General features: G+C 71.7%; 50 protein-coding genes and 2 pseudogenes (2 of these 52 only partly in view). 31 read left to right on the top strand and 21 right to left on the bottom strand.

Features of this window, described 5'->3' with window-relative positions; genetic code table 11:
• The 3 genes in view from crtI to CPH93_RS01725 are tightly spaced (each overlapping or abutting the next) and all read left to right on the top strand, a layout consistent with a single transcriptional unit that may run on beyond the window.
• Positions 1–809: the 3' portion of a phytoene desaturase family protein gene (gene crtI / locus CPH93_RS01735; protein ID WP_096211703.1), read on the top strand. Its footprint begins 727 nt before the window's first position; the window shows 809 of its 1,536 coding nt (coding positions 728–1,536); its start codon lies off the left edge, out of view; the stop codon is at positions 807–809.
• Complete coding sequence (locus CPH93_RS01730; protein WP_096211702.1) at positions 806–1,819, top strand: phytoene/squalene synthase family protein; 1,014 nt, start codon at positions 806–808, stop codon at positions 1,817–1,819. Before crtI ends, CPH93_RS01730 begins: the two co-directional genes overlap by 4 nt.
• A complete protein-coding gene (locus CPH93_RS01725; protein WP_096211701.1) occupies positions 1,816–2,823 on the top strand; it encodes a DUF5914 domain-containing protein in 1,008 nt (335 codons plus the stop codon). Before CPH93_RS01730 ends, CPH93_RS01725 begins: the two co-directional genes overlap by 4 nt.
• 43 nt (positions 2,824–2,866) lie before the next feature.
• On the opposite strand, the gene CPH93_RS01720 is transcribed toward CPH93_RS01725, so the two are convergent.
• Together CPH93_RS01720 and CPH93_RS01715 are read right to left on the bottom strand one after the other, a co-directional pair.
• On the bottom strand, positions 2,867–4,429 hold the full coding sequence (locus CPH93_RS01720; RefSeq protein ID WP_096211700.1) for an FAD-dependent oxidoreductase: 1,563 nt from the start codon (positions 4,427–4,429) through the stop codon (positions 2,867–2,869).
• A gap of 71 nt (positions 4,430–4,500) precedes the next feature.
• The gene (locus tag CPH93_RS01715; RefSeq protein WP_096211699.1) at positions 4,501–5,688 is read right to left on the bottom strand and encodes a lycopene cyclase family protein; all 1,188 of its coding nucleotides are present in this window, start codon (positions 5,686–5,688) and stop codon (positions 4,501–4,503) included.
• 280 nt (positions 5,689–5,968) lie between these two features.
• Here CPH93_RS01715 and CPH93_RS01710 point away from each other — a divergent pair, with 280 nt between their 5' ends.
• The 6 genes and pseudogenes from CPH93_RS01710 to tgmB all read left to right on the top strand — a co-directional run bounded on the left by CPH93_RS01710 (position 5,969) and on the right by tgmB (position 9,875).
• The gene (locus tag CPH93_RS01710) at positions 5,969–6,559 is read left to right on the top strand and encodes a sigma-70 family RNA polymerase sigma factor (protein WP_093487875.1); all 591 of its coding nucleotides are present in this window, start codon (positions 5,969–5,971) and stop codon (positions 6,557–6,559) included.
• Positions 6,556–7,302, top strand: coding sequence for an anti-sigma factor (locus CPH93_RS01705; RefSeq protein ID WP_096211698.1), 747 nt, complete (start codon positions 6,556–6,558; stop codon positions 7,300–7,302). Before CPH93_RS01710 ends, CPH93_RS01705 begins: the two co-directional genes overlap by 4 nt.
• A gap of 276 nt (positions 7,303–7,578) precedes the next feature.
• A pseudogene (locus tag CPH93_RS01700) lies at positions 7,579–7,782 on the top strand (DUF1295 domain-containing protein); the annotation flags it as partial.
• The gene (locus tag CPH93_RS01695) at positions 7,779–8,483 is read left to right on the top strand and encodes an alpha/beta hydrolase (RefSeq protein ID WP_096211697.1); all 705 of its coding nucleotides are present in this window, start codon (positions 7,779–7,781) and stop codon (positions 8,481–8,483) included. The pseudogene CPH93_RS01700 and the gene CPH93_RS01695, both read left to right, overlap by 4 nt.
• Positions 8,484–8,747: 264 nt before the next feature.
• Positions 8,748–8,939 carry a putative ATP-grasp-modified RiPP gene (gene tgmA / locus CPH93_RS01690; protein ID WP_040901932.1) on the top strand — a complete coding sequence of 64 codons (192 nt, stop codon included), beginning with the start codon at positions 8,748–8,750 and terminating at the stop codon, positions 8,937–8,939.
• A 6-nt stretch (positions 8,940–8,945) separates the two neighbouring features.
• Positions 8,946–9,875, top strand: coding sequence for an ATP-grasp ribosomal peptide maturase (tgmB, locus tag CPH93_RS01685; protein WP_096211696.1), 930 nt, complete (start codon positions 8,946–8,948; stop codon positions 9,873–9,875).
• Between the two features lie 61 nt (positions 9,876–9,936).
• On the opposite strand, the gene CPH93_RS01680 is transcribed toward tgmB, so the two are convergent.
• The 3 genes from CPH93_RS01680 to CPH93_RS01670 all read right to left on the bottom strand — a co-directional run bounded on the left by CPH93_RS01680 (position 9,937) and on the right by CPH93_RS01670 (position 12,607).
• Entirely contained in the window at positions 9,937–10,449 is a 513-nt protein-coding gene (locus tag CPH93_RS01680; protein WP_231977141.1) for a hypothetical protein, read from the bottom strand.
• A 200-nt stretch (positions 10,450–10,649) separates the two neighbouring features.
• A complete protein-coding gene (locus CPH93_RS01675) occupies positions 10,650–11,915 on the bottom strand; it encodes an acyl-CoA dehydrogenase (RefSeq protein ID WP_096211695.1) in 1,266 nt (421 codons plus the stop codon).
• Between the two features lie 233 nt (positions 11,916–12,148).
• Positions 12,149–12,607, bottom strand: a complete 459-nt coding sequence (locus CPH93_RS01670; protein WP_096211694.1) for an RrF2 family transcriptional regulator — start codon at positions 12,605–12,607, stop codon at positions 12,149–12,151.
• A gap of 187 nt (positions 12,608–12,794) precedes the next feature.
• Between CPH93_RS01670 and CPH93_RS01665 the strand changes: the two genes are divergently transcribed.
• The 7 genes from CPH93_RS01665 (at position 12,795) to CPH93_RS01635 (ending at position 19,637) form a co-directional block, all read left to right on the top strand.
• Positions 12,795–13,286 (top strand): (2Fe-2S)-binding protein, encoded by a 492-nt coding sequence (locus tag CPH93_RS01665; RefSeq protein ID WP_096211693.1) that lies wholly within the window; start codon positions 12,795–12,797, stop codon positions 13,284–13,286.
• Between the two features lies 1 nt (position 13,287).
• The gene (locus CPH93_RS01660; RefSeq protein WP_093487889.1) at positions 13,288–14,286 is read left to right on the top strand and encodes an FAD binding domain-containing protein; all 999 of its coding nucleotides are present in this window, start codon (positions 13,288–13,290) and stop codon (positions 14,284–14,286) included.
• Positions 14,283–16,532, top strand: a complete 2,250-nt coding sequence (locus tag CPH93_RS01655; RefSeq protein WP_096211692.1) for a xanthine dehydrogenase family protein molybdopterin-binding subunit — start codon at positions 14,283–14,285, stop codon at positions 16,530–16,532. The genes CPH93_RS01660 and CPH93_RS01655 overlap by 4 nt, the downstream gene beginning before the upstream one ends.
• A 180-nt stretch (positions 16,533–16,712) precedes the next feature.
• Positions 16,713–17,423, top strand: a complete 711-nt coding sequence (locus CPH93_RS01650) for a response regulator transcription factor (protein WP_093487893.1) — start codon at positions 16,713–16,715, stop codon at positions 17,421–17,423.
• Complete coding sequence (locus CPH93_RS01645; protein WP_096211691.1) at positions 17,420–18,958, top strand: sensor histidine kinase; 1,539 nt, start codon at positions 17,420–17,422, stop codon at positions 18,956–18,958. The genes CPH93_RS01650 and CPH93_RS01645 overlap by 4 nt, the downstream gene beginning before the upstream one ends.
• 50 nt (positions 18,959–19,008) lie before the next feature.
• On the top strand, positions 19,009–19,416 hold the full coding sequence (locus CPH93_RS01640) for a hypothetical protein (RefSeq protein WP_096211690.1): 408 nt from the start codon (positions 19,009–19,011) through the stop codon (positions 19,414–19,416).
• Entirely contained in the window at positions 19,413–19,637 is a 225-nt protein-coding gene (locus CPH93_RS01635; RefSeq protein ID WP_096211689.1) for a hypothetical protein, read from the top strand. Before CPH93_RS01640 ends, CPH93_RS01635 begins: the two co-directional genes overlap by 4 nt.
• A 76-nt stretch (positions 19,638–19,713) precedes the next feature.
• Here CPH93_RS01635 and CPH93_RS01630 read toward each other — a convergent pair whose 3' ends face one another.
• The 4 genes and pseudogenes from CPH93_RS01630 to CPH93_RS01620 form a co-directional block, all read right to left on the bottom strand.
• The gene (locus CPH93_RS01630; RefSeq protein WP_093487901.1) at positions 19,714–20,373 is read right to left on the bottom strand and encodes an NADPH-dependent FMN reductase; all 660 of its coding nucleotides are present in this window, start codon (positions 20,371–20,373) and stop codon (positions 19,714–19,716) included.
• 282 nt (positions 20,374–20,655) lie between these two features.
• Positions 20,656–20,913 carry a WhiB family transcriptional regulator gene (locus CPH93_RS01625; protein WP_096211688.1) on the bottom strand — a complete coding sequence of 86 codons (258 nt, stop codon included), beginning with the start codon at positions 20,911–20,913 and terminating at the stop codon, positions 20,656–20,658.
• A 252-nt stretch (positions 20,914–21,165) separates the two neighbouring features.
• Positions 21,166–21,354, bottom strand: a pseudogene (locus CPH93_RS36605) (transposase); the annotation flags it as partial.
• Between the two features lie 164 nt (positions 21,355–21,518).
• Complete coding sequence (locus CPH93_RS01620) at positions 21,519–22,109, bottom strand: helix-turn-helix domain-containing protein (protein ID WP_096215254.1); 591 nt, start codon at positions 22,107–22,109, stop codon at positions 21,519–21,521.
• A gap of 34 nt (positions 22,110–22,143) precedes the next feature.
• Here CPH93_RS01620 and CPH93_RS01615 point away from each other — a divergent pair, with 34 nt between their 5' ends.
• The 5 genes from CPH93_RS01615 to CPH93_RS01585 all read left to right on the top strand — a co-directional run bounded on the left by CPH93_RS01615 (position 22,144) and on the right by CPH93_RS01585 (position 29,625).
• A complete protein-coding gene (locus CPH93_RS01615; RefSeq protein ID WP_096211687.1) occupies positions 22,144–23,043 on the top strand; it encodes an ornithine cyclodeaminase family protein in 900 nt (299 codons plus the stop codon).
• A gap of 65 nt (positions 23,044–23,108) precedes the next feature.
• A complete protein-coding gene (locus CPH93_RS01610) occupies positions 23,109–24,236 on the top strand; it encodes an aminotransferase class I/II-fold pyridoxal phosphate-dependent enzyme (protein WP_096211686.1) in 1,128 nt (375 codons plus the stop codon).
• Between the two features lie 866 nt (positions 24,237–25,102).
• On the top strand, positions 25,103–25,405 hold the full coding sequence (locus CPH93_RS01605; protein WP_096211685.1) for a hypothetical protein: 303 nt from the start codon (positions 25,103–25,105) through the stop codon (positions 25,403–25,405).
• A 53-nt stretch (positions 25,406–25,458) separates the two neighbouring features.
• Complete coding sequence (locus CPH93_RS01600; RefSeq protein ID WP_096215253.1) at positions 25,459–27,420, top strand: beta-N-acetylhexosaminidase family protein; 1,962 nt, start codon at positions 25,459–25,461, stop codon at positions 27,418–27,420.
• Positions 27,421–28,635: 1,215 nt separating this feature from the next.
• Positions 28,636–29,625, top strand: a complete 990-nt coding sequence (locus CPH93_RS01585; RefSeq protein WP_096211682.1) for an ornithine cyclodeaminase family protein — start codon at positions 28,636–28,638, stop codon at positions 29,623–29,625.
• A 51-nt stretch (positions 29,626–29,676) separates the two neighbouring features.
• Here the strand turns inward: CPH93_RS01585 and CPH93_RS35655 are convergent, their stop codons facing one another.
• The 6 genes from CPH93_RS35655 to CPH93_RS01560 all read right to left on the bottom strand — a co-directional run bounded on the left by CPH93_RS35655 (position 29,677) and on the right by CPH93_RS01560 (position 36,452).
• The gene (locus CPH93_RS35655; RefSeq protein ID WP_159394948.1) at positions 29,677–30,201 is read right to left on the bottom strand and encodes a hypothetical protein; all 525 of its coding nucleotides are present in this window, start codon (positions 30,199–30,201) and stop codon (positions 29,677–29,679) included.
• Between the two features lie 163 nt (positions 30,202–30,364).
• Positions 30,365–30,898 carry a GNAT family N-acetyltransferase gene (locus CPH93_RS01580; protein WP_096211681.1) on the bottom strand — a complete coding sequence of 178 codons (534 nt, stop codon included), beginning with the start codon at positions 30,896–30,898 and terminating at the stop codon, positions 30,365–30,367.
• A gap of 41 nt (positions 30,899–30,939) precedes the next feature.
• Complete coding sequence (locus tag CPH93_RS01575; protein WP_096211680.1) at positions 30,940–32,202, bottom strand: globin domain-containing protein; 1,263 nt, start codon at positions 32,200–32,202, stop codon at positions 30,940–30,942.
• Between the two features lie 154 nt (positions 32,203–32,356).
• Positions 32,357–32,803, bottom strand: a complete 447-nt coding sequence (locus CPH93_RS01570; RefSeq protein ID WP_096211679.1) for an RrF2 family transcriptional regulator — start codon at positions 32,801–32,803, stop codon at positions 32,357–32,359.
• 55 nt (positions 32,804–32,858) lie between these two features.
• On the bottom strand, positions 32,859–34,418 hold the full coding sequence (dacB, locus tag CPH93_RS01565; protein WP_231977140.1) for a D-alanyl-D-alanine carboxypeptidase/D-alanyl-D-alanine endopeptidase: 1,560 nt from the start codon (positions 34,416–34,418) through the stop codon (positions 32,859–32,861).
• 225 nt (positions 34,419–34,643) lie between these two features.
• Positions 34,644–36,452 carry a TIGR03767 family metallophosphoesterase gene (locus tag CPH93_RS01560; protein WP_093649330.1) on the bottom strand — a complete coding sequence of 603 codons (1,809 nt, stop codon included), beginning with the start codon at positions 36,450–36,452 and terminating at the stop codon, positions 34,644–34,646.
• 471 nt (positions 36,453–36,923) lie between these two features.
• Between CPH93_RS01560 and CPH93_RS01555 the strand changes: the two genes are divergently transcribed.
• A complete protein-coding gene (locus CPH93_RS01555) occupies positions 36,924–37,754 on the top strand; it encodes a RapZ C-terminal domain-containing protein (protein ID WP_096211677.1) in 831 nt (276 codons plus the stop codon).
• On the opposite strand, the gene CPH93_RS01550 is transcribed toward CPH93_RS01555, so the two are convergent.
• Positions 37,717–38,436: a hypothetical protein gene (locus tag CPH93_RS01550; RefSeq protein ID WP_096211676.1), complete on the bottom strand. Its 720-nt coding sequence runs from the start codon at positions 38,434–38,436 to the stop codon at positions 37,717–37,719. The genes CPH93_RS01555 and CPH93_RS01550 overlap by 38 nt on opposite strands.
• A gap of 438 nt (positions 38,437–38,874) precedes the next feature.
• Between CPH93_RS01550 and CPH93_RS01545 the strand changes: the two genes are divergently transcribed.
• Positions 38,875–40,821, top strand: a complete 1,947-nt coding sequence (locus CPH93_RS01545) for a glycoside hydrolase family 5 protein (protein ID WP_096211675.1) — start codon at positions 38,875–38,877, stop codon at positions 40,819–40,821.
• A gap of 11 nt (positions 40,822–40,832) precedes the next feature.
• Here CPH93_RS01545 and CPH93_RS36595 read toward each other — a convergent pair whose 3' ends face one another.
• Positions 40,833–41,660: a phosphotransferase gene (locus tag CPH93_RS36595; RefSeq protein WP_231977139.1), complete on the bottom strand. Its 828-nt coding sequence runs from the start codon at positions 41,658–41,660 to the stop codon at positions 40,833–40,835.
• A gap of 65 nt (positions 41,661–41,725) precedes the next feature.
• On the opposite strand from CPH93_RS36595, the gene CPH93_RS01535 reads away from it, so the two are divergent.
• The 3 genes from CPH93_RS01535 (at position 41,726) to CPH93_RS01525 (ending at position 43,191) form a co-directional block, all read left to right on the top strand.
• On the top strand, positions 41,726–42,100 hold the full coding sequence (locus CPH93_RS01535; RefSeq protein ID WP_096215251.1) for a DUF4180 domain-containing protein: 375 nt from the start codon (positions 41,726–41,728) through the stop codon (positions 42,098–42,100).
• A complete protein-coding gene (locus tag CPH93_RS01530; RefSeq protein WP_096211674.1) occupies positions 42,097–42,789 on the top strand; it encodes a formylglycine-generating enzyme family protein in 693 nt (230 codons plus the stop codon). The genes CPH93_RS01535 and CPH93_RS01530 overlap by 4 nt, the downstream gene beginning before the upstream one ends.
• 66 nt (positions 42,790–42,855) lie before the next feature.
• Positions 42,856–43,191: a hypothetical protein gene (locus CPH93_RS01525; RefSeq protein ID WP_231977138.1), complete on the top strand. Its 336-nt coding sequence runs from the start codon at positions 42,856–42,858 to the stop codon at positions 43,189–43,191.
• A gap of 29 nt (positions 43,192–43,220) precedes the next feature.
• On the opposite strand, the gene CPH93_RS01520 is transcribed toward CPH93_RS01525, so the two are convergent.
• Both CPH93_RS01520 and CPH93_RS01515 read right to left on the bottom strand, forming a co-directional pair.
• A complete protein-coding gene (locus CPH93_RS01520) occupies positions 43,221–44,369 on the bottom strand; it encodes a Glu/Leu/Phe/Val family dehydrogenase (protein WP_093487929.1) in 1,149 nt (382 codons plus the stop codon).
• Positions 44,362–47,316 carry an FAD-binding and (Fe-S)-binding domain-containing protein gene (locus CPH93_RS01515; protein ID WP_096211673.1) on the bottom strand — a complete coding sequence of 985 codons (2,955 nt, stop codon included), beginning with the start codon at positions 47,314–47,316 and terminating at the stop codon, positions 44,362–44,364. Before CPH93_RS01515 ends, CPH93_RS01520 begins: the two co-directional genes overlap by 8 nt.
• 157 nt (positions 47,317–47,473) lie before the next feature.
• On the opposite strand from CPH93_RS01515, the gene CPH93_RS01510 reads away from it, so the two are divergent.
• Positions 47,474–48,385, top strand: coding sequence for a LysR family transcriptional regulator (locus tag CPH93_RS01510; RefSeq protein WP_093487932.1), 912 nt, complete (start codon positions 47,474–47,476; stop codon positions 48,383–48,385).
• Positions 48,386–48,540: 155 nt separating this feature from the next.
• On the opposite strand, the gene CPH93_RS01505 is transcribed toward CPH93_RS01510, so the two are convergent.
• Entirely contained in the window at positions 48,541–49,938 is a 1,398-nt protein-coding gene (locus tag CPH93_RS01505) for an amino acid permease (protein ID WP_173909693.1), read from the bottom strand.
• A gap of 378 nt (positions 49,939–50,316) precedes the next feature.
• Positions 50,317–51,231, bottom strand: a complete 915-nt coding sequence (locus CPH93_RS01500) for a LysR family transcriptional regulator (RefSeq protein ID WP_093489573.1) — start codon at positions 51,229–51,231, stop codon at positions 50,317–50,319.
• A gap of 371 nt (positions 51,232–51,602) precedes the next feature.
• Here CPH93_RS01500 and CPH93_RS01490 point away from each other — a divergent pair, with 371 nt between their 5' ends.
• The 4 genes from CPH93_RS01490 to CPH93_RS01475 all read left to right on the top strand — a co-directional run.
• Entirely contained in the window at positions 51,603–52,772 is a 1,170-nt protein-coding gene (locus CPH93_RS01490) for an NAD(P)/FAD-dependent oxidoreductase (RefSeq protein WP_096211671.1), read from the top strand.
• 26 nt (positions 52,773–52,798) lie between these two features.
• On the top strand, positions 52,799–54,190 hold the full coding sequence (gene hglS, locus CPH93_RS01485; protein WP_096211670.1) for a 2-oxoadipate dioxygenase/decarboxylase: 1,392 nt from the start codon (positions 52,799–52,801) through the stop codon (positions 54,188–54,190).
• Positions 54,191–54,237: 47 nt separating this feature from the next.
• A complete protein-coding gene (gene amaB, locus CPH93_RS01480; RefSeq protein WP_096211669.1) occupies positions 54,238–55,767 on the top strand; it encodes an L-piperidine-6-carboxylate dehydrogenase in 1,530 nt (509 codons plus the stop codon).
• Between the two features lie 387 nt (positions 55,768–56,154).
• Positions 56,155–56,619: the 5' portion of a M28 family peptidase gene (locus tag CPH93_RS01475; protein ID WP_096211668.1), read on the top strand. The gene runs 1,350 nt beyond the window's last position; 465 of the gene's 1,815 nt are visible here — the first part of the coding sequence; its start codon is at positions 56,155–56,157; its stop codon lies beyond the right edge, outside the window.

Raw genomic sequence — 56,619 nt, 5'->3', positions numbered from 1 at the left:
CCGGCGCCGCCTTCCACTACGGGCAGCGGGTGACGGGGCTGGACCGCACCGGTGACCGGGTCACGGCCGTTCTCACCGCGCACGAGCGGATCCCCTGTGACGCGGTGGTGCTCACCCCCGATCTGCCGGTCGTCCACCGTCTCCTCGGCCGGCGGCCGCACCGCCCGCTGCGCCTTCGCCATGCGCCGTCCGCGGTGGTCCTGCATGCCGGCACCGACCGGACCTGGCCGCACCTGGCGCACCACACGCTCTCCTTCGGCGCGGCCTGGGAGCGCACCTTCGACGAACTCACCCGCACCGGCCGGCTGATGAGCGACCCCTCCTTGCTGATCTCCCGCCCCACCGCCTCCGACCCGCAACTCGCCCCGCCGGGGCGGCACTTGCACTACGTGCTGGCGCCCTGCCCCAACACCGAGACCGGCCCCGGCGCCCGCACCTGGCACGACCTCGCCCCCCGCTACCGCGACAGCCTGCTCGCCGTACTGGAGCGCCGGGGACTCACCGGCTTCGGCGTCGCCATCGAGGAGCAGCACCTGGTCACCCCGGCGGACTGGACCGCGCAGGGGCTCGCCGCCGGAACCCCGTTCTCCCTCGCGCACACCTTCGCGCAGACGGGCCCCTTCCGCCCCCGCAACCTCGTGCGCGGCACCGAGAACGCCGTGCTCGCGGGCTGCGGCACCACCCCGGGCGTCGGCATCCCCACCGTCGTGCTCTCCGGCAAGCTCGCCGCGGCCCGCATCACCGGACCGTGGTCGCCCCGCTCCGCCGCCCTCCCGTCCCGCCCCGCGCTGAGAGGCACCCCGGCATGACCGATCGCGAACTGGACGCCGCAGGCATCACCGACCCCCTCCTGCGCGCCGCCTACGCCCACTGCCGCCGGCTCAACTCCCGGCACGGCAAGACCTACTTCCTCGCCACCCGGCTGCTGCCCGCGGCCCGTCGGCCCGCCGTCCACGCCCTGTACGGCTTCGCCCGCTGGGCCGACGACCTCGTCGACGAGCCTGGCGCCGGCCGCACCACCGCCGGCCGCGCCGCCGCGCTCGACGCCCTGCAGCAGTGCCTGGAGGACGGTCTGCGCGGCGCCCCGACCACCGAACCCGTGGTGCGCGCGGTGGTGCACACCGCCGCCCGGTACGGCATCGACCACCAGCACTTCCGCGATTTCCTGGCGTCGATGCGCAGTGACCTGACGGTGACGGACTACCCGACCTACGCCGACCTGCGACGCTATATGCACGGTTCGGCGGCGGTGCTGGGGCTTGAGATGCTGCCGGTGCTCGGCACGGTCGTCCCACACGAGGAGGCGGCGCCGCACGCCGCGGCCCTCGGCGTCGCCTTCCAGCTCACCAACTTCCTGCGCGACGTCGGGGAGGATCTCGACCGGGGCCGGGTCTATCTGCCCGCGGAGCTGCTCGCGGCACACGGCGTGGACCGCGGACTGCTCCGCTGGAGCCGGGACACCGGCGCGCGGGACCCGCGGATCACCGCGGCCCTGGTGGCGGCCGCCGACCTCACCCAAGGGGTCTACCGCGAGGCGGCACCCGGCCTCGCCCTGCTCGATCCGCCCTCGCGCCCGTGCATCCGCACCGCGTTCGTCCTGTACGGCGCCATCCTCGACGCTGTGCGCGACGACGGCTACGCCGTGCTGCACCGCCGCGCGGTGGTCACCCGCCGGCGCCGGGCGGCCACCGCCGCGGGCGGTCTGGCTCGCGTGGCCGCCACCCGGCTCACCGCCCGGCTCACCGCTCGGCGGTCCGCCGTGTCGCCGGGCGATCCGCCGCGGCAGGTGCCGGTACCGGTGCCGGAGGAAGCCCCATGAGCCGGCCGCGCCGCCCCCACCCACGCCTCCCGCTCCGGCTCCGGCGCAGTCCGCAGCCGTGGGCACAACAGCGCCCCACCTGGCCCGACGCCAAACCCGCGGTCATCGCCGACGCCGTCAAGGCCGCGCTCGCCCGACCCTCCGGCAACTGGTTCGTGCTCGGCGCGGCCCGCGACATCGCCGCCGGCCGCGCCTTCGGCCGTACCGTCGCCGGCGTCGAGGTCGTCGCCTGGCGTGACGCCGCCGGCCGCCTGGTCGCCGGTCCCGGTGCCTGCCCGCACCTGGGCGCACCCCTCGCGCTCGGCCCCGTGCACGGCGGCATCCTCCGCTGCCGGTGGCACGGACTCGCCCTGGACGGCGCCCCGTTCGCCGGCTGGGAGCCGTTCCCCGCCCACGACGACGGACTGCTGGTCTGGGTACGGCTGGACGAGGCGGGCGGCGAACTCCCGTTGCCGGAGCCCGTCATTCCCGCCCGGCCACGGCCGGCGGGGGCCGTCGCCGCCGTCCACACCGCCACCGGCTGCTGCGAACCCGAGGACGTCGTGGCCAACCGCCTCGACCCCTGGCACGGTGCGTGGTTCCACCCCTACTCCTTCGCCGACCTCACCGTGACCGGCCTCCCGGCCGACGGGGAGCGGGCCGAAGGCCTCGCCGTCGAGGTCTCCTTCAGGGTCGCCGGCCGGGCTGTCGTCCCGGTCACGGCGCTGTTCACCGCCCCCGAGCCGCGCACCGTGGTGATGCACATCGTGGCCGGAGAAGGACGGGGCTCGGTGGTGGAGACCCACGCCACGCCGCTGGGCCCGGACGACCGGGGACGCCCGCGCACCGCCGTCATCGAGGCGATCGTCGCCACGTCCCGGCGCCCGGGATTCGCCCTGGCGCGCGCGGCCGCGCCGGCCCTGCGTCCGCTGATGCGCGCCGCCGCGGCCCGGCTGTGGCGGGACGACCTGGCATACGCCGAGCGCCGCTGGGAACTGCGCAGCAGCGGACGCCACCCGGGCTGAGGCCGTACGGCGCCGGGCCGACGGGTGCCGAGCGCACCCCCGGTCACCGTCCGGCCTGCCGGGCCGCCCACCGCAGCACCGCCGAACGCCCCTTCCCCGGCACGCTCCACAAGGTCTGGCCGCGCACGCCCCAGCGCGCCAGCAGCGCGTTGGCGGCGAGAAACCCGGTCGTCGCGGCCCGCTCCATCAGCGCCACCGGGAACGAGGTGCGCACCACGTCGCCCGCGACCACCACCCGCGGGTCGGGCGTGTGCACGGTGGGCCGGTCCCCGTAACCGCCCACCGGGAACAGCGGACAGTCCGCGCGCCACTCGTGGCGCTCGTCGACGATCCGGGTGCCGCGGGTCTCCGGGTAGACGGCGTGCAACTGGCTCACCAGAGCGCGCTGTTCGCGTGCCCGGTCGGCATCCGGGGCCATGGCGTAGGCGTGCAGTTCGAGCACCGAGCCGCCGGTACGGGCGGACCAGCGGGCCGCCTCCCCCTCCCAGCGCTCCAGCACGCTGACGTTGTCCAGCGCGCCGAAACCGCTGGTACCCAGGAAACCGGGCCGGTCGGCGCGGACCCGTCGCTCCAGCCACAGCCGGGAGACCAGAAAAGGTGGTGCGGTCCGCAGCCGCCCGATCCGCGCCCGCCAGGCGGCATCCCCCAATAGGGGCGAGGCGGCGACGAGCCGGCGCAGGCCGCCGGGGTCCAGGGCCAGGACCACCGAGTCGAAGCGGTCCTCCGCGCGCTCCCCGGCGACGCACAGCCCGCCGCCGTCCGCCGCCGGTTCGACCCGTACCACCTCCGTGTCCGTACGCAGCGCCGCCCCGTGCCCGGCCAGGTACCGGCCGAGGGGGTCCCACAGCGCCTGTGGGAAGGGCTCGCCGGGCACATCGAACAGCAGCCCCTCGCTGGAACCGAGAAAGTAGATATGGAACATCAACGCCAGTTCCGCGGCCGACAGTTCACCCGGATCGGCGAAGAAGCTCCGTGAGAACACCTCGAACGCGAGGTGCCGCGCGGCCTCGGGGAACCGGATCCGGGCGAGGAAGTCCCGGGCGCTGACGCGGTCCAGCCGCGCGTAGACCTGCGGCACCCGTACGTCGAGCAGCGGCAGCGCCGCACCGGGGTCCATCCGCAGCAGATCCCGCCAGCCGAAGGTGGGGCTGAGCGCCACGAAGCCCAGCGCGCTCCAGGGCGGGGTCCGCGGCACCCGCGCGAAGCTGTCCCGCAGGCCCGAACGATGGTGCAGCGGATAGTCCGGCAGCCGCCGCAGCATGTCCAGCCCCGGGTCGACCCGGCGCAGCAGCCCCCGCAGGTTGTAGTACTGCGGGAAGAACGCATGGAAACCGCGGCTCATGGTCGCCGGCGAGCCGTCGGCCAGCCGCACCGGCCAGCCCGCCAGCCGGCCGCCGAGGCTCCGCTCCCGTTCGTACAGGGTCACCCCTGCCCCCCGCTCGGCCAGCGCCGTCGCGGCGGCGAGGCCCGCGATGCCGGCGCCGATCACGGCCACGCGCGGCCCGTGGGGCGCGGCCCGGTCCCGCCCCGGCGGCCCCGGCACCCGGTGGGCCCGGCGGTCCCGTCCGCGCCGTGCGGCCCCGTCGTGCCGCTGTCGAGGTGTCACAAATCCTCCTCAGGGGGTCGGTACGAGGGGCGGTGGCGTGGCGGACGTCCGCGGGCGGGGGAGCGGACGGGTCACCAGAGCGCGGCACGGCGGGGCAGCAGCGGAAGCTCGGCGACGGTGCGGAGCATGGGCAGCACGGGGGTGCGCAGGCCGATGGTGAGGTCCTCCCACAGCCGGGAGCGGCCGTCGAGGAACCGCAGCAGCCGCGCCGTCGGCACCGTGCGGAACAGTCCGGTGAAGAACTCGGCCCCGTCCACCCGGCCGCTGTCCAGCGCGCGCAGCAGCACCGCATCCAGCGCCCGGTGCCACGGGGAGTGCGCGGCCGGGGGGACCGGGGCCCGGCCCGCCAGCAGGGCCGCCGCGATCAGCGCGCTCTGCCGCTGCACGGCGGCAAAGGTGTATCCGGTCGACGGACGGGTCGCGCCGCCCGCCGTCCCGATGCGGAACACCGCGCGGCCGGCCCGCCGCGGGAAGCGCCCGTCGGTCATCGGGATCGCGCCCTGCTCGGTCCCCGTGACGTGGAACGCGCCCAGTCGCAGCACCCGTTCGGTGTAGTGGCGCAAGGCCCGCTCGTAGGCGGCGGTGTCCGCGATGCGGCGGGAGAACTCCGTGTACTCCACCAGCGCGGCACGGTCGCTCAGCGGCAGCACATAGCCGAAGGACAGCCCATGGCCCGGCTGCGGGGTACGGAAATCCATCAGATCCGCCGTCGCGGGATCGAACGCCGGCCGCCGGGTGTGCACGAACCACCCGCGGAAATGCTGCCGCAGCGTGGTGCGGGCCGGCGGGAGGCGGCCGGCCGGCCGGGAGTCGAAGGCCCAGCGGGCCCGCAGCAGCACCGGCCGCCCCGCCGTGTCGCGCCCCCGTACCTCGGCTCCACCGGGAACGTCCCGTACGGATTCCACGGTCGCCTCGACCCGGACGACGGTGTCCCGACCGGAGAGCCGGGCGCCGACGAGGGCCTCGAAATCACGCGAGCGCAGCATCTTGTACCGGAGGGGCGCGGGGTTTCCCACCGTCGCCGCACCGCCGGGCCCGTGGACGCGCAGCCGTTGCCACGAGGCGGTCAGTGCGCCGTCGAACGCGCCGCCGGGCGCTTCCCAGTAGCACCAGGTCCGCTCCGGTGGGGTGCGGGGGCCGGGCGGTGCCTCGACGAGAACCACCCGCGGCCCGGGGCCCGTCGAAGGGGCGCACAGCCGGTGGGCGAGCGAGAGCCCGGCCGCTCCCGCGCCGACGATGACGGCATCCGCGTCCCGCACACCCGGTCCTCTCTCCGCCTCGGTGCCCCGACGGTGATCCTTGCGCAGGTCCCGGCCGGGGAGCGGCCTGCGACGCGCGGGAATTCGGCGGATCCGGACAGGCGTCGCGCGCGGTGCGTGCAGAGACCGCCCCGCGCCGGCGCCCGAGGCCGGGTCCCGTGGCGAAAGACGGGGGCGGGCGCGGAGACCGACGGGCCATCAGCAAGAATCCTCTCCCCACCAATCCAGGTGTCACCCGGCGCCGAATCACCTGTGACCACGTCACAGTCCGGAGGTGTCCATGCCCGTCGCAGCCCGCCGCGGCGACCGCTCCCCAGCGCCGCATGCCGGTGCGCTGGAGTCCCTGCTCGACCGCGTCTCCCGCGGCGACCAGCAGGCGTTCGAGAGTCTCTACACGGCGGTGGCCGGCACCGTGCTGGGCCTGGTGCGCCGGGTGGTGCGGGACCCGGCCCAGTCCGAGGAGGTCGCGCAGGAGGTGCTCATCGAGGTGTGGCGGACCGCGGCCCGCTTCGACCCGCGGCAGGGCAGCGCGATGGCCTGGATCATGACGCTGACGCACCGCCGCGCGGTGGACCGGGTGCGCTCGGTCCAGGCGGCGGCCGACCGCGACCACCGGGCCGGGGTGCATGGCTACACCACCGCGTTCGACGAGGTCAGCGAGCAGGTCGAACGACGGCTGGAGCGCGAGCAGGTACGGCGCTGCCTGGGGCAACTGACCGAGCTCCAGCGGGAGTCGGTGACGCTCGCCTACTACCGCGGGTACACCTACCGGGAGACCGCCGACCTGCTCGGCACGGCACTGGGAACGGTCAAGACACGGCTGCGGGACGGGCTGATCCGGCTCCGCGACTGCCTGGGGGTATCGGCATGAGCACCGTCGAACTGCACACCCTGACCGGCGCCTACGCCCTGGGCGCGCTGACCGGCCGGGAGGCCGCGGAGTTCGCCCGTCATCTCGACCGGTGCGCGGCCTGTGCCCAGGAGGTACGGGAGCTCCAGGAGACCGCGGCCCGGCTCGCGCTGGCGGTCGCCGAGGTCCCCCCGGCCGCCCTGCGTACGCGGGTGATGGCCGCCCTCCCCACGGTCAGGCAGCTGCCGCCGGCGGACCACGGCACGACCGTGGTGCCGATGCGCCGGCGGTTCCGGCACCGGCTGCCCTACCTGGCGGCCGCCGCCTGTCTGGTGGGCGCCGCGGTCGCCGGCGGGTACGCCGTCCAGGCCCGGCACGACGCCCAGGAGCAGCGGGACCGTAACGTCCGCGCCGAGCAACAGGCCGCCGTGGTGAGCGCGTTGATGACCGCACCGGACGCCACCTTCCACACCACGGCGCTCAAGGGCGGCGGCAGCGGGACCGTGGTGGCCTCCAAACGGATGGGGCGGACCGCGTTCCTGTACCACGGCCTGCCGGCGCTGTCCGGTCAGCGGGTGTACGAACTCTGGTACAGCCGCAACGGCCAGATGGTGCCCGCCGGACTCGTCGAAACCGGCAGCTCCAGCGGCACGTTGCTGCTGACCGGCGGACCACAGGGCGCGGACGGCGTGGGCGTCACGGCAGAACCGCCGGGCGGCTCCAGCCGGCCCACCAGCTCGCCGCTGGCCCTGCTCGGGGTGTGACCGCCGCGCACCACCAGCCGTCCGCCCACGGCTGACGGCCCGGCCCCGCCGCACCTGCCGCGGCGGGGCCGGCCTCGTACCGCCCACATCCGCTCGGCAAGATCGTGCGCCCCGAGACCAATCCGCGCCGCCACCGGCTCCGAATCCCCTGGTGAGCGGGGTGCCGCAGCAAGGAAGCGGCCCCGCCCCGACAGGAGGAGGCGGCCGGCTGTGGAGCGTCGACGGATAGCGGTGGTGGGCGGCGGGGTCGCGGGGCTCACCGCCGCCTGCCTGCCGGCCTGCGGCACCTGGCAGGCCGCCGCCGTCGCCGTGGTCTCGCCGCTGGTGATGTCGTACCTGCTGACGCTCGGCAGCGGCAAGCGACTGCTGGAGAACCAGCTGGCCGGCCGCCCCGGATACGCCGCCTACCGGGCCCGTACCAGCGGATTCTTCCCGCTGCCGGCGCGTCGCCACCCCGACCCCGAGGACCTCCGCCCATGACGACAGGCCCGGAACGGCCCACGGATCCCACGGGCGGGCAGGACCCGCACCGGCCGCTGGTGGTACACCACCGCCCGGACACCCCGCAGGCAGCGGTGCTGCTGCTGCACGGCGGACGGCCCGACGACCACACCCCGCCGACCCGGCTCAACCTCCCCGCACTGCGGATGCGGCCCTTCGGCTGCGCGCTCTCCCGCACCCCGCGCGGGCGGGAGGTGCTGCTGGCCTCCGTGCGCTACCGCTGCCGGGGAGGGAACGGGCCGCAGGCGGACGTTGCCCAGGACGCCCGCGCGGCGCTCGACGAACTGGCCGGGTACGCCCCGGACGTACCGGTGGTGCTGGTCGGCCACTCCATGGGCGGCCGGGCCGCCCTGCTCATCGGCGGGCACCGTGCGGTGCGGGGCGTGGTCGCGCTCGCGCCGTGGTGCCCGCCCGGCGAGCCCGTCTCCCATCTGCGGGACCGGACCCTGGTGCTGCTGCACGACGTACGCGACCGGATCACCGACGCGGAGGCCTCCTGGCACTTCGCCGACCGCGCCCGGCGGGCCGGGGCCCGGGTCCATACGGTCGCCATGCCGCGCGGCGGACACACCATGCTCCGCGGTGCCCGCCACTGGCACCGGTTGACCGTGGACCTCGTCGCCGCCCTCCTGGACGGCACACCGGTGCGGGACGCGGTCGACGGGACGGGACCGGGGTAGCGCACCTGCCACTGACGACCCATCAGCCCCGCCCGACCGGGCGGGGCTTTCGTGTGTGCGCGGGTCCCGATGCCTACTCGGCGACACATAAGGAAGACAGGGAGTACGCGTTAGCCGCTTTTCAGTCAAGGGGAACGCTGGAAACGAGCAAAAGAGGCAACTAAACGGCCAGATTGTCGCGTCTTCCGTGCAGAGTCATAAGGCGGGGCTTTCCACCTCTGCCCCGCGCCTAAGGCTCGGAAACCGTTTTTTGAAGGAGATGGCATGCGACCGTTTGCGTTGAGTTACGCCCGCCCGGCGGTGAAGTCGGCCACCAGCACCCCGTACAGCTACGACGCCACGCGGCAACTCAACGTCCTGCCGGACGGACGCCCGGCCACCTGCAGCCGGGCCGTGCTGCTGGCCACCGGCACCACCGCTTCCACCGCCGGTTCCAAGACCCACTTCGACGACTGAGCACCGATGACCGTCCTGGTCCTTACCTGCGAGGAAGATCTGACCGCGGATATCGTGGTCGCGACGCTGCACGAGCTCGGGGTTCCGCTCGTCCGCCTCGACCCCGCCGATCTGCCCGGGCGGGTCTCCCTGTCGGCGGAGTACGCCGACAACGACTTCCACGGATATCTGAAGTCGGGCGAACGTATGGTGAGCCTGAACAGCCTGCGCTCGGTATGGGTCCGCCGGCCGGGCGTCCCCGGAGCACGCTCCGCGGAACAGTCCGCCTGGATCACGGCCGAGGCCGAGCAGGCGCTGTACGGCATGCTCAGCTGCACCGACGCGCGCTGGATGAACCACCCCACCGCGGCCGCACAGGCCCGCTACAAGCCATGGCAGCTGCACATCGCCCATCGAAGCGGCTTCCTCGTACCCCCCACACTGCTCACCTCCTTCCCGTCCGCCGCCCGTCAGTTCGCCGCCACCCACCGGGACCTTGTGGTGAAGTCGGTCAGCGGAAAGCACCCCGGCGACCCGCCGATGGTGCTGCCGACCACCCGTATCAGCCCGGACACGGACTTCTCCGGGGTGGCGGCCGGCCCGACCCTGCTCCAGCGGCATGTCCCCAAGGAGGCCGATATCCGGCTGACGTGTATCGAGGATCAGCTCTTCGCCGCCCGCAAGAAGGCCGACCCCGAGGAAGTGGACAGCCGCTTCACCCACCACGGCACCTGGGAGGCCGCCGAGGTGCCGGACGCCGTCCAACGCGCGGTGCTCGCGTATATGAATGCCGCCCAACTTGCCTATGGAGCCTTTGACTTCGCCGAGGACCCCGACGGGACCTGGTGGTTCCTGGAATGCAATCAGGGCGGCCAGTTCGGCTTCGTCCAGCTGGAGACCGACCAGCCCATCGCCCAGGCCATCGCCGGCTGGCTGGCGGTGAAATCCGCGCTCTGACCCCGGGGGCGGCACGTGCACCGGAGGACCGCGATCCGGTCCGGTCCCTGCCGCCTTCCGGCTACTTGCTCAGGGTGTTGGCGATCACGATGAACAACCCGATCAGCACGTCCACGCCACCGACCCGAAGCGACGCCCACCACCCCCGGCCCGCCACCCGGGCCGCCCACAGGCCCCAGCCGAACAGCGCCACCATGTTGATGGTCAGGGCGACTTCGACCGCGCCGGCCTCGGTCCACCACGTCGCGTAGGCGCCGAGCAGGGCGGCGATCGTCGGCAGCATCGCGGCCACCAGCGGCCATTCGGTGAGCATCGACACCACCGCGCTCGCGGTGGCGTGGGTGTCGTCCTCGGTCCGGTGCGCGATGGAGTGGGCATAGCCGTGCGCCGCGGCCGCCGCCACCGCGGACAGCGTCACCCACGCCGCGTCGTACCCGGGGTCCGTGCCTTCGTGGCTCAGGGCGCCTGCCAGGGCGCTGGCGAGCACCGAACCGTACACGCCACCGAACAGCATCCGCTGGAGGAACGTCGCCCGTCTGCCCGGCTGTACCGGAACACTGCTGCTTTCTGACAAGGCGCCACCTCACAGGACCGACGGAGCTCCCCCGTTCCGGGGTGCACACACGAGATGTAGCAGCCCCTGGTGCCGAACCGTTCGAAGCTGCGCCGACGGCCCCGGCGAATTACCCCGCCACCGCACCTGCCCGTCCTGACCATCGCGCCGCACCGGCCGCGCGCCCGCCCGGCCGTACGACACCCCGCGGGCTGAAGCGGTCAGGCGCGCAGCGTCAAGGGCGGGTGGGTGCCGTTCAGATAGTGGTCACCGATATCGCGGAGCCGGTGGGTGGGGGAGGCCTGCGCCGTCAGGATGCGGGCATTGCGCCAGAACCGGTCGAAGCCCAGGGTGTCGGCGGCGGAACCGGCGCCTTGGGTGAGTTCCATGATGCGCGTGGTGATCTGCATCGCGGAGCGGCCGGTGGTGGCCTCGGCCGCGGCCACCAGGACCGCGATATCGGCGCGCTCGTCGACACCCAGCGCGGGCCCGGTGAGCAGCCCCTGCGCCAGCGCCTCGGTCGCCGACTCCACCACCGCCGCCGCAGTATGAGCCGCCGTCACCAGCTCCCCGTACGCGAGCAGGAGATACGGATCCGCACCGGGACGGTCCGGGTACGCGCTCTCGTCCGGCCCCGGCACCGGCCAACGGCCCGGTGCCGCCCGGTTGCTGTCCCGCGCCTCGGCCAGTGCGCCTTCGGCGGTGCCCAGGCTGACGTGGACCAGGGCGAGCCGGAGCGCCAGCGGGGCGAGCGTGGCGAACGGGGAGACGGCATGCTCATCGCGGGGGACGGTGCCGAGCACCTCGTCCGCGGGGACGAGGACGTCGTCGAAGCTGATGCTGCCGGCTCCGGCCAGCCGCTGGCCGAGGCGGTCGTGCTCGGCGTCGGCCGTCACACCGGGACGCTCCGGGTCGAGACACACGATCAGCGAGTCACCGGTGTCGGTACCCACCCCGCCGAGCACCAGCCGGTCGGCGACCTGCACACCCGCGGCGAGGGTCGTGCCTCCGCTGAGTACGTAGCCGCCGTCGGCCGGTGTGAGCGTGAGGCCGTCCTCCGTCGCCGCCTCGGCGCCCGGGACGTCCGTGCTCCCGCCCCACAGCCACTGCTCCGCCACCGCCCGGCGTTCCAGCGCGTCGGCCCGCTCCGGGGTGCTGAAGAAGCGGGCGCTCCACGACAGCGCATAGTGCCGGCCCAGCAGTTCGCCGATGGAGCTGTCGGCCGCCGCGATCTCCCGGATGACCCCGCAGGCGGTGCGCCAGTCGGTGCCCCGCCGGTCCGGGCCGGGCGGCGTCAGCAGCGCGGGCAGCCCCGCCTCGCGCAGCCGCGCGGCCTCGTCGAACGGGGGCTTGCCCGCCCGGTCGCGCAGCAGGGCGTCCACCGCCAGATCGTCCGCGACCTCCCGGGTGAGGCGCGGCCGGAGCGCTTCGTCGACGAGCCGGCCGGCCGGCGCGGAGCCGGCCCCTGCTGCGGACTTCTTCGGCATGGCGCGGTGCACCGTCCTGTCGGGTGTGGCGGGTGGGTCGGGCGCGGACGGACGGATCGCGCCGCCGGCCGCGGGGACGGAACACCGTGCTGTGTGCACACCCCGTCCTCCACTTCCCTAGTTTTCCCACTGAATTGATAGGGAAAGAATGCTTCGTGAACTGCACGCGGATCAAGGGGCGTTCAAGGGGCGGACAACCCGGTCTTGGGATACGAGACCACGCTTGATGCGCCCTAGGGGTTCTCCCAGGACGCCGGGTCCTCCGTCAGTACGGACACCCGGGACGGCAGCTCGGCCGAGGCGACATCGGCCAGCGACACCCCGTCGAGGATCTGCCGGACGTTGGCCCGCAGCGCGATCCACAGCGGCAGCAGGGACTCGGCGGGGCCGGTGTAGGACAACTCCGGCGGGCGGACGCCGCGTACCGACACCAGCGGCCCGTCCACGACACGGATGACGTCCGCGATGCTGATCGCCTCCGCCGGCTTGGCCAGCCGGTAGCCGCCGTTGCCGCCGCGCTGGCTGTGCACCAGCCCGCCCCGGCGCATGTCGTTCAGGATGCCTTCGAGAAATTTATGCGGAATGTCCTGGGCGTGGGCGATGGCCTCCGCCTTGAGCGGCCCCGCGTCCCGGGCGGCAGCGAGGTGCAGCGCGGCACGCACGGCATAGTCCGCTCTGGCTGAGATCCGCATGCCCCGCATTATCCCGTACGGGGCACGGCGCGAGCCCTTCGGGGCAGCCGCGACCTGGTCCCGAGCACCTCACCCGTCCGGTTGCGCGCCCCGACGACCGGACGGACGCTCGACGTACGGCATCGACTCCGAGGTGAGTGTCGTGGCAGACAAAGGCGCGTCCCTATCCGTCGCCAAGCCTTCCGCCATGGAGATCCGCGGGCCCGACGGCGTACAGATGGACCTCGTCGTCAACGGCGTCTCGCGGGTCCTGTACCTGGAACCACGGGTGAGTCTGCTGGACGCGCTGCGTGAGCACATGGCACTGACCGGTACCAAAAAGGGCTGTGACCAGGGAACCTGCGGGGCGTGCACGGTATGGGTGGACGGGCGCAGAGTGCTGGCCTGTCTGACGCTGGCCATCACCTGTGAGGGCCGGGACGTGACCACCATCGAGGGCCTCGCCGAGGGCAATGAGCTGCACCCGATGCAGCGCGCGTTCCTTGAGCACGACGCCCTGCAGTGCGGGTACTGCACCCCGGGCCAGATCATGTCCGCCGTCGCGCTGCTGAAGGAAGGGCATGCCGAGACCGACCGCGAGATCGCCGAGTGGATGAGCGGCAACATCTGCCGGTGCGCGGCCTATCCCCATATCCGCTCCGCCATACGTGAGGTGCGGGACCGGAAGACAGGACAGTGATGTGCGTGCCATCAGCTACACTCGTGCGACGGACGTCCCCGGTGCGGTCGCCGCGGTGACGAATGACCCCGGCAGTTCCTTCCTCGCGGGCGGCACCACGGAAGTCGACCTGCTCCGGCTCGACGTGCTGCGTCCGAACCGGCTGGTGGACATCAACCGGCTGCCGCTGGCCGATATCGAGGACCGGGCCGACGGCGGACTGGTCATCGGGGCGCTGGCCCGGATGAGCGAGGTGGCCGAGGCGCCAGGTGTCGTGGAGCGGTACCCGATGCTGTCCCAGTCGCTGCTGCTGGGAGCCTCCGCCCAGCTGCGGCACATGGCGTCCATGGGCGGAAATCTGATGCAGCGGGTGCGGTGCTCCTACTACCGCGACCCCGAATCCGCCTGCAACAAGCGCGTTCCCGGCAGCGGCTGTTCGGCGCTGGAGGGCGTCCATCGCGGCCATGCGATCCTCGGCACCAGCGAGCACTGCATCGCCACCCACCCCTCCGACATGGCGGTCGCGCTCGTCGCGCTCGATGCCGTGGTGCAGGTGGAGGGCGTCAAGGGAACCCGTACCATCCCGGTCGATGACTTCTTCCTGCTCCCGGAGGACACACCCGAGCGGGAACACCCGCTCACCCCCGGCGAACTGATCACCGCGATCGAGGTGCCGGCGCTTCCCATGGCGAGGCGGTCGCTCTACCTCAAGGTGCGCGACCGTGAGTCCTACGAGTTCGCGCTTGCCTCGGCCGCGGTGGCGCTGGCGCTGGAGGACGGGGTGATCCGCGGGGTCCGGCTCGCGCTGGGCGGGGTCGCGACCAAGCCGTGGCGGGCGCACCGGGCCGAGGAGATGCTGCTGGGACAGCCCGCCGACGAGGACACCTTCGCACGGGCCGCGGCCGCGGAGCTGGCCCCCGCCGTCACCCGCCCGATGAACGCCTTCAAGGCCGAGCTCACCCGGCGCACCGTCGTCCGCGCGCTGCGGACCGCCGCCGCCCTGCGGGGTGAGCAGGCATGACCACGGGCAGCACCCTCGAAGCCGTCGGCCGGCCCCTCGACCGCGTCGACGGTCCCGCGAAAGTCACCGGAAGCGGCCGCTACGCAGCGGAATTCACCCTGCCCGGCACCGCCTACGCGGCCCTCGTCGGCGCCCGTACGGCCAGCGGGCGGATCATCGGCATCAACACCGGCGCCGCCGAAGACGCCGACGGTGTGCTCGCCGTGCTGACGCACCGGAACCTGCCGAAGGTCGCCGCCCCACCGCATCTGCTGCCGTCCCTGGCCGGCCATGCCGCCCCCGGGGAGAGCTTCTTCCCGATGCAGGACGAGGTCGTGCACTACTTCGGCCAGCCGGTGGCCATGGTGATCGCCGATTCGTCCGAACGCGCCCAGTTCGCGGCCCGGCAGATCCATGTCGACTACGCGCGCGACGCCTCCGTCACCACCCTCGAAGAGGGCCGGGACCAGGCCTACGAACCCGAGGCGATCTTCGCGGGGTTCGTGCCCGCCCGCAGCGTGCGCGGGGACATCAAGGCCGGCTTCGCGGCGGCGGCCCAACGCCTGGACGCCACCTACCACTTCGCCGCCAACCACCACCACCCCATCGAACCCTCGGCCACCACGGCGGTCTGGGACGGCGACCGGCTCACTCTCTATGACGCCACCCAGGGCATCGTGGCCAGCCAGCGCACCGTCGCGGCGCTGCTGGGCATCCCCCCGTCGAAGGTGCGGGTGCGGGCCTCGTTCGTCGGCGGCGGATTCGGCTGCAAGGCCATGATCTGGCCGCATGTGACCCTGGCGGCCATGGCCGCACGATGGGTGCGGCGCCCGGTCAAACTGGCGCTCACCCGGGAGCAGATGGCCACCTCCTGCGGCCACCGCGAAGAGCAGGAACAACGCATCGAACTGGGGGCGACGGACGACGGTCGGCTCACCGCACTGCGCCACCACAAGCTGTCGCTGACCTCGCCGTTCGACGAGTGGGCCGAACCCTCGCTCAGTATTGCCGCGCAGGCGTACGCCTGCCCCCACTACGAGGGCGTGTACCGGCTGATCCGCAGCAACACCATGACGCCCACCTTCACCCGCGGCCCCGGTGAGACGACGGGGATGTTCGCCCTGGAATGCACGATGGACGAGCTCGCCCACCGCATCGGCGTCGACCCGGTACAGCTGCGGCTGCGCAACCACGCCCACGCCGACCCCAACACCGGTCACCCCTGGTCGAGCGACGGCGCGCAGGAGTGCTACCGCCGCGGCGCGGCCCGCTTCGACTGGCAGTCCCGCAACCCCGAACTCCGCTCCGAGCGGGACGGCAACTGGCTGATCGGCAAGGGCATGGCCACCGCCGGATACCCGGTGTTCTTCCCCATGCAGCCGCAACGCGCCCGGGCCCGTCTCTACGCCGATGGCTCCGCCGTCGTACAGGCCGGGACGCAGGAGTTCGGTACCGGCGCGGCCACCGCGATGACCCAGGTCGCGGCCGACGGCCTCGGTGTCCCGCTGCACCAGGTCCGTTTCGAGTACGGCGACACCGATCTGCCGAACGTCGCCGCCACGGTCGGTTCGGCGGGTGCCGGCATGATCAGCGCCGCGGTGCACACCGCGGTCACCACGCTGCGCGACCAGCTGATCGCGCAGGCGGTCCTCGACCCCGCCTCCCCGCTGCACGGGTCCGACCCCCCAGCCGTCGTCGTCCGCCAGGGGCGGATGGAGCTGCGGGACGACTCCGGTACCGGCGAGACCTACCACCAGCTGATGGAGCGTCATTTCATGACCGACATGGAGGCGCTCGGCAGCTGGAGCCCGCCCGCGCCCGATGTGCCGTACGGGCTCGCCACCTTCGGCGCCCAGTTCGCCGAGGTCGCCGTCGACCAGGACCTCGGCCTGGTCCGGGTGCGCCGCATGGTCGGCGCGTTCGCCCCCGGCCGGGTCCTCAACGCCAAGACCGCCCGCAGCCAGGCCATGGGCGGGATGCTCTGGGGCATCGGCCAGGCGCTGTTGGAGGGCGCCGTGACCGACCCCCGCGACGGCCGCTGGGCGAACGCCGGCCTGGGGGAGTACCTCCTGCCGGTCAATGCCGACGCTCCCGACGTCGCCATCGAGTTCGTGGAGGTGCCGGACCCGGTCGTCAATCCGCTGGGCGTCAAGGGGCTCGGCGAGGTCGGCATGGTCGGCGCCGCGGCAGCCATCGCCAACGCCGTCTTCCACGCGACCGGATACCGGGCACGGGAGCTGCCGATCAGGATCGAGCATCTGCTGTAGGGCGGCGGGCCGCGACTGCTGTAGGCGGCGGACCGCGCCCGGCCGGACCTCGTCGGCGTACCGCGCCCGGCCGGACGCCGCCGGCGTACCGCGCGGCGCAGGCCAAGGCCCCTCCCGCTGTGGCGGCGCGGAGCACATGCCGCATGATTTCGGCAGGCTGCCGTCACCGCGGAGGGGTGCATGTACGGACAAACCAGTACCGGACGGGTCCTGTTGGTGGACGACGACGCGGCGATCCGGCGGTCGCTCGGCCGCGGGCTGCGGCTCAACGGCTTCACCGTGGGGCTGGCGGAGGGCGGCAGAGCCGCGCTGGAGCGGCTGGCGCAATCGCCGCCGGACGTCATGGTCCTCGACATCTCGATGCCGGATCTCGACGGCATCGCGGTCTGCCGGCGGCTGCGGGAGAGCGGCAACGACATACCGGTGCTGATGCTGTCCGCGCTCGACGAGGTCGCCGACCGGGTGGCCGGGCTGCAGGCCGGCGGGGACGACTACCTCGTCAAGCCGTTCGCCCTGGACGAGCTGGTGCTGCGGCTGCACGCCCTGCTGCGCCGCCGCCCGCCCGCCGCCACCGATGCCGTACACCTCGGCGCCCTGGTGCTCGATCCGACGGCACACCGCGCGCGGCTCGACGACCGGGAACTGACCCTGACCCGGCGGGAGTTCGCCCTCCTGGAGGTGCTGGCCCGGAACGCCGGGCAGGTGCTGAGCCGGGACCAGCTCCTGGAGCGCGTCTGGGGCTATGACGTCGAGGTCCGCACCGACGCCGTGGACACCTTCATCAGCTATCTGCGCCGCAAGCTGGAAGCGGGCGGACGGAGCCGGATCGTGCACACCGTGCGCGGTGTCGGGTTCGTCCTGCGTGACGACGAGAGCGGGGCGGCGCGATGAGGCTGTCCACCCGGATCGCGCTGGTGGCCGGGACGGTGGTGCCGCTGTTGTTGGTGGCGTCCGGCTGGGTCCTGGTGACGCTGGTCAGCAAGGACCTGCGCGCCCAGGCCGATCAGCGTCTCGCCGCACGTGCGCAGAGCGTGGCGGTGGCGGCCCGCGGCGTGCTGCGCGCCACCCTGCACGACCGGCCGCGCGCCGAGCAGGCCCGCCAGCGCAAGCTGTTCACCTCCGCCCTGGACGTCGGAGTGCGGCTGACCGGCCCGGGCGGCACCGTCATGGACGGCCCGCAGCCCACCGCCCCGGTGCCGCTGCCCGAAGCAGGCACCCGTCCGTCGACCGTGCGGTCGCAGGGGCAGAGCTGGCGGGTGCTCGCCGTACCGGTGAACGGCGGCGGACCCGGGGCGCGCGGCATGCTGTGGCTGTTCTCCCCGGACACGGCACGCGAGGCACAGCTCGGACTGGTGCGCCGCAGGGTGCTCACGGTGGCCCTGCTGGCCGCTCCGCTCGCCGGCGGCATCGGCTGGCTGCTCGCGGCCCGCGCGGCCCGGCCGCTGCGCCGACTCCAGCAGCGGGCGGGCGGCCTCGACCCGCACACCGGCGCCGCCCGGCTGGAGCACACCCCGACCGGGATCACCGAGGTCGACGACCTCGCCCGGACGCTGCAGACCTTTCTGACCCGCTACGACGAGCAGGCCGCCCGCACCGTCGAGGCACTGGCCTCGGCCCGCTCGTTCTCCGCCGCCGCCTCCCACGAGCTGCGCACGCCCCTGATGAGCATGCAGACCAACCTCGACATCCTGGAGGCGTTCCAGGATCTCGACGCCGCCGACCGGTCCGAGACCGTGCACGACCTGCGGCACGAACACGCCCGCCTGCTGGGCCTGTTGGTGATGCTGCGCGCACTGGCCCAGGGCGATCTGGTCGAGGCGGAATCCTTCGAGGTCATCGACCTGGCCGAGCTCGCCGACGAAGCCGCCGCCGATCTGCGGCGCAGGTATCCCGCAGCCGAGGTGGTGGTCGACAGCAGCCCGGGACTGACCCTCCACGGCTGGCGGCCCGGTCTGCGCTCGATGCTCGACAACCTCCTGACCAACGCCCTGGTCCACGGCCGGTCCGCCGGCACCGAGGCGTATGCCGCCCTCTCCCTGCGCCCCGCCGACGAGGACGCCTCGCCCGACATCGTCCTCCGCGTCGACGACCGCGGCCCGGGCGTACCGCCGCAGCGGCGGGAGGAGGTCTTCCGTCGCTTCCACCGCCGTCCGGACAGCCCCGGCTCCGGTCTCGGACTCACCCTGGTCGCCCAACAGGCCGCCCTGCACCGGGCGGAGCTACGGCTCCTGGACGGTCCCGGCGGGCAGGGAGCCCGCTTCCAGGTCAGCTTCCCCGCCGGCCACCCCCGACAACCGGCGCTGCCCGCGCACCGCGACTGGCTGGCCGACCCCGCGGACCTGGACCGGCCGGCCAATCCCGCGGACCGGGACCGGTCGGCAGGCCCCGCGGACCGGCCACAAGGTTTCCACAAGGAACACCCCTAATTTCTCCGCACGGACGGGCACCGTGCCCGCTTTCCCGTGAGGAGGACTCCATGCGTACCCGCAACCTGGTCATCACCTCGGTGGCTGCCTGTACGGCCCTGCTCGGCATCGCGGGCACCGCCGCCGCGACCGGCAGCACCCCGGCGCCCGCCCCGTCCGCCAAGAGCCCCACGGGCGACGGGGCGAAGTCGCTGTGCAAGCGCGCGCCCAAGATCGACAAGCGCCTCACGAAGGCCCTGCACCGACTCCAGGGCAACGCCGAAGTCCGCGGTTCCGTCGCCCGCCTGGAGAAGCGGGTGGCGAATGCCAAGGCGGCCGGACACAACGAGATCGAGACCTTCCTCAGCCACAAGCTCGCCCACCGCAAGTCTCTGGTGCCCACGCTCCAGCAGCGGCAGAAGGACCTCGCCAAGGTCGCCGCCTGGTGCCGTACGCAGCACAACACGGCCTCGTCGTGACCCGCACCGGACAGTTCGCGGTGCTCGTGGTGACCAGCCTGGCGTGCGGCCTGCTCGTCGCCGGATGCGGCAACGGGGTACGCGCCGAGGGCGATGCCTCCCCTGCACCGTCGTCGCCCGCCTCCCCGGCGCCCACCAGCGCGGCGGAGATGCAGAAGCTGGTGGACGCCGCCGCGAGCGCGGCCGCCGCCGCGGACTCCGACGCAGCCGCGGACCGCTGAACACCGCACACGTACGCCCCATCACGGGGTGGGGCGTACGAGGCGCGGGGAGCGCGCCACCGGCACGCTCAGGGGCTCAGTCCTCGGCCCGCTGGGTGACGGGGGCCCCGGTGCGGTCGCCGAGGAACTCGTACCAGCGCCGCTGCAGACAGACGTAGCGCGCGTCGGCCTCGACGAGGTGGAGGAAGGCCGTGACGGTCTCCTCCAGGCGCTGCTGGAGCGCGGGGTCGGTCAGCTGCCCGTCCTCGGTGAACTTCTCGTGCGCCCCGGCGAGGCTGAACATATCCGGGTAGACCCGGGTGCCGAGATGCTCCAGCGGAACCCTCAGCGCCCACAGCCCCCGGTTGCCGCCGACCAGGGACGGCGAGGCGGAAACCAGCAGCGCGTGCTTGGTCTTGAACGGCTGCGGCCGGACGCGGGAGACCCAGTCGATCGCGTTCTTCACCACCCCCGGCACGGAGGCGTTGTACTCGGGGGAGGCGAGGACGAAGGCATCGCACCGTTCGAGCCGGTCGCGCAGCGCGAGCGCCCCGTCCGGCACTCCGTGTGCGGCCTCCGCATCACCGTCGTACAGCGGCATGTCGAATTCCCGCATCGAGGCCAGATCGACATCGGCGCCGGCCTCGGTCAGCATGCGGGCCACCAGCGAAGCCAGCTTGGCATTGGTCGATGCGGCGCGCAGTGCGGCGCCGAGCACCAGGATGCGCAGCGGACCGGGGTGTGCATCCGTGGTCATGGTGACGTCCTTCCGGTCCCTCGCCCCGGGGGCCCGTCGCCGCACGCGCCGAGTCACCGTCCGGGGGTGACGGAAGCGTACCGGCGCCGGGCCGGGAAATCCGGTACCCACGACGCCACGCCCGAGGGGCCCCAGGCCCCGCCGCCTGACGGGCCCCAGGCCCCGCCGCGTACAACCGCGACGGAGGGGCGGCGGCGGATCGTGCACCGCCACCGCCCCTGACTGATCCGGGAACGCGGGACCCGTGTGCGGTCCGCGGTACGGGCCCCGGCACCTATGCCGCTAAGCGGCGGCACTACGCGCCCGGTTCCGTGCGGCCCGGCGCCGCATGGCGCGCCGCTCTTCCTCGCTCATCCCACCGCAGACGCCCGACTCCTGACGGGATTCCAGCGCCCACTGCAGGCACTGTCCCATCACCGGGCAGCGGCGGCACACGGTCTTGGCCTCCTCGATCTGCAGCAGCGCGGGGCCGGTGTTGCCGACGGGAAAGAACAGCTCCGGGTCCTCCTCGCGGCATACCGCCTCATGGCGCCAGTCCATGGGTACCTCCATTCTCCGCGGTCGAACGCGGTCCACAGGCGATGCGTCGAGGCGCCGGATCGGCCGCATGCCTCACACGTCCCTGCGACTGCGCCTCGCAGTCCTCGCGTGCCCGCTCCTGCGCCCGCAATGCGTCGTCCCCGCGGGGCAAACGGATTCGCCGCTCGTACACCTCTTCCGCGGCGTGCCGGGAGGACCGGACCCGGCAGTCCGGCAGCTGAACTTCGCCAAGAGCTCCTGACGCAACACGGGTTGCAGGCGTCGCCAGCAGGTCAGTGAGCAGGCGAGCTTGAGGAATGCTTCGTGGATGTCGTCGCGAGCCTCCCATCGGATTCGCAGGCGTCCGAACCAGTGCAGGAGGGCGATGCTCTGCTCCACTACCCACCGCTTGGTTCCCAGTCCTGAGCCGTGGGCGATACGGCGTCGGGCGATGACGGGCTTGCGGGTCGCCGCCGCCGAACATGGCGACGGCCTCGCGGCCGCCTCCTCGCTCGCGGGACGCTCGGGGAGCATGAGAACGCGCGGACCGCCCCAGCGGAGCCGACGCGGTGCGGCTGTGGCCGTTGGTCGGACGCTCGGGAGAATTCCTCCGTCGGCCGCTTTCGTCAGCGGGTGCGCGAGTCGCCGGCCTCCACGACGCGGACAAAGATGGCGGGTTCCCCGCCTTCGGGGGCTGCGTAGGCGTAGGGGCGGTCGCTTGCCAGCCGGGCGGAGGCTCCGGCGTCCAGGGCGGCCAACCGCTCTTCGGTTTCCAGCAAGAGGGTTCCGGTGCTGACGAGGATGAGTTCCTCGGAGCCTGGGGGGTCGGGTTGGGCCTGGTAGCGGTCGCCGGGTTGCAAGGTCCACTCCCACAGCTCCGGTCCGCCGCGGCGAGCGCTGGCCACGTGCAGCAGGGCACGACTGCCTGCGGGGCTGCTCCACACCTCGACCGCTTCGGAGACGTGAAGGGGCTCGGTCGCGGGTGGAGCGGTCAGGGCAGCGAAGTCGACACCGAGAGCGCGGGCGATCTTGTCGATGGTCACCAAGCTGGGGTTGGCCGTCCCCTGTTCGATCTGGGTGAGCATCCGGCGGCTGAGGCCCGCGCTGTCAGCCAGGCCCTGAACGGTCAGGCCCGCCGCTTGGCGCCGGCGACGTACCTCGCGGCCGAGGCGCTCGATGACCTGCATGGTCGGGCCGCTCTCCGACGGTGTTGACACGACACTCCCTTTGGTGTGCATTATGTTGCTCATTATGAGCACCAGAATACCTGTGGTGGCACAACTGCCCCGTCTGACTACCAACGATGTCCTGGACGCGCTGCGTACCGCGTTCACCGAGCTTGCCGCAGGGACGGCGGTGCAGCCGCCCCAGACTGTCATGCCGCTGCCAGGCGGCGGCGACGTCATCACCTATCAGGCGGTGATCGGTGACGCCTACGGCGTGAAGGTCTCGCCGTACCTTCCCCAGCTCAACCGATCCGCTGTCGTCACCGCCTGGACCCTGGTGCTGAGCACCTGCACCGGGCGCCCGCTGCTGCTGTGCGACGCCCACACACTCACGGTGGAACGCACCGCCGCCACCAGTGCCCTCGCCGTCGACCGACTGGCCAGGCCCGATGCCGCCACGCTCGCCGTCATCGGCTCCGGCACCCAGGCCCGCGCGCACCTGCGATACGCCCGCGCCGTGCGGGACTTCACCTCGCTGCGCATGTACGGTCGCGAACTGGTTCAGGCGGACGCCCCCGAAGGCGTGGCCGTGGCTCGGACCGCCGAGGAGGCTGTGGCCGGCGCGGACGTCGTGCTGTTGTGCACCTCGGCGGCCGAGCCCGTCATCGACGCAACCGCCCTCGCGCCGGGCACGGTCGTGACGTCCATCAGCACCAACGCACCGCGCGCCCACGAGATCGCCCCCGAGGCCCTTGCCGACCTGGAGGTCTACGGCGACTACCGGCCCACCGTCACCGCAGCGGCCTGCGAGATGGTCCTCGCCGCGGAGCAGGGGATGTGGTCCCCCGAGCACCTGCGCGGCGACTTGCCCGAACTCCTCACCGGCGGCTGCCCGCTTGCGTCCGGTGAGCGACCGGTCTTCTTCCGGTCCATCGGCCTGGGCATCGAGGACCTCGCCATCGCTCGCCTTCTTGCACGCCCCTGACGCCCGCCTGCTTGAACGCGCCTGACCCCTCCCTCCCTCACCCAGTTCAGCCAGCAGAGGTCACCATGCCCTTCACCCCTTTCGCACTCGAAGAGTGGCAGTCCCGCTACGAGCAGACGGTCACCCACGACCTCGCCGACAGCGGCTGCCACCCCGTCGGCCTGGGCGAACTCCTCGGCGACGACCCCGAGGCGATCCAACGCCTGCTCGCCATCGCGCTGCACTACCCGCCGGTCGGCGGAAACGACATCCTGCGCGGCCTGATCGCAGCCTGGCACTCCGCCGCACCCGACAACGTCCTGGTCACCGTGGGCGCCGCCGAGGCGAACGCCATCACCGTCGCCAGCCTCGTCAGCCCCGGAGACCACGTGGTCATCATGGAGCCCGGCTACCGCCAGGTCCGCGGCTGCGCGCTCAACGCCGGCGCCGAAGTCGACGCCTTCCCCCTCGACCCCGACTACCACTGGCGCCCAGACCTCGATGCCCTGGAGCGCATGGTGCGGCCGGACACCAAGCTCATCGCCGTCACCAACCCCAACAACCCGGTCGGCACCATCCTCACCGAGACCGAGATGGACGCGATCACCGCCACCGCCGACCGGGTCGGCGCCTGGATCCTCGCCGACGAGGTCTACCGCGGCACCGAACGCCTCATGGACCGGATCACCCCCAGCTTCTGGGGTCGCTACGACAAGACCGTGTGTGTCGGCAGCCTGTCCAAAGCCTTCGGCCTGCCCGGCCTGCGTCTGGGCTGGCTCGTCGCACCGCCCAAACTCATGGACTCGGCATGGCGGCGCCACGAATACGCCACCATCTCCACCAGCAATCTCTCCATGCACCTCGCCGAAACCGCCCTCGCCCCAGCCACCCGCGACCGTCTGCTCACCCGCAACCGCAAGCTGATCCGCGAGGGCTACGCCCGCCTCCAGCAGTGGATCGACGCCAGCGACGGACTCCTGTCCATTGTCCCGCCGGATGCAACTGCTCTCGGCTTCGTCCAATACCACCTCAACCACGCCAGCCTCGACGTGGCCAACGCGCTGCGCGCACGCGGCAACGTCCTGGTCAGCGCGGGCGCCCACTTCGGCATCGAGAACCATCTTCGGATCACACACGGACTGAAGCCCGACTACCTCGACGCCGCACTCGACAGCATCTACCGCGTCCTCAAGGAACTCACCAGGGGCGCCTGATCAGCATCGAGCCTGATCGAGGCTCGCGCTCGCGCTCCAAAGAGCAAGGCAGCCAAGAGCGCCAAACACCGTTGTGTACGTGAGGATGCGGGAAGATCACCGCATCATGCCGGCGAATTGCGCCATACATCGCAAACATGCCACGCGGTAGTCCTATCAAGGTCCGGCTCTTAAGGGCTTCTCTCGCAACGCAGCTGGTGCGGGGCGCGCCGCACACGACCGATGCGCGGCGATCCGCCGGATCCAAAACCGATTTCTGCCGTTGAATACACCTGTTGCACAAGGATTCTGATGAACAGTAACAATCGGCCGCCACAAGACGGCCGTGACACCTCTGGCCCCAGCGGCCTGGTCCGGAATCCGCGGATTCGGCGGCAGACCATGGGGCAGTCGGGATAGCGGGATGAGCCGCCGCTGGTTCGGCTGCACCCCAACCACCGAATCAGGCATGCGATTGCGACAAGTGCGCTTCAGACGGCCCAAGTCGTTAGGGCTGTGCGGGTTTCGGTGATCCGGCTACATCGCCTGCCCTGAGGGGTATGCCGCGCACGCACTCGCAGTTGGGCGATGCCGGTGAAGGCCACAGTGCCGCCATGCAAGGGCCTTGGATGGCAAGGGCATTCGCAACGTCGGGGCCCCTTCCGGAGCCGGGCTCTGGTGCATCTCCATGTCATAGCAACCATTCATGGATCGATTTGCGTCATCTGGCAGCAAATCTCCCTGAGGATATCGACCACCACGGAAGTGATCTCATGCGTCATCAACCCGGTCTCCCACGGCCGAACCCGCAGCCGGAAGGCGTCGCCAAAGCCGCGCGGACTCACCGTATAGGGCAAAGGGCCTACAGCAGCCGCGAGGCTTTCGCAGTGCTGGCACTGGTCTTCGGCGGATACCTCCTGCCCGTGGCAGGCTATGTGATCGGTGGGCTGATTTGGGTGCTCACCCCGGGCTGGCGGACCCGAGTGAAGGTGGCCGGGCTGCTGGTATGGCCGTTGTGCACGCTAGCGCTGATCGCTACCAGTGCCGTCACATACTGGCTCGTCCTTCCGTTGGGTGACCCCTACTCCTCCATCGCCACCTCGCTATTTCTCCTCGTGCCGAGCAGTTGGTTCCTGGTGTTGCTTGCGGCCGCTTGGATGCTCCTGGTCAGCAGGGAGCGCTGCCAGTGACGGGGAACCGGATCAGCCGGGCTCTAGCCGCGACGCTGGCCATAAGTGCGTTCATGCTCTCCGGATGCTTCTCACCCCCAGGGCAGGTCGCGGCCACACGATCGCAGTCCGCCTCCTCCGCGCCGAGGATCGCGGCCGCCAGCCAGAATGGCCCCGGACTGCCACATATCAGCCCGACGCCGCGGGCGATACGACGCACCGGACCAGATCTCAACATCCCGTCGACCGTTGAGGTGCTGCGCGGCCACGGCACGGACGATCAGTCGATGGAGACGGTGATCCGGGCCCTCCGGTCCGCTGGCGCGAGCGAGGTACACACGTCCATCGCAGGCGCTGCGGTCGCCGATGCCGGCCGGCCGACGGCACTGACGGTTGTGATCGGCCGCAGCGACAGCCCTGTTGTTGCTTCCCTACTCAAACGCAGCAAGGCGTTCGGCCCCGGAGAGCTTCCTGCCGAGGGGTACGCGATCACCACCGATTCGGTGAACGGGCGAGGCGATGTGCTGCTGGCCGGCAAGGACTCTGACGGTGTCTATTACGCCGCCCAGACCTTCGCTCAGATTGCCAGCCGGTCACGGGTCGCCGGCGTGTCAATCGTGGACTTCCCCGCCATGTCACGGCGCGGTGTAGTCGAGGGGTTCTACGGCAGACCATGGACGCACGAAGACCGACTGGATCAACTGACCTTCTACGGGCGGATGAAGTTCAACACGTACTTGTACGCTCCCAAGGACGATCCTTTCGAGCGCGACCGGTGGCGTGACCGGTATCCGCCTGAGCAAGCCCGGCGACTGTCCGTTCTCGCCGACGTGGCAAGCCGTCGCCATGTGCGGTTCACCTACGTGCTCTCCCCGGGCAAATCCATCTGCTACAACTCGGCGCGTGACCGACGTACCATCCTGGACAAGCTCGGTTCACTGTACGAACTAGGCATCCGCAACTTCGCGATCGCCTTTGACGACATCCACCCGCTGTCGGTGTGGAATTGTGCGGCGGACTTCGCCAGGTGGAGGACGGTGACCCAGCAGGCCATGGCCACTTCCCAGTCCGGCCTGCTCAACCGCATCCAACACGAATTCGTCGACCGCCATCGTGGATTGAGGCCGCTGGTAATGGTTCCCACCCAGTACAGCGACCTGTCGGCGACCCTGTACAAGAAATCCCTACGCCGCAGCTTGGACCGGCGGATCACGATGATGTGGACCGGCACCGACGTCCTACCCACCAGCATCACCGCAGATCAGGCACGGCAATCCGCCGAGCTGTGGAATCGCGACGTCCTGCTCTGGGACAACTACCCGGTCAACGACTCCGACCAGGCAGCCGGCCGCCTGCTACTCGCTCCCTACGCCAACCGCTCCCGGGCGCTGGGGGACTACCTCTCAGGAGTGGTCCTCAATCCCATGAATCAGGCGTCGGCCAGTAAAGTAGCCGAATTCACCGGTGCCGACTACGCATGGAATCCACAAGCCTACGACCCGTCCGTCAGCGCCCAAGCAGCCGCAGACCACCTCTCCGACGGCGACGCGGACACCGCCGAAGCCCTGCGAGTCTTCTTCGACACCCAGCACCTGGCACCCAGTTGGAAGGGCGCACCCTGGCAACCCCAAGCACCCGTCCTCGCCGCCCGCCTGAAAGAGTTCGACAGGTTGTGGACCTCAGGCCACAAAGATCAGGCTGTCGCCCATCTACGCGCCTACGCCGCAGCAATGGTCAACGCACCCCAGCGGATCACCGCTCACGTCCCGGACAGAACCTTGATCACAGAGGCTAAACCCTGGCTCGACGCGATGGCCCTCTGGGCACAAGCCCTTACAACTACCTGCGACAGCCTCAAGGCACGGCTGAACGGAGACCCTCCGAGAGCCGACGAGCTACAGGCCCGCTCCCGAGCCTTGGCGAAGCAGGCGTCAGTCATCCGAACCATTCCCGGGGCAACCCGGCCGCAAGGCACGGTAAAGGTCGCGGACGGAGTACTCGACACATTCCTGGAGAAAGGCCCACCCCTTCGCTGACAGCTTTCCAGATCCCCTCCGATCCGCGGTCGCGACGAGGCTCAGGGAGTAAGAGCTCCTAGCGCAACACGGTTCGCAGGCGTCGCCGGCAGATCAGTGAGCAGGTGAGTTTGAGGAATGCTTCGTGGATGTCGCTGGATGCCGGTGTAGAGGACGAACCGGATGCCGCACAGCACCCTGCGGTCCTCCAGCGCCCTCTTCCGGCCCGGTTGCCGGTGCCCAGGCGGCTGGGTTGGCAGCAACGGCTCGATTCCCGATCACAACTCGTCGTCAACTAGCCAGGGTTGAGGATTGCGTTTGCTCACACCAAACCAACCGCCGCACCTATCCAGAAGTAACGGCTACCCGAGTTGCGTTAGAGGTTCTTGGGCGGGCTTGTTGTCAGGCGGTGGCCTTCACCCAGTGATCGCAATAGCGGAGCCATGTCTGGGTCCTCCGCTGGTTGTCGAGTGTTGCAGTCTGTCACCGCGCTACCGAGCGGCGGAAGTACGGCGAAACGGCAAGGTGCGGCTCCCTCATCAGGGAACCGCACCGGGGCTCAGCTGTGTCCAGCGGGCTCAGTGCCTACAGCTGTACCAGCCCTTGTGCCACTGCCTCTCCCAGTGGCCGGGGTGCCAGTACTTGGCCCAGTACCCGTGGTGCCAGTGGTGGCGACCGTCGAACCAGCCCCCGTGCCACCTGTACTCCCAGCGCCCGTGGTACCAACGCTTGGTCCAATAACCCGAGTGCCAGGTGCACTTGGCCTGCGTGGTCTGGCTGACCGCGGACGTGGTGGCCGGCGCAGCGGCGGCCGTGCCCGTGGTCCCCACGGCCGCTCCGCCGGCCAGCACGGCACTGGCCGCGGCGACCGCCAAGGAGCGCCTCAGCTGCTTTGCTCGCATGGATCTACACCTCCTGTTGAGCCCCTGGGGCTCGCGAAGGGACGCTCGGGGCACTGCCGCAACGAGCCGCGCGGACTGGCCCAGGCTTCGTCGGCGTCCGAACCGCCCGCGACTCCGTGTGCGGGGACCGCGCCCTGCTGGCTTCCGGCCCGCCCGTCACCCGGCTCGCATAAAAGCGGCATAAGGAGAATTTACCCCAGACCGGACATGAGTGAGATGGTTGCACAGGGTCCGGTGCCGGTGACCCGGCGCAGTCGGAGCCATGGACGCTACGGTCGGCATCCCGGCCCGGCGTGACGCCGGCCGGTACGCGGTGATCGGGAGGGTGAGAAGGATGCTGGTTCTCGGACGTGCGCAGGTCGAGGCGCTGCTCGACATCGATGCGCTGATCGATGCCCTGGCGTCGGCGATGACGGACCTCAGCGCGGGGCGCGCCGCCGCCCCGGACCGCGTTGCCGTGCGGGTACCCGAACGGGACGGCTTCCTGGCAGCGATGCCGGGCCATGTGCCGTCGGCCGAGATGCTCATGACCAAGCTGGTCTCCGTCTTCCCGCACAACGGCGGCACCCCTCTGCCGACCCATCAGGCGCTGATCGTCGCCTTCGATCCGCACACCGGAGAGCCCACCGCGCTGCTGGACGGTACGGCGATCACCGCGGCCCGGACCGCCGCAGGTTCGGCGCTGTCGGCCCGCCTGCTGGCCCGTGACGACGCCTCGGTGCTGGCACTCCTGGGCACCGGCGCCCAGGCCCGGTCACACGCCGCGGCGATGTGCCGGGTCCGCCCGATCCGGCAGATCCGGGTGGCCGGCCGCGACCGGGCGAAGGCGGCCGCGCTGGCCGACCTGCTGTCGGCCGAACTCCAGGTCCCCGCCGCGGCGTTCGCCGGCTACGCCGAGGCGCTCGACGGTGCGGACATCGCCGCCGCGACCACCCATGCCGTCGACCCCGTGATCCGCCGTTCCTGGCTCTCGCCGGGCGTCCATGTGACCTCGGTGGGCTTTAACCCGGACGGCCGCGAGATCGACGACGCCACGATTGCGGAGGCGCTGGTGTGCGTCGAATCCCGGCAGGCGGCGCTGGCTCCCTTCCCCACGGGCAGCAACGATCTGCTGCAGCCGCTCCGCGCGGGCCTCATCACCGAGGAACACGTACACGCCGAGCTGGGCGAACTCCTCACCGGCCATAAAGCGGGCCGCACTTCACCGGACCAGATCACCCTCTACAAGTCCGTCGGTGTGGCCGTACAGGACGCCGCGGCCGCGGCCCTGGTCGTCGCGGCCGCCCGGGAGCAGTCGGCCGGGACGGAGATCCGGCTGGCGTGACGCACGGGCGCGGCGCCCCCGTCGCGGACGGCGAGCCCGGGCCCGGCGCGCTCAGCGTCCGTACGCCCGGTGGCACAGCTGCACCAGGTCCGCGCGGACCCGGCCGGACGCCATCCGGCACACCACACCCGGGTCGACCGTCGCCCCGCGCCGCGGCGGCCGGGGAAGCGCCCGCGTCTGCGCACCGGCACGGTGCCGCTGCCGTGGCACCGCACGTACGGGCTGGGTACGCGTACGCGCCCTGGGCGGTGCGGAACGCGGGTGATGCGGCATGGCCCGTCCCTTGGGCCGCTCCCGCCCGTTCACCGCCGCAGCGTGCCCTCGGGTGGCAACCTTCTTGGGCAACTTCCGCTGCCGCCCGGGCTTGTGCCGTGCGGAGGCCACATCCACCAGCCGTTCCCGCGTGGACTTCTCGGTGGGCATCAGCAGCGGTGAGGGCCGGGCCGGAGCGACGGTACGGCCGCCCGGAGCGGTACCGGGCCCGTGCCCGGATCCACCGGCCGGGAGGGAGACGCAGCCGGTGGCGGCAAGGAGGACGGCGGTCGCCGCGGCGAGACGAAGAAGGAGAGGACGCACGACTTCACGGTGTCGGAGGCTCGTGGGCTGTCCAAACGACGCGCCGGGACTCCACGCGGACGAAGGACAGATGCGAACCTTCGTGGGACTCCCGGGCTGACGAGCAGCGTTCGAACATGGTGGGACGGCAGTGAGTGGCACGGGGCGCGTCGAGGCTCGCCGCTTACATGGGCAGCGACCGGAGCCGCACCGGCCCCTCTGGCCAGCGTTCCCCGTCCCGTAGGGGCGTCCACATGGTGTGCAGCGGCATCACCACGGGCCCTTCGGGCTGCTCGACAACTACCTTCCCCGGAAGCTCTTGCCAGCCGAGCCGCTGGTACAGGGGCAGGAGTTGGGGGCGGCAGAACAGCAGCCCGTACGGCGGTCCCATGGTGCGGGCGTGTTCCCGTGCGGCGGTGACGACGAGCCGTGCCAGTCCCTGCCCCCGCAGATCAGGAGCGACGGCCACCCCGCCGAAGCCGACCACCTCGGTCTCGGTCGTGCCGACCGTGAGGGGAAGCGTCACCAGACCGGTGTGTGCCACGAGCCGGCCATCGCGTCTGATGCCGAAGTGCTGCTCCTTGGCCAGCCAGGTCAGGCCGGTGTGCGCGACACCGAAGGGGTCCTCGACGTCCCCGACGATTTCGGTGAGTTCCTCCTTCGTGTACCGCGTGAGCGGGACGACGGCGGGTGGCGCAGAAGGTGGGTTGGCGGTCATGTTCGCATCATGCGGTGTGCACGGGCGGCGGGCAACGGATATCAGTTCAGACCGAGGTCCGGACCGAAGACCTCATAGTGGATCTGCGCGGCGGGCACTCCTGAGGCCAGCAGTTGGGCACGCGCCGCCTTCATGAACGGCACCGGCCCGCAGAGATACGCGGTGGTGCCGGCCGGGATGGCGAGTTGCGTCAGATCCATCAGACCGGTGCGTACGGTCACGGCCTCGGCCGTAGCCTGTTCCGCCTCGTCCCGGTCAGCCCGGAGCCCTTCGCTGTCCTGGAGTCCCTCCTCGTACCAGAGTTCCGCCGTGGCGTGGGGGAGCTTGTCGGTGAGCCGGCGGAGATCCGTGCGGAACGGGTGGGTGGCGGGCGACCGGTCGGCGTGGGCGGCGATGATGCGGCGTCGGGAGCCCGCGGCGGCGAGATGCGTCAGCATGCCGATCATCGGCGTACAACCGATGCCCGCCGAGGCGAGGAGCAGCGGGCCCGCGCCGTCCTCGGGGAGCACCACATCGCCGAACGGCGGGCTCACGTACAGGACTTCGCCGCCGTGGACGTGTGCGTGCAGATGGCCGGAGACCTCGCCCGCGGGGTCCTCCGACGGAGCCCCGGCCCGCCGCCCGGCTGCCACCCGCTTCAGGGAGATCTGCAGCCCGCCGTCCGGCTGTCCGGACAGGCTGTACTGACGTATCTGCCGTGCACCGTCGGGGAGTTGGACCTGTACGGAGACGTACTGGCCGGGGCGGGACGGCGGGACGGGTGCCCCGTCGGCCGGCTGGAGTAGGAAAGTCGCGACCTCGTCGGTCTCCTGGATGCGGCCGGCCACTCGATACGGCCGCCACACCTTGCCGTCCTGGACGCCCGCCTCGGCGCTGAGCCGCTTCTCGATGGCGACCAGGGCGTGGGCCATCAGCCAGTACACCTCGTCCCAGGCGCGCACCACCTCATCGGTCACCGCATCGCCGAGCACCTCGGCGATGGCCGCGAAGAGGTGCGCCCGCACGATCGGGTACTGGTCCTCGCGCACCCCGAGCGAGGCATGCTTGTGTGCGATCCGCGCCAGCATGGTGTCCGGCCGGCTGTCCGGGTGTGCGACGAGATGGCTCGCGAACGCGGCGATCGACCCCGCAAGGGCCTGCCGCTGGCTGCCGTTGGCCTGGTTGCCGCGGTTGAAGAGGTCGCGCAGCAGCTCGGGGTGCGCGGTGAAGAGCTTCTCGTAGAAGAGTGCCGTGATCTCATCGATGGCCCCGCTCACGGCGGGGAGGGTGGCGGTGACGGTCTTGGCGGACTCGCTCGACAGCATCGACTGCTCCGATTCTCGAAGAAAGAGGAGGAGAGGGGAGGGAGAAGGAGGGAGCTGAAAGTTGCATCTTGGATGCGTATTTTTGACCAAGGGGGAGCGCGCCGTTCTGGAGGCGGACTCAGTCCAGGTGACGGCCCCGGGTCGTGGCGCGCGCTCAGGTCGCGGGGCGGGGAGCCAGGCTGAGCAGGATCGGGCCGGTCGGGCTCTCGATCAGATCGGCGATGGAGAGCGGGTCGAGCGAGGCGTAGAACGCTTCCTGTGCCGCCCGCAGTGCGCCGCGGAGCCGGCAGCCGCCGCGCAGGGGGCACGGTGGCTCGTCCTCGCACCCCACGACATCGTCGACCCCCTCCAGTTCGCGCACCAGTCGCCCCAGTGACCCCGTACGCCCCGCGGTGGTGAGCGTCAGTCCTCCGCCGCGCCCGCGCCGTGCCTCGACGGCGCCGAGGTGCTGGAGCTTGCTCACCACCTTGGCGGCGTGGGTGTACGGCACCTCGACGGCGCTCGCCACCTCGCGGGTGGTGGGCGCGTCGTCCCGGTTGCCGAGTACCGCCAAGCGCATGGCAATACGGAGGGCGATGTCGGTGCTCTTGGTCAGTCGCACACCCGCACTCTATAGAAGTGGCATCCAAGATGCCAATTAAGCTCGGTGGTGCCAATCAAGCTCGGTGTCCGCCGCCGGAGGCCTGCTGCTGGAGGTAGGCGGCGATGGCGGCGACGTCGTTGCCGATGGTCAGGACGCCGTTGATGTCGGCATTGGGGGTCGAGGCCCCGTTCACCCCGTCGAAGAACACCTCGAAGTGGCCCTTGCGGGTCTCCAGATAGCCGGCCGCGGTTTCGGCGCCCACCGCCAGCCGGTCGTTGAGCGCGTCACCGCCCGCAGCGGTGCCCGTCTTGGCGAAGACCTTGCCGCGTGAGGGGCAGTGCCGGCAGGAGTCCGCCAGGGTCCCGTCGACGCCCAGTACCGGCAGCGAGGTACGGAAGAGCTGCGCCTCGGGGGTGTGCTGCCAGTACGTCAGGATCTGGGCCAGGGCGCGGGGTGTGGTGCGGTCGACCGGGTTGCCGCCCCGGCCGTCGGCGAGCTGTACGGCCCTGCGGTCCACGTGCGCCCGGTCCAGGAAGGCGGCGAGCACCGGGAAGCCCTCCTCGCAGTTGGAGCTTCCCGTGGTCGTCGCCATCAGGCACATCCCGAGGTTCGCCCCGAGATTGTGGCTCACCTTGAGGATCAGCTTGGCGTATTGGGCGTACGGCGGAGAGGTGTACCGGGCCACCGCGGGCGCGCCCTGGTAGGAGCGCGGCAACTGGCCGGCCGGGTTGGGGCCCACCGCCTTCGCCCGGACCTGGACGCCGGCGCGCTGCAGTGCCTCGATCAGGGCCGTCCGGCCGAAGGCGTTCGGGTCCTTGATGCCGGAGACCCGCAGGACGGGGGCGGAGCCGGCGGCGATGGTGCCCGACAGCCGGATGCGGGTGCCGTCGGGGGAGCTGGTCACGTTGATGTCGGTCGGTTTGCCCGCCGCGACGGTGCGGACGGCCGAGGTGACGTGGTACGGCGCGACCTTCGGCCGCCAGTCGAGGCCGGCCGGGGCGCCCGCTTCGGCGCCGGGGGAGGTCAGCAGATCGATGAGGTTGTCATTGATGATCAGCGGCGTGGGGGTCGGGTCGAGCACCGCGTCCGGACGGAACAGCCGGGAATCGATGACCACGTTGCCGTCGACCCGACGGATACCCGACGCGCGTACCTGCCGGGCCAGCTGGTCGATACCGGCCAGCGGGTTCTCCGGGGTGAGGGTGGCTCCCGGGACGTCGTCGGCGTAGGTGTGGTCGATGGTGGTGAAGGCGACGGTGCCGTCCTTGCGGGTGCGGCCGCCGAGCGTCAGGTCGCCCTGTGCGACCAGGTCCAGGTTGCCCTTGAGGGTGCTGCCCAGTCGCCGCCCGACGGCGTGGACCGGCGTGACGAAGCGGTGGTCACTGCCCAGGGTGTGCCAGGTGCCGCTGACGCTGAACAGTTTGGCCGTCGACCCGGGGATGAAGAACTGGTCGGCGTAGCGGGACTGCGTCACCCTGCCGCCGGCCGGGTTCTGTTGGAACAGACCCCATTGGGCATGGCGGTAGTCCGGCTTCCGCATGACCGCGGTGATGCGCGGATCGAGACGGCGGGGAGTGGTGGACGGCGCTGCTGCCTGGACGAGGCCGGTGACGACGACGCCGACGGCCAGCACAACGCTCAGGGTGCCGGCAATGCGTCTTCGGGCCGTCCGGTGTGTGACGGAGGGTGACATGCGGGCTCCACCAATGGTGTTGTTCTGACGTATATCCGCCCTTATGTTCCTCCTGAAGGTACTGCTCGCCCCCGGTGCCGGGGCGCGGCGCGTCGTCGGGGTCCCCCGGACGATCCATTCCGGCCGTCGCGGTGCGTAGGGCGGGCGGGAGAGCCGCCCGCCCGGTCATGCCCGGTGGACGAGGAGTTCGGTGTTGCGGTCCGCCGGCCTGCCTGCCATTTCGTGCACGCCGCCGCTCATGCCGGCGGCCAGGCCGGGAGCGTTGTAGGACAGCTCGCGGTAGAGGGAGGCGAGGCCGACCGCCGAGAGGTCGTCGAAGTCCGTGCGGTGCGGAGCGGCCGACTCGATGAGGGTGGTGAACAGCGACAGCGTGCCGTCGTGGTTGTCGACCAGTTCGAGGATCCGGGCGTGCTGCGGATAGTCCACGTGCGAGGCGGTGTTGACCTCCCAGAAGGAGCGGGCGGCCGTCGGGTGGGCGTGCGGCGTGATGCGGTTGACGTGACTGTGGCCGTTGATCCACGCCACCACGTTGGGGAACCGGCTCAGCAGGGCGATGAGCTCCGCACCGTCGTGCCGCTTCTCCTCCGCGCGCGCCGCATCGGGGCGCCGGGTCATGCTCGGGCTGTGGTGGTGGCTGAAGATCAGGATGTGCGCGTCGTCGGCACCGGCATTGCGCACCAGCCGGCCGTCCGCATCGTAATGACGGGAGCTGTGGGCGGCCAAGGTCCGCTCCAGCCACTGGAGTTGGGCGGTGCCCAGCGAGCCTTCGTAGTGGCCGCTGCGGTAGGTGGTGTCGATGCTGATGCCGAGGACACCGTCCGCGACGGTGAAGGAGTAGTACGTCTGGTCGTCGTTGAGGTGGTCGTCGGTGTAGCCGTGCCCGACCGGTCCCGCGCCGGCGAACGCCGGGTTCAGATGCGCCCGCAGATACTCGTGCGGGGTGAACATGCGGCGCCGCTCGTCCGCGGTCACGGTCCGGGCCCGGGAGGCGTTGCGTCCGAGGATTTCCTTGAGCACGGTGCTCTTGGGGTCGTCGCCGCTGTCCAGCACCTTGGCGAACGCGGCCACATCGGAGTCCGGTACGGAGAACAGCTTGCGTGCCCCCGTGATGTAGTCCGTCAGCTCCGGGTCCTGCGGGGCCAGGCAGCCGCCCGGCAGATCGTCGTGGTTGCCGGGCGTCGAGTACCAGGGAATCCGCAGGCCGGGACTGGTCACGGGGCGGATCGCGGCCTCCAGATAGCCCGGTATCGACGGCAGCCCCCGCTTCTTGTCCTGGTCGCGCAGGCCGTCGGCCGGATGCCAGTACAGCGGGAGGCCGCAGTTCTGTACGCCTTCGTAGGCCGTCGGGTCACCGGTGTTGGGTGTGATACGGCCGCCGCTCATGAGGGTGAGGAACCACTCCAGCTCGATCATGGAGTGGTTGTCGATGTTGTCACCCGTGGACATGACGAAGGCCGGCCGCCGGCCGGTGTGGGGCCCGCCGCCCAGCGCGTTGGCCTGCTCCACCAGCGACACGGCGCCGGCCACCGACAGCGCCTCCTGCGCGCGCCACGACCCCGGTGAGCCGGCGCGCAGATATTCGGTGCGCAACGGGCTCTGGACGTCGGCCACATGGAGATCGGTGAACTGGACGAAGCAGGCCAGGGCGGTCCGCCGGTCCTGGCGTCCGGTCCCGGCGGAGGCGAGGTCGCCGCGGACCACCAGCGGCCATCCGGGGCCGGAGCCCAGGCGGCGGTAGTTGCCGCTGCCGGTGAGGTGCGCCGCGGTGTCCAGTGTCGTGACCCCGTACGGGGCCGCCCGCCGCCCGGCCGGACCGGCCGGCGACGTGCGGGGGAGAGGGGGCGCGCTCGGAGCCGCGCTGCTGCTGCGCTGGCTCGGCAGTGCCCATGCGGCACCGGCTCCGGCGACGGCGGCACCGGAGCTGAGAAGGAAGTGACGACGGTTGGTGGGGACGTGGGTTTCGATACCGGCCATCAGGCCCTCCGTGCCGTGGCCGGCATGCCTGACCACAGCGGTGTCACCAAACGGAATGTCTCGTTCCAGAGTTTGGGTGACGTGCGTGACCGCTAGCTGAACTTGCCCGGAACGCGGCGCACCCATTGCCCGTCGGTACGGTCCGCGGCCGGGTCGGCCCGGCCACTCGGCCGGTCAGGGTGCCGGTCGTGCCCTCCCGCTCCGGCGCCAGGGCACGGCCGGCGCAACGGAACCACGCAGTGGCGCCCCGCCGTACAGCACGCAACCCCCCGATGAAGCGATGGCTCACCGTCGCATCCGGTACATCTGTCAGAAGGAGATCCGCACCCGCCGCCGACGACAGCGGAGCGGGAACGCGTCTCCCGCTTTTTTTCGAAGTGCCCCACAAACGCGTCCGCAGCAACGCCGTGCACCCGACGGGACGTTGCGGACCCGCCGAACTCCCCGTCTCCGACATGGCAGGAGAGGCCATTGCCCAGCACCGCCGCCCCGGTCCGGATCACCTCCTACGGCGCCCGCTGGGGCGCCCCGCCCCGGCATGACACCAGCGCCCTGGTCCTGGACCTCCGCGACCGGATGTGGGACCCGGCCGACACCGCCGTCACCGCACCGCTGGTCGCCCTGACGGGCCTGGACCCCGAGGTGCGTGACTACATCCTGTCCGCCCCGGACGCGCAACGGACCATCGAGCACACCGGGCGTCAGGTGCTCGCCCTGCACCGGACCGTCGTCGACGAGGCGGTTCATCTGTACGTTGCCTGCTGGTACGGCCGCCATCGCGCGCCGGCCATCGCCCGGGCCGTCGCCGACTGGCTCGCCGAGCGCGGTACCGCGGCCGACGTGGAACACCGCGATATCGCCCGCCCCCTGATCCACCGCGAACCCGCCAGGCAGCTGGAGTCCTGCGTCTTCTGCCGGATCGCGGCCGGCGACGCCCCTGCCCGGCTCGTCCGTGACTGGCCGGACGCCCTCGCGATCGTGCCCCGCCGCCCGGTCGCACCCGGCCATGTCCTGGTCCTTCCGCGCCGCCACGTACGGGACGCGACGACCGATCCGGCCGTGACCGCGGCGATGATGCAGCGCGCGGCGGAGCTCGGCGCGGAACTGGCGGGGGACCTCAACATCATCACGGCCCGCGGTCCGGCGGCGACCCAGAAGATCTTCCATGCCCACGTCCATCTGATCCCGAGACGCCACGGAGACGGCCTCCCGCTGCCGTGGACGACGCAGCAGCAGGAGGACGGACGCTCCGGCCGGCCCGCCCCTACTCCTGGCGCCGCGCCGGGTGACGGCTCAGGTTGAGGGCAGTACGGAGGTCGACCGACGGGTCGAGGCGCGCGTCGATGCGGGCGTGCAGCAGCGGCCCGCCGGTGGTGAAGATCTTGGTACCGAGCGCGGCATTGAGCTTGGCGGCGGCGACCGCGGTGACCGTGATGCTGGTGTTCATCCGCAGCATCGCGGCATCGGTGTCGACGGACGCGTTGGCGGCGGGCCGGGTGAAGGTGCCCAGGGTGACGTCCGCGCCGCGGTCCAGGCCGGCCCGCAGGGTGCCCTGGGACAGGTCGCCCACGAAGTCGGAGATCTTGACGGCCTTGCCGGTTCTGCTGTTGAGCAGCGCGAGGCCCGCCTCGGCGAAGCGGAGCTCACCGCCGACCTTTCCGCCGCTGTTGGTGACGGCGCCGCCCTCGATGTCCAGGCTCACTCCGGCACCGGTGTAGTGGTGCTGGCTGATCTTTCCGTCGGCGTCGACGTCCGCGATCGCCACACCGTGGTCCTTGAGGGCGGCCAGGAGAGTGGGGGGAGCGTCGAAGCGGGCCGTGCCGCCCTCGACGGGGACCTCGGTGTTTCCGGCACGGCGGCCGGTGGCGGTCGGCTCGCCGGGCGGCCCGGCGACGGGGGAGGGGCTCGCCGGTGCGGGTGCGGCGGCGAGAAGAGTGCTGGTGAGCGCCAGGACGGCAGCCGTGGCGAGAAGGCGAGCGCGCATGCATGTCCCTTTCTCCGGTGCCACCGAACGCCCGGAGCGCACGGTGCGTGATCGAAAAATCACTTTACGTGCTCGCGGGGTGGTCTCATGGGTGCGCGGCCCGGGGTGGCGCCCGGCGGTGCCGCCGCATTCGGGCGGTCGTCGGGCGGTGCTCGCCCATCCGGGGGCGTAGCAGGTGTCACGAGAGGAGTGCGGCGGTCCGAACGGCGGCCTCGGCCTCAGTGCCGGTCCACCCATGGCCCGGCTTGAACGCCTGACGTGCCACGGGGGCCGTAAGTAGGCCTGAACTCAGGTTGATTGAGGAAGCATCAGCTGTACTGGGTAGGGCTCGTCCGCCCTTCGCCGCTACCGTGTTCCTGCCCTTCGGCGGCGTCCCCGCCGAGGGCTGCCCGCCGGACGACCCGACGGGTCCCCACCCCGGCGAAGCAGGCAGCTGACATGAAGTCTTTGGTCCGAGCGGCATGCAGTGCCCTGGCGATATGCCTCGTTCTGCTGGTCATCACCGTCCCCGGCGCGGGTGCAGCTCCCGCCACGCCGGCCACTGCGGCGTCCGGACGGCCGGCAGTCGCGACCCCTGCCGGAGCATGGACCGCCCCGCTGTCCACCCGAGGCCGCTTCATCGTCGACGCCGACGGCACACGCTTCCGGCTGAAGGCGGGAAACTGGGACGGGGCGCAGGGCTCCTGGAACGGCTCGGGCGATATCAACGACGCAGCCAGCCACCACAGCGGCCAGAATTCCCACGGCATCCCGCTCGGCCTGGACCGCGTCGCCCTCCCGGCGCTGCTGGACGACTTCCGCGCGCTGGGCCTCAACACCATCCGGCTGCCGTTCTCCAACGAGATGATCCATGCGACGGCCCCGGTACCCGATGCCGCGGTCGCCGCGAACCCGCAGCTGCGCGGCAGGACCCCGCTGCAGATCTTCGACGCCGTGGTCGCGGACCTGACCGCGAGCGGTTTCGCCGTCATCCTCAACAACCACACCAACGCCACCCGATGGTGCTGCGGCCTCGACGGCAACGAGCGCTGGAACAGCCACCAAACCACCCGGCAGTGGGCCGACGACTGGGTCTTCATGGCCCGCCGCTACCGCGACAACGCCCGGGTCGTGGGGGCGGACCTCTACAACGAGGTGCGCCGCGACGTCTGGGACGACCCCAACTGGGGCCTGGGCGACAACCACGACTGGCAAGCCGCCGCGCAGGAGGCAGCGGACCGGATCCAGACCGAGGCCAACCCCCGCCTTCTCCTCATCATCGAGGGCATCAACTGGACCGGCCTGCCGGTGGACGGCCTGCCGCACGGCCGCCCCACCCTCACCCCCGTCCGTACGCTCTCGCACACCCTCGTCGTCTCCGGCAAACTCGTCTACTCGGCCCACTTCTACGGGTACACCGGCCCGCACCACAGCGGCGCCACGGGGCTGGGGGAGACCAGCGACCCCCGGTACCAGGACCTGTCCCGCGAGCAGCTGCGCACCGTCCTGCACGATCAGGCCTTCTTCGTCTCCCAGGAGACCGGGCAGCACTTCACCGCACCCCTGTGGATCAGCGAATTCGGGGTCGGCGCCGAGGAGACCGGAGCCGCGGCCCGCACCTGGTTCGGCAATCTGACCGACTACCTTGCCGACACCGACACGGACTTCGCCTACTGGCCCCTCGTCGGCTGGAGCACCGACGGCCAGGGCCGACCGGGCGGCGACAGCTGGGCCCTGCTGCGTTACGACAACGCCGGTAAGCGCAGCGGAATCCTGGACGGCAACGACTGGCGCGCCGCCGCATGGAACCGGCTGATGACCGCCCCGCACAGCACGGGCCCGGTGCCGGTGACCCCCGCGTGGCACATGCTCACCCTCGACCACCGGGACTTCGTCCAGTCCCTGAGCACCCGGGCCCTGGGCGACTGGGACGGCGGCGCCCGCAAGGCGGCCTGCCCCGATGGCGAACGGCTGATCGGCCTCAGCCACACCCGGGGCCGTGGACTGTGCACCGACGCACCCACGGCCCGCGATCTGCGTCGCCCCGGCGGCGTTCCCCAGGTCGTCCGGGACGAGCGGTACGTCCCCGCGGAGGGGGACTGGGCCCCCGGATACAGCAAACTCCAGTGCCCCGAGGGCCACTTCCTCACCGGCTACAGCCTGCGCGGTGAGCGGGTCTCCGCCGCCCTGTGCATGCCGGCCCGGTCCTCGCTCGGCACCGGTGGCGAAACCATCTGGTTCGACCGCGGCGACCACCGCCCGCCCGGCGGACCCGGCGGTGAATTCGCCTACGGCCGCTTCAAAGGACAGTGCCCCACCGACACCTACGCGGCAGGTATCGCCTACACCAACCGCCCCGGACACCAGGGCAGCCCCGACGCCCTGCTGTGCCGGCCCCTCTCCTGACCGGCCGCGACTCAGCCGAGGAGATCCAGCAGCCGCTGAGCCTGCCGCTCCACCGCGTCGACCGGGTTCCGTCGGTTGTCGGCCCTGGCGTCGAACAGCAGCAGGAACAGCCAGACGAGGGCAAGCAGACGGCGGCAGTCCCGTAACCGGCCCAACTCCGCCCGGGTGAGGTCGAATTTGGCGAGGAATGAGGAGATGGCGAGGGAGTGCTCCGCCCAGCTCGCCACATGCTCGGTGATCTCCGCCAGCTCGAAGACCCGGTCGCTGCGGCCCGAGTCCTCGAAGTCGACGATCCGCACGGTGGAGCCGTCCCAGAGGAAGTTGGCGAGATTGCCGTCCCCGGCTCCGAAAACCGGGGGAATCTCCGGCGCACCGGGCCGATCGAGGTGCGCCGACGTCAGCCAGGCCACCCCGGCATCCATGGCCTGTGCCACCTGCCCGCTGACGTGCGGTCGCATCTGGGGCGTCCAGCGACGGATCCTGGCAACGAGTTCCGCTGCGTGGTCCGGACGGGGCGGGACCGCTCTCAGCACCTCGGCGGGCACCGCGGCGTGGAGCCTCCGCAGGGCTGCCGCCAGGGCCGCGACCTGTACGTCAGACAGGGCACGCCCACGCATCGGCACACCGGGCAGCCGCGACATCACCACCACGGGCGCGTCCGCGGCAAGAGCGCAGTCCCATGGCTCGGGCGCCAGCCCGGGAGCATGAGCGGCCAGCAGCGTCAGCGCGCGCCACTCGCGCGCACCACCCTCGCGATCCGTCCCCCGAAACCGCTTGATGACCCTGTCCGGCAGTAATTCGATGGCATGCGTGCAGTGTTCGGGCAGTTCGGGCGTCATGGCGGCGATCCTGGCAGAGGGACAATTCGCAGGAGACGTCTTTGGCGTTGGCCTACGATCACGACATGACATCCGAAAGCCTCGTGGAATCGCATGGTGCGTCCGTTCTCCTGTGTGCCCCCGACGGGCAGAAGCTGAGCGACGGCAGTGGCGCACTCGATCTGATCGGCGAGGCGATGGGATGTCAGGCCGAGGTGGTGGCCGTGCCCGTGGAGCGGGTGGACGACGCATTCTTTTCGCTGCGTTCCGGTGTGGCCGGCGAGATCGTCCAGAAGTTTGTGAACTACCGAATTCGTCTTGTGCTCGTCGGCGACATCTCCCCTCATACGGACGGGAGCCAGGCCCTGCGCGACTTCGTGCGCGAGGGGAACCGCGGCACCCAGGTGTGGTTCGTCGCGACGCGGCAAGAACTCGACGAGAAGCTGCGGCAAGGTCGATGAGTCGTGAACCGTCCCTCAGCGAGGCCGGCGCCGAGCGCCTGACCGGGATTCCGGCCGGGGAGATCGTCCTACGGGACGAGGGCACGAAGACGAACTGGCGGGTGGAGGTCGGAGCGTTCCGGCTGGCGCCGTATCCCGTGACCCGCGCGCTCTACCAAGCGGTGTGCGGTGCGGTGCCCGCGAGCACGGCGGGGCCGCGGACGCCGGTGACCGAGGTCTCCTGGCCGGACGCCCTGCGGTTCTGCAACCTCTTCTCCCAGGCCGAAGGGCTGGCACCCTGCTACGCGATGGGCCAGGATCCCGACGCCCAGGACGTGGTCTGCGACGCGGAAGCCGGTGGCTATCGGCTCCCGACCGAGGCGGAGTGGGAGTACGCCTGCCGGGCCGGCACCTCCGGCGTCCGCTACGGCGAGCTGGACGACATCGCCTGGTACCGCGGGAACTCCGGCGGCGAGGTGCACGAGGTCGCCACCAAGGCGCCGAATGCCTGGGGCCTCTACGACATGATCGGCAATGTGTGGGAGTGGTGCTGGGACGTCTATGACCCCCAGGTCTACGGCCCGTACCGGGTCTTCCGTGGCGGTGGCGCAGACGACTGGCCCCGGGGCTGCCGGGCCTCGTGCCGCCGCAAGAGCCATCCCACCTTTCGCGTCGACGACCTGGGGTTCCGGCTCGCACGGTCGGGGTAGCGGGCGTGACGGAACGGGCCGCGGTACGCCGTCGGGAGGCGGTGCGCGGGCGCCGATCGCCGGTCCGTGGTGACCGTTGCCGCCGGTGATCGTTCCCAGGTCGTGAAGAGAATCGTCTCGGCCTCGGTCCTTGCCCTGTTCTGTCTCGCCCCGGCCGTGCCGGCCCATGCCGACGGCCCGGAGCTGATGCCTCAGGTGGCGGGCCGGGGACTGGTCGCCGCCTATCAGGCCCTCCACTACGACCCCTCCGTCCAGCTCAGGGACGGGCGGGGTGCGGGGCGCCATGTGCTGTGGCCCGCGAGCTGGAAGGTCTGCGCGCAGGATCCGGAGGCGGGCACCCCGTTGCAGGACCGGAAGGTCACGCTGCTCGTCGTCAAGAACGGCGAGTCGTGCCAGCCGTGACCCACGGCGGCCGGTAGCGCGGGCCGCGGTCAGCTGCGCGGGAGGCGGCCCTTGCTCTCCATGGCGGTGCGTACCCGCTCCTCGGCCAGCCGGCGACCGGCGGTGTGCGGGGTGACCTCCTGCTGCCGGGCCTCGTCCAGGACGGTCACCGTGTTGGCGCGCAGCTTCGTCGACACCGTCTGGAAGATGCCGGCGGTGTCCGGAGGGAACCCGGAGTAGCGGGCGTCCATGGCGAAGGCGGCGGCGACCACGCCGCCGGCGTTGGCCACGAAGTCGGGGACCACGGTGATCCCGCGCTCGGCCAGGAGCGTCCGGGCCTGCACGGAGGTGGGCAGATTGGCGCCCTCCACCACGAGCTGCGCCTTGATGTCCTGGGCGGTGGTGTGGGTGATGACGTCCTGGAGCGCGGCGGGCACCACGATGTCGCAGTCCACGGTGAGTTCGCTGCCGGTCGCGAGCGCGGTACCGGTGGGGTGGCGGGTGACGAAGTGGTCGCCGTGTTCCGCGCGCGCCGTCAGCAGGGCATCGACGTCGAGACCGCTCGGGTCGTGCAGCGCCCCATGGGCGGTGGACACCGCCACGACGGTGGCACCGAGTTCGGCGAAGCGCCGGGCGGCGGCGCTGCCGACGGCACCGAAGCCCTGCACGGCGACCCGGGAGCCGGCCAGTGACAGGCCCCGGTGCTGGGCCGCGGCGTCGGCGGCCTCGGCGACCCCGTAGCCGGTGACCCCGAGCCGGTCGTAGGCCACCCCGCCGAGATGCGCGGGGGTGCCGACGGCGGCACCGCGGTCGCCCAGCTCGTCCTGGATAATCGCGGCGTCGTCCTCCGTCAGCCCCATGTCGAGTCCCATCACATACTCGCGGGGCACCTCGTTGGACAGTGCACGGGCAAAGGCCCGCAGCACCGCCTCCTTGTCGCGGGAAGCGGGGTCGGCGACGATGCCGGCCTTGGCGCCGCCGTAGAAGAGATCGACGGCGGCCCACTTCCACGTCATGACCCGGGCCAGCCGGGACACCTCGTCGACGGTCACGCCGGGGCTCATACGGGTGCCGCCCTTGCCGATGCCGCGGGCGGTGTTGTCGATGACCAGGACGCCCTTCATGCCGGTGCGCCGGTGGGAGACGACGACGATCTTCTCGGGGCCCCACTCGTCGACGAGAGAGAGTGCATCAGTCACGGGCGTGTTCCTTATCGGTCGGAAGGGCGGGCGAGGCGGGCCGGCCGGAGGTGCCGGACGGGGGCAGCGCGTGGGCGATGAGCTGGGCGAGGTGGGTGCCGTGGCGCGGGGTCTGCTGGGCGATCTGGGTGCGGCAGCTGAAGCCGTCGGCCAGGATCCGGGTGTCGGCGGCGGCCGCGCGCACCGCGGGGAGCAGCACCTGTTCACCCGCGGCCACCGAGACCTCGTAATGGCCGCGTTCGAAACCGAAGTTGCCGGCCAGGCCGCAGCATCCGGAATCGAGCGTGGTGTTGTCGATGCCCATACGGGCGAGCAGCGTGCCGTCGGCGCCGAAGCCGGAGGTGGCGTGCTGATGGCAGTGGGTCTGGCTGATCGAGCGGGCCTCGATCTGCGGGGGCTGCCAGTCGGGGGCCTGGTGGACGAGGAGCTCGGCGAGGGTGCGGGCGGACCGGCCGAGGGCCAGGGCGTCCTCGTCGCCGTCGAGGAGTTCGGGGAGATCGCTCCGGAGAGCCGCCGTACAGCTCGGCTCCAGTCCGACGACGGGGATGCCGGCGCGGACGGCCGGCCGTAGTGCGGCGGTGGTGCGCCGGGCGATACGGCGGGCGACGCCGAGCTGCCCGGTGGTGATCCAGGTGAGTCCGCAGCACTGGGTGCCGTCAGGGACCTGCACCCGGAAACCGGCGTGCTCCAGGACGGCCACGCCCGCGATGAGGACCTCGGGGCTGAAGTGGTTGTTGAACGAGTCGGCCCACAGCACGACCGGGCCGCGCCGGCCGTCGCCCCGCGGGGTACGGCGGCGGAACCAGCTCAGGAAGGTCTGGTCGGCGAAGCGCGGGACCTCTCGTTGGGCGGCGATGCCGCCGAGCCGTTTGAGGGCCGGGGCCAGCCGGGACGAGGTGAGCGCGTTGACCAGCCGGGGGACCCGGGCGGCCGGCCGTGCCAGCAGCGGCAGCCAGCCCATGGAGTAGTGCGAGGCCGGGCGCAGCCGCCCCTGGTAATGGTGGTGGAGGAACTCCGACTTGTAGGTGGCCACATCCACTCCGACGGGGCAGTCGGCGCTGCATCCCTTGCAGGACAGGCACAGATCGAGGGCGTCACGGACCTCGGTGGAGCGCCAGCCGTCGGTGATCACCTCCCCCTGGGTCATCTCGTACAGCAGACGGGCACGGCCGCGGGTGGAGTCCTTCTCGTCCCGGGTGACCCGGTAGCTGGGACACATCACGTCGCCGCCCCCGCTCGCCGAGCGGCACTTGCCGACGCCGACGCACCGGCGGGTGGCCTTGGCGAAGTCACCGTCGTCGGCGGAGAAGGGGAGGACGGTGGCCAGCGGCAGGGGAGTGCGGTGCGGGCTGACCCGCAGGTGTGTGTCGACGGGCAGCGGCTGCACGATCATGCCGGGGTTGAGGCCGTTGTCGGGGTCCCAGACGTTCTTGAACTCCTCGAACAGGGCGATGATCTCGGGCCCGTACATGAGGGGCAGCAGCGCGGAGCGGGCCTGGCCGTCGCCGTGCTCGCCGGACAGCGAACCGCCGTGCGCGGCGATCAGCCGGGCGGCGTCGGTGACGAAGCTGCGGAAGACGGCGGTGCCCTCTTCGGTGCTGAAGTCGAAGGTGATGCGGACGTGCAGACAGCCTTCGCCGAAGTGCCCGTAGACGGCGCCCTGGAGCCGATGGCGTTCCATCAGCGCGGTGAACTCCCGTAGGTAGGAGCCCAGTTGGTCGGGCGGGACGGCGGCGTCCTCCCATCCCGGCCAGGCTTCGTGGCCGTCGGGCGAGCGGGTGGCCAGGCCGGCGCCGTCCTCGCGGATCCGCCACAGCCGGCGGGCGCGCGCCGGGTCGGTGATGACCTCGCTGCCGGTGCAGCCCGGGGCCTGTCGCGCGGCCTCGGCGAGTGCCTCGGCCTGCCGGGGGAGGCCGTCCGCGGTGCCGCCGAGCTCGGCGAACAGCCAGGCCCGGGCGGCCGGCAGGGTGTCGATGGCGGCCCGGGTCTCGGGCCGGGTGACGATGTCGGTCAGTGCATGGTCGAGCCCTTCGAGCGCCAACGGCCGGTGCCCGAGCAGTGCGGGGACCGCATCGGCCGCGGCGCAGGCGTCCGAGAAGCCGAGGACGACCAGGGCCCGCTCGGGCGGCGGGGCCAGCAGCCGGACGGTCGCCGAGAGCACGACGGCCAGCGTGCCCTCGCTGCCGACCAGCGCCCGGGCGAGGTGGAAGCGCCGCTCGGGCAGCAGCTGTTCCAGCGCATAGCCCGAGACCTGCCGCGGGAACCGCCCCAGCTTGGTGCGCAGCACCGCCAGATTGCGCTGGGCGAGACGGTGCAGCGCGGCGATCAGTTCCGCGCGGTCGTCTCCCGCGGCGATGGCCTCGTCGATCTCTTCCTGGGTCATCTCGCCGAGCCGGACCACCGTGCCGCGGTAGGTGACCACTTCGAGTTCGACGATGTTGTCGGCGGTGCGTCCCCAGGCGAGGGAGTGCGATCCGCACGCATTGTTGCCGATCATGCCGCCCAGGGTGCAGCGGCTGTGGGTGGAGGGGTCGGCGCCGAACAGCAGCCCGTGCCCGGCGGCGGCCGCCTGGAGCTCGTCGAGCACCAGGCCGGGCTGCACGGTCGCGGTCCGGGCGTGCGGATCCAGCGCGAGCAGCCGGTTGAAGGAGCGGGAGAAGTCGAGCACCACGCCCGGTCCGACGGCCTGCCCGGAGGTGCTGGTGCCCGCTCCCCGGCAGGTCACCGGCACGCCCAGGCGCCGGCACACGCCGAGGGCGTTGAGCACGTGCCGGCGCTCCCGGGGGAAGACCACGGCCAGCGGAATCCGGCGGTAGTTGGAGGCGTCGGCGGAGTACTGTGCCCGGGTGCCGCGGTCGCCGGCGACCGTGCCGCAGTCCCCCTGCCGGAGGGCTTCGGCCACAGCCGCCGCATCGAGGCTGGCATGGCCCTGGGCTGTCGTGGTCACAGCGTGTACTCCTTCGTGCTCACGGCCACTTCGGCCTCGTCCCCACCACGATGTGGGTCGGCCGGGCACCCGGACAAGACCCAGCAGGACGAAACAATTGACGCTTGAGGGCCAAGGGTGCTTATGCTCGTCCCTCCTGCGTCCCTGGGAGCCCGCGATGCTGAAGCCACTGCATCTGCTCACGCTGAAGGCCGTCGTCCGCAGCGAATCGTTCGCCCTCGCCGCCCGCGACCTCGGCTACACCGCCTCCGCCATCTCGCAGCAGATCTCCGCCCTGGAGAAGGAGACCGGGCTGTCGCTGTTCGAGCGGGAGGCGCACGGGATCCGTCCTACCGCCGCGGCACACCGCCTGGTCGACCTCAGCGCCCATGTGCTGGCCGCCATGGACGAGCTGGACCACCAGGTCAACGAGCTCGCCATCGGCGCCACCGGCCGGCTGCGGCTGGGCAGCTTCCCCACGGCCGACGTCCGGCTCGTCCCCGCCGCCCTGTCCGCGCTCGTCGCAACCCATCCGCGGGCGCAGATCCAGCTGGAGGAGGGCGAACCCGAGGAACTGCTCACCGCCCTGGGCCACGGCGATCTGGATGTGGCGCTGGTGTACGAGTACGGGCTCAGCCCCCGGCAGTGGCCGGCCGGCCTGACCCGCCATCACCTGCTGCGGGAGGACCTGGTCCTGCTCCGGGCCCGCGGCAGCGGTCTGAGCGCACAGCTGCCGCAGCTGTCCCGGGCCCGCTGGATCACCAGCCGGGAGGGCACCGCCGGGGCCCGCTCGTTCGTCCGGCTGTGCGCGGCCGCCGGGTTCGAGGCCGCCGTCGCCTTCCGCAGCAACAACTACGCCGTGGTGCGGGAGCTGGTGTCCGCGGGCCTCGGGGCGGCCGTGGTCCCGGCGCTCGGCCATGTGCCCGACGACGGCATCGAAGCCACCCGGCTCACCCAGCGCTCCGCACACCGTAACGTCATGGCACTCCACCGGAGCGAGAACAGCAATCCGCTGCTCACGACCGCGCTCGACGCTCTGCGGCGCGCGGTGCCCGCCGGGGAGCCGTATCTCCACCCGGCAGCCGGGTGAGTGCCCCGGCTCCCCGGCAGTCAGGGCGCCGGGGAGTGGACGGTTGACGACGCGCCCGCCTGGACACCTGGCGTACCCGGCCCGGTGCGCGGTGCGGCCGGTGCGGAACAAGCGCTCGCCCCTCGCGGGGGAGGAGCGAAGGGTGAGCGCGGCCCTCACACGGCGGCTACGGGCGGGGAGTCGTCGGAGTCGGACATCTCGTTCAGTGCGTCGAGGTCCACCGACCCGCCCGGCATGACCGTGCGGGTGCGGCGATAGCCGTACGTGGCGTAGATGATCAGTCCGACGACCAGCCAGCCGCCGAGCCGCACCCAGGTCTCCCACTGCAGGAACGACATCAGCCACAGGGAGAACGCCATGCCCAGGACGGGCACCACCGGCATGCCCGGACAGCGGAAACCGCGCTTCAGGTGGGGCTTGCGGTAGCGCAGGACCAGTACGGACGCGGACACCACCACGAACGCCAGCAGCACGCCGATATTGGTGAGTTCGGCCACCGCGTTGATGGGCAGCACCCCCGCCAGCACGGCGGAGACCACACCGATCAGCCAGGTGGCGCGGTGCGGAACCTTGCGCTTGGGGTGGATGGCACCGAACCAGGCCGGCATCAGGCCGTCCCGGCTGAGCGCGTACCACAGGCGGGCGGCGCCCATCATGAAGGAGAAGGTCACGGTGACGATGCCGATGACCGCGCCGACGGCGATCACATTGGCCAGCCCGCTCAGCCCCACGCTCCGGAAGGCGCTGGATATCCCGCTCTCCGGGTTGATCTCGGTGTAGTGCTGCATCCCGGTGAGCACGATGCAGACCAGCACATAGAGCACCATGGAGACCGCCAGCGACAGCATCATCGCCTTCGGCAGCTTGCGGCGGGCCTCCAGTGACTCCTCCGCGGCGGTGCTCAGCGCGTCGTAACCGAAGACGGCGAAGAAGACTGTCGCCGCTCCGGTGAACGCCCCGCCGAGGCCGAACGGCGCAAAGGGCTGCAGATTGCCGGTCTTGACCTTGGTGAAGCCGACCACGATCACCAACAGCACGATGGCGATCTTGACGATGGTCAGCACCGTCTCCACCCGGGCCGAGGTGCGGGTGCCGCGGGTCAGCAGCCAGGCCACCCCGAGGCAGATCGCGACCGCCAGCAGATCGATCCGGTGGCCGTCGCCGGTGCCGGGCGCGCCCAGGGCCCAGGTCGGGAGATGGATGCCGACGGCCTCCAGCAGAAATCCCAGATAGCCCGACATCCCGATCGCCACGACGGCGACGATCGCGGTGTACTCCAGGAGCAGGTCCCAGCCCACGATCCAGCCGACGATCTCCCCCAGAACCGCGGCGCAGTAGGTGTAGGACGAGCCGGCTTTCGGCACCATGCCGGCGAACTCGGCATAAGCGAACGCCGCACACAGCGACGCGGCCCCGGCCACCAGGAACGAGATGAGCACCGCGGGACCGGCGACATCCCGGGCGACGGCCGCGGCCAGGCTGAAGATGCCGGCCCCGATAATGGCACCGATGCCGATCATCGTGAGCTGGGTGAGGCCCAGGGTGCGCACCATGCGCTCGCCGGTGGGCTGTTCATGGGGAAGGGTGCGCCTGAAGATTCCCTGCGGACCTCTTCCCAGTACGGCGGGAAGCGGAGATTTCGGGGTGTGCTCGGGGGACATCGTTCGCTCCCTCTCAGGCAACGGCAGCACGACGGGCCGCCGTGTGGCGTGGGTCACCACTGGCCTGAAACCATCACTCACGATCCGCCCCGGCAAAAGGGACCGCAGCGCGACAACTTGCGTGGCTGAGGGCAAGGAGGGCTGGTGGACGGGGCCCGCAGGGCGAGTGGAGGCCCTTCTTGCGCAGTGGGCGCACCTTCCCTGGAAAATCGCGGCAACTGGCCCTGGAATCAAGGCCGTTGGGCGAGGAGCGGCGCTGCTCGCGGCCGGCTATCCGGCGGTGTCGCGTCGGTTTCCGGACACCGCCCGCAGCACCTCGACCAGCGCCGCCACCGTCGGCCGGTGCTCGGCGGAGGAACGGAACAGTACGACGATGTGCCGCTCGATCCGCTCCCGCAGCCGTACGACATCGAGCCGGGACGCCCGCAGGCCCAGCATCAGATCCGTCACCGTGCTCACCCCGATCCCCGCCTCGACGAGCGCCAGCGTGGCCGCCGTGTCCGTCACCTCGTGCTCCACCCGGGGCTCGATGCCCGCCCGCCGGCAGGCGGTGCGCACCGCCCGGCCGTAGTAGCTGCCGGGCGACGGCAGGATCCAGCCCAGCTCCTGGGTGTCCGCCAGGCCGACCACCTCGCGTCCGGCCAGCGATCCGGCGGGGACCGCCAGCGCGAACCGCTCGCGGTACAGCTGCCGCACCCGCACGGCGGGCTCGCGCGGAATGGGCACATCCGGGTAGTCCAGGCCGAGCGCCAGATCCACCGCCCCGGAGGAGACGGCGCGCTGCACCTCGTCCACGTCCATATCGCGGCTGTGCACCGTCAGCCCGGGATGCACCCGGCGCACCTCTTGCAGGGCCGGCGGCAGGATCTCGGCGGCTGCCGTGGCGAACAGCCCCACCTGGAGCACCCCGGAGACCTCCTGACGGGTGCGCTCCAGGGCTTCGACGGCTTCCGCCTCCGTGGACAGGATCCGCTCGGCATGACACGCCAACGTCCGGCCGGCATCGGTCAGCTCCACCCGCCGCCCGACCCGCCGCAGCAGTTCCATACCGGCGGCCTTCTCCAGCGCGGCGATCTGCTGGGAGACCCCGCCGGGCGTGTATCCAAGGGCCTGTGCCGCCGCGGTGATCGTGCCACGCCGGGTCAGCTCCACCAGTGACCGCAGCTGGGCACTCGTCCAATCCATATAGAGATCGTAATAGATCGGACGCACTAACTGTTCGTAGACGTCAATGGTTCGCGTGCTGCACGATGACGGGCAGCTAGGGCCTGTCCGGTGGATCATGGCCGGGTCCGCGACGCCTGGCGCGGCGCCTCGCGGCGTTGCCGAAACATCCGCATAGCTCCGCTATGAGGACGCTCCGGCGCCTTGCGATGCACCACACCTGGGGGCACCTCCCAGCGGTAGCTGGGGGAGCCGCGGCCCTTCCGACCCTGATCCACCGGACAGGCCCTGGCTGATCAGCACTTCTCGCCACGCACTGACCGCCCGGGCCCCGCGCCGTCCGTCCTCACGGCGCGGGGCTGCGGCCTCCGGAAGGGATCGGCCTCTTGTCCATGTCCTCCAGCGCCCGCCCCGTGCCGTCCACCGCCGATGTCGTGATCATCGGCGGCGGTGTGATGGGCACCAGCATCGCCTTCCACCTGGCCGAGGCCGGGGTGCGCCGGATCGTCGTCATCGAGCGCGGCGAGCTGGGCAGCGGCAGCTCGGGCAAGCCGATCGGCGGGGTCCGGGCCCAGTTCTCCGACCCGCTCAACATCGCACTGGGCAGCCGGAGTCTGTGCGCCTGGCGGGACTTCGGGCAGCGGCCCGGGGCCGACGTCCGGCTGGACGAGGTCGGCTACCTCTTCCTGCTCACCAGCGCCGAGCAGGCCGCGGACTTCGAGACGTGCGTCCGGGTCCAGAACGAGCTCGGGGTCCCCAGCCGCATGATCGGCCCCCGCGAGGCACAACAGCTCTGCCCCTACGTCAGCACCGACGGACTGGTGGCCGCCGCCTACTCCCCGGACGACGGCCACGCCCGGCCCGGACTCGCGGTCCAGGGCTATGCCCGCGCCGCCGCCCGGGCCGGCACCGTCTTCGCCACGCACACCGCCGTCACCGGCCTCGACACCACCGGCGACCGGGTCACGGCCGTCCACACCGCGCACGGCCGGATCTCCTGCGCCACGGTCATCTGCGCCGCCGGCGCCTGGTCTGCGGAGATCGGCGACATGGCGGGTGTGCACCTCCCGGTGCGCCCGGTCCGCCGCCAGCTCGCCTTCACCGCCCCCCTCGCGCCGCCCGCCCCGCGTATCCCCTTCACCATCGACTTCGCCTCGACGGCCTACTTCCACAACAGCGACGACGGGCTGCTGTTCGGCCTCGCCGACCCCGGCCAGGCCGAGGGCTTCGACACCACCTGGACACCGGACTGGCTCGAACTGTTCCGTACCGCCGCCCGGCACCGGGCCCCCGCCCTCGCGGACATGGCGACCACCAGCGGCTGGGCCGGACTGTACGAGGTCACCCCCGACCGCAATGCGCTGATCGGACGCTCCGGCACGGTGCGCAACTTCCTGTACGCCACCGGCTTTTCCGGCCACGGATTTCTGCAGGCCCCCGCGGTCGGCGAGATCATGCGCGACCTGCACCTGGAGCGCGCACCGTTCGTCGACGTGACCCCGTTCAGCGCCGACCGCTTCACGACCGGTGCCGCGGTCCGCCCGGAAATCCATGTGGTGTGAATCCCCGACGGAAGGACGACCTCTCGATGATCAGCCAGTGGCAACTCCGCGCCGCCTTCGCGCAGCGGCTCTCGGACATGTACGGGCGGGAAGTGCCCGCCTACACCACGCTCGTGGACGTCTCGCGCGAGGTCAACGAGGACGTGCTGCGCGCGCAGGGCGCGGACGCCGAGCGGCTGGGATCCATCGGCCGGGTCACCGCGGAGCGCCACGGCGCCATCCGCGTCGGCACCCCCGCTGAACTCCAGCAGGTCGCCCGCATCTTCGGCGCCCTGGGCATGCACCCGGTCGGCTTCTACGACCTGCGCGAAGCCGCCGCCAGCGCGGTCCCCGTCGTGTCGACCGCCTTCCGCCCCGTCGACGGCGCGGAACTGGCCCGCAACCCATTCCGCGTCTTCACCTCCCTGCTCACCCCCGCGGACCCCCGCTTCTTCGACGCCGACCTGCGCGCCCGCCTGGAGAACTTCCTCGCCGGCCGCCAGCTCTTCCCCCCGGAGCTGCTGGACCTCGCCGACCGCGCGGAGGCCGCCGGGGAACTGCCCGAAGCGGACGCCGAACGGTTCCTCCAACTCGCCGTGCATGCCTTCGAGTTGTCGCCGGAGCCGGTGGACCGGGCGTGGTACGAAACCCTGGAGCGGGTCTCCGCCGTCGCCGCGGACATCGGGGGCGTACGCAGCACCCACATCAACCACCTCACCCCGCGCGTCCTGGACATCGACGAGCTCTACCGGCGGATGACCGAGCGCGGCATCGAGATGATCGACACCATCCAGGGGCCACCCCGCTGGCAGGGCCCCGATGTCCTGCTGCGCCAGACCTCCTTCCGCGCCCTGGCCGAGCCCCGCGCCCTGCGCACCCCGGACGGCGAGGTGATCAGCGGTGCCCTGCGGGTGCGCTTCGGTGAGGTCGAAGCCCGCGGCATCGCGCTCACCCGCCAGGGCCGGGCCCGCTATGACGCGCTGCTCGCCCGCGTCGACGAGGAGGCGGCCCGCCGGCCCGGGACCGACCGGGCCGACCTCGCCCGCGCCCTGTGGGCCGAGGAACTCCCCGACACCGAACGGGAACTGGCCGCACAGGGCCTGGCGCACTTCACCTACCACGTCGTGTCCGACCGGCCGGGCGACGGCAGCAGTCCGCCCACGCGCCTCGATGAGCTGCTGGAGCAGGGCTGGGTCCGGGCCGAACCCGTCGTCTACGAGGACTTCCTGCCCCGCTCGGCGGCCGGCATCTTCCAGTCCAACCTCAGCGAGGAAGGCACCAGGAACAACGACCAGGAGGCCGCCGCCTACGACAGCGCCTGGCTCTCCGGCGTCCTCGGACGCGAGGTCCTGGACCCCTTCGACCTCTACGAGGAGCAGCAGAACCGCTCCCTCGCCCAGGTCGCCCGAGCACTCGGGCTGGACCGGCCACCCCGCTGAACCGCACGATCCGCCACCCGCACCCCCTCACTCCCAGAAGGAGCACCATGTCCAGCACGGCCCTCCCCACCACCGAGGACCTGCGCGCCCGCGCCCGCGCCGGCCTCGCCCGCCTCGGCGTCACCGTCGAGGAAGGCAGCGACTTCCCCGCCCGCAGCCCGATCACCGGCGAGGACCTCTTCGGCCTGCGGGCCGCCACCGCCGCCGACACCGAACAGGCCATCGCGGACGCCCGTGCGGCGTTCCTGACCTGGCGTACCACGCCGGCGCCGCGCCGCGGGGAACTCGTACGGCGGCTGGGGGAGTTGCTGCGGGACCACAAGGGCGACCTGGCCGACCTCATCACCATCGAAGCGGGCAAGATCCGCTCCGAGGCGCTCGGCGAGGTCCAGGAAATGATCGACATCTGCGACTTCGCCGTCGGTCTGTCCCGCCAGCTCTACGGCCGTACGATCGCCTCCGAGCGCCCCGGCCACCGTCTCGCCGAGACCTGGCACCCGCTCGGCGTGGTCGGAGTCATCTCCGCGTTCAACTTCCCCGCCGCGGTGTGGTCGTGGAACACCGCCGTCGCCCTGGTCTGCGGGGACACCGTGGTCTGGAAGCCGTCCGAACTCACCTCGCTGATCGCACTCGCCTGCGACCGGTTGCTCGCCCGGGCCGCCGAGGAGGTCGGCGCCCCGCGCGAGGTGCACCGACTGCTGCTCGGTGACCGCGCCATCGGCGAACAGCTCGTGGACGATCCCCGCGTCGCGCTGGTCAGCGCCACCGGCTCGACCCGCATGGGACGCGAGGTCGGCCCCCGTGTCGCGGCCCGCTTCGGCCGCAGCCTGCTCGAACTCGGCGGCAACAACGCGGCCGTCGTCACTCCCTCCGCGGATCTCGATCTCGCCGTGCAGGGCATCGTCTTCGCCGCCGCCGGCACCGCGGGGCAGCGCTGCACCACCCTGCGCCGGCTCATCGTGCACCGCGACATCGCCGACACCCTCCTTGCCCGCCTCACCGCCGCCTACCGGAAGCTCCCCATCGGCGACCCCTTCGACGAAACCACCCTCGTCGGCCCGCTCATCTCCGCCCAGGCCCTGGAGACCATGCAGGACGCGCTGACCCGGGCGCAGGCCGAGGGCGGCAAGATCCTCGCGGGCGGCAACCGGCGCCTCACCGAGGCCGCGCCCCGGGCCAGTTACGTCGAACCGGTCCTCGTCCGCGTCGATGCACAGACCGAGGTCGTCCGCGAAGAGACCTTCGCGCCCCTCCTGTACGTGCTGACCTACGACACCCTCGACGAGGCCATCGCCCTGCACAACGATGTCCCGCAGGGCCTCTCGTCCAGCATCTTCACCCGTGACCAGCAGGAGGCCGAGCTCTTCCTGTCCGCGGAAGGCTCCGACTGCGGTATCGCCAACGTCAACATCGGCACCTCCGGAGCCGAGATCGGCGGCGCCTTCGGCGGGGAGAAGGAAACCGGTGGCGGCCGCGAGTCCGGCTCCGACGCCTGGCGCGCGTATATGCGGTCCGCCACCAACACCATCAACTACTCCAGCCGGCTGGCCCTCGCCCAGAACGTCAGCTTCCTCTAGCCGGCTCCGTCACCGCACCGACAGCCCCCGCGCCGGCCACGAGCCGGTGCGGGGGCTGTCCTCGTCCGGGGCCGCCGGCAGCGACCGGCCCGAGGCCGCCACCGCGGGTGGCGCGGGTGCAGGGAGCGGGAGCGTCGCCAAGACGGCGGAGAGTGCCCGGATATCGGGCGTCGCCTGACATTTTTCGACAAACACCGCTCTGCTCAGAGACATCCCTTGACGCCGCACTGTCGCGGTGTGATGGTGCGGCTGCCCGGGTCATGGACATGCCGCCTTTCCCGCCCGCAGTGCACCACGTCGTCGGAGCCGGCAGGACGGTACGGCGTACGCGGCCCGGCGTTCCACCAGAACCTCCGTCGGTAGCACTCCCTACCCCCTCAAGGAGCCATGGTGATACGAAGACTCGTGGTGGCCGGCATATCCCTGGCCGTCACCCTCGGAGCGACCGTCCTTCCCGCAGCCGCCGCGCCCCTGGCGGACCCGCCCCCCGCTCCGCAGTCCCGCACGATCTCCGCCGCCGACCGGGTCGGGCAGCCTCCCGCCGTACGGCAGGCACATCCCGCTGCCGTCCGCACCGCGCTCAGCGACGCCCCGGACATCGATGTGGCCAAGGTCCAGGCCCACCTCACCGAGCTGAACAGCATCGCGACGCGCAACGGCGGCACCCGAAAATCCAGCGGACAGGGCTACCGGGACTCCGTCGCCTACGTGAAGGGCAAGCTCCAGGCGGCCGGTTACACCGTCACCGAGCAGCCCTGCACCTCCGGTTGCGCCTTCGGTGCCGGCCCCAACCTGATCGCCGAATGGCCGCAGGGCGACGCCACCAAGGTGTACATGTTCGGCTCCCACCTC

Source organism: Streptomyces sp. 2323.1, from assembly GCF_900221035.1.
Lineage (GTDB): Bacteria > Actinomycetota > Actinomycetes > Streptomycetales > Streptomycetaceae > Streptomyces > Streptomyces sioyaensis.
Note: the sequence above shows the minus strand (reverse complement) of the source record. Positions and strands in the feature narration are given on the sequence as shown.

Coding starts and splice junctions, on each gene's coding strand:
- CPH93_RS01625 (WP_096211688.1), bottom strand. CDS start 20,913: ATGGACTGGCGCCATGAGGCGGTATGCCGCGAGGAGGACCCGGAGCTG.
- CPH93_RS01505 (WP_173909693.1), bottom strand. CDS start 49,938: ATGGTGCGCACCCTGGGCCTCACCCAGCTCACGATGATCGGCATCGGT.
- CPH93_RS01585 (WP_096211682.1), top strand. CDS start 28,636: ATGCTGGTTCTCGGACGTGCGCAGGTCGAGGCGCTGCTCGACATCGAT.
- CPH93_RS01725 (WP_096211701.1), top strand. CDS start 1,816: ATGAGCCGGCCGCGCCGCCCCCACCCACGCCTCCCGCTCCGGCTCCGG.
- CPH93_RS01645 (WP_096211691.1), top strand. CDS start 17,420: ATGAGGCTGTCCACCCGGATCGCGCTGGTGGCCGGGACGGTGGTGCCG.
- CPH93_RS01550 (WP_096211676.1), bottom strand. CDS start 38,436: ATGCGCGCTCGCCTTCTCGCCACGGCTGCCGTCCTGGCGCTCACCAGC.
- CPH93_RS01705 (WP_096211698.1), top strand. CDS start 6,556: ATGAGCACCGTCGAACTGCACACCCTGACCGGCGCCTACGCCCTGGGC.
- CPH93_RS01710 (WP_093487875.1), top strand. CDS start 5,969: ATGCCCGTCGCAGCCCGCCGCGGCGACCGCTCCCCAGCGCCGCATGCC.
- CPH93_RS01500 (WP_093489573.1), bottom strand. CDS start 51,231: ATGGATTGGACGAGTGCCCAGCTGCGGTCACTGGTGGAGCTGACCCGG.
- CPH93_RS01600 (WP_096215253.1), top strand. CDS start 25,459: ATGCTCTCCGGATGCTTCTCACCCCCAGGGCAGGTCGCGGCCACACGA.
- CPH93_RS01610 (WP_096211686.1), top strand. CDS start 23,109: ATGCCCTTCACCCCTTTCGCACTCGAAGAGTGGCAGTCCCGCTACGAG.
- tgmB (WP_096211696.1), top strand. CDS start 8,946: ATGACCGTCCTGGTCCTTACCTGCGAGGAAGATCTGACCGCGGATATC.
- CPH93_RS01510 (WP_093487932.1), top strand. CDS start 47,474: ATGCTGAAGCCACTGCATCTGCTCACGCTGAAGGCCGTCGTCCGCAGC.
- CPH93_RS01650 (WP_093487893.1), top strand. CDS start 16,713: ATGTACGGACAAACCAGTACCGGACGGGTCCTGTTGGTGGACGACGAC.
- CPH93_RS01730 (WP_096211702.1), top strand. CDS start 806: ATGACCGATCGCGAACTGGACGCCGCAGGCATCACCGACCCCCTCCTG.
- CPH93_RS01545 (WP_096211675.1), top strand. CDS start 38,875: ATGAAGTCTTTGGTCCGAGCGGCATGCAGTGCCCTGGCGATATGCCTC.
- CPH93_RS01695 (WP_096211697.1), top strand. CDS start 7,779: ATGACGACAGGCCCGGAACGGCCCACGGATCCCACGGGCGGGCAGGAC.
- CPH93_RS01670 (WP_096211694.1), bottom strand. CDS start 12,607: ATGCGGATCTCAGCCAGAGCGGACTATGCCGTGCGTGCCGCGCTGCAC.
- CPH93_RS01655 (WP_096211692.1), top strand. CDS start 14,283: ATGACCACGGGCAGCACCCTCGAAGCCGTCGGCCGGCCCCTCGACCGC.
- CPH93_RS01580 (WP_096211681.1), bottom strand. CDS start 30,898: ATGACCGCCAACCCACCTTCTGCGCCACCCGCCGTCGTCCCGCTCACG.
- CPH93_RS01615 (WP_096211687.1), top strand. CDS start 22,144: ATGAGCACCAGAATACCTGTGGTGGCACAACTGCCCCGTCTGACTACC.
- amaB (WP_096211669.1), top strand. CDS start 54,238: ATGTCCAGCACGGCCCTCCCCACCACCGAGGACCTGCGCGCCCGCGCC.
- CPH93_RS01560 (WP_093649330.1), bottom strand. CDS start 36,452: ATGGCCGGTATCGAAACCCACGTCCCCACCAACCGTCGTCACTTCCTT.
- CPH93_RS36595 (WP_231977139.1), bottom strand. CDS start 41,660: ATGACGCCCGAACTGCCCGAACACTGCACGCATGCCATCGAATTACTG.
- CPH93_RS01490 (WP_096211671.1), top strand. CDS start 51,603: ATGTCCTCCAGCGCCCGCCCCGTGCCGTCCACCGCCGATGTCGTGATC.
- CPH93_RS01665 (WP_096211693.1), top strand. CDS start 12,795: ATGGAGATCCGCGGGCCCGACGGCGTACAGATGGACCTCGTCGTCAAC.
- CPH93_RS01630 (WP_093487901.1), bottom strand. CDS start 20,373: ATGACCACGGATGCACACCCCGGTCCGCTGCGCATCCTGGTGCTCGGC.
- tgmA (WP_040901932.1), top strand. CDS start 8,748: ATGCGACCGTTTGCGTTGAGTTACGCCCGCCCGGCGGTGAAGTCGGCC.
- CPH93_RS01640 (WP_096211690.1), top strand. CDS start 19,009: ATGCGTACCCGCAACCTGGTCATCACCTCGGTGGCTGCCTGTACGGCC.
- CPH93_RS01530 (WP_096211674.1), top strand. CDS start 42,097: ATGAGTCGTGAACCGTCCCTCAGCGAGGCCGGCGCCGAGCGCCTGACC.
- CPH93_RS01535 (WP_096215251.1), top strand. CDS start 41,726: ATGACATCCGAAAGCCTCGTGGAATCGCATGGTGCGTCCGTTCTCCTG.
- CPH93_RS01575 (WP_096211680.1), bottom strand. CDS start 32,202: ATGCTGTCGAGCGAGTCCGCCAAGACCGTCACCGCCACCCTCCCCGCC.
- CPH93_RS01675 (WP_096211695.1), bottom strand. CDS start 11,915: ATGCCGAAGAAGTCCGCAGCAGGGGCCGGCTCCGCGCCGGCCGGCCGG.
- hglS (WP_096211670.1), top strand. CDS start 52,799: ATGATCAGCCAGTGGCAACTCCGCGCCGCCTTCGCGCAGCGGCTCTCG.